Origin of the sequence: Robertmurraya sp. FSL R5-0851 (assembly GCF_038002965.1) — a bacterium.
Classification (GTDB): Bacteria; Bacillota; Bacilli; order Bacillales; family Cytobacillaceae; genus Robertmurraya_A; species Robertmurraya_A beringensis.
The window spans coordinates 185,515-243,185 of record NZ_JBBOOE010000001.1 but is presented as its reverse complement, the minus strand read 5'-3'; the positions used below and the strand labels follow the sequence as shown (position 1 = coordinate 243,185).

At 39.2% G+C, this 57,671-nt stretch carries 52 protein-coding genes, 1 riboswitch and 1 other annotated feature (2 of these 54 only partly in view); of the genes, 14 read left to right on the top strand and 38 right to left on the bottom strand.

Annotated features, from left to right (window positions below; all coding sequences use genetic code 11):
• Positions 1-665, bottom strand: partial view of a LolA family protein gene (locus tag MKX65_RS01305; protein ID WP_160549389.1) — the 5' portion only. Its footprint begins 352 nt before the window's first position; only the first 665 of its 1,017 coding nucleotides appear in the window; the start codon lies at positions 663-665; its stop codon lies off the left edge, out of view.
• Positions 666-835: 170 nt separating this feature from the next.
• A complete protein-coding gene (acpS, locus tag MKX65_RS01300; RefSeq protein WP_160549390.1) occupies positions 836-1,192 on the bottom strand; it encodes a holo-ACP synthase in 357 nt (118 codons plus the stop codon).
• 122 nt (positions 1,193-1,314) lie between these two features.
• Here acpS and MKX65_RS01295 point away from each other — a divergent pair, with 122 nt between their 5' ends.
• Entirely contained in the window at positions 1,315-2,037 is a 723-nt protein-coding gene (locus tag MKX65_RS01295) for a rhomboid family intramembrane serine protease (protein WP_160549391.1), read from the top strand.
• 8 nt (positions 2,038-2,045) lie between these two features.
• On the opposite strand, the gene MKX65_RS01290 is transcribed toward MKX65_RS01295, so the two are convergent.
• The 5 genes from MKX65_RS01290 to MKX65_RS01270 form a co-directional block, all read right to left on the bottom strand.
• Complete coding sequence (locus MKX65_RS01290) at positions 2,046-3,509, bottom strand: PH domain-containing protein (protein ID WP_160549392.1); 1,464 nt, start codon at positions 3,507-3,509, stop codon at positions 2,046-2,048.
• A complete protein-coding gene (locus tag MKX65_RS01285) occupies positions 3,502-3,978 on the bottom strand; it encodes a PH domain-containing protein (protein ID WP_160549393.1) in 477 nt (158 codons plus the stop codon). The genes MKX65_RS01290 and MKX65_RS01285 overlap by 8 nt, the downstream gene beginning before the upstream one ends.
• Positions 3,979-4,049: 71 nt before the next feature.
• Positions 4,050-5,012: a UV DNA damage repair endonuclease UvsE gene (gene uvsE, locus MKX65_RS01280; protein WP_160549394.1), complete on the bottom strand. Its 963-nt coding sequence runs from the start codon at positions 5,010-5,012 to the stop codon at positions 4,050-4,052.
• 236 nt (positions 5,013-5,248) lie between these two features.
• Positions 5,249-6,733 carry a DEAD/DEAH box helicase gene (locus MKX65_RS01275; RefSeq protein WP_340901857.1) on the bottom strand — a complete coding sequence of 495 codons (1,485 nt, stop codon included), beginning with the start codon at positions 6,731-6,733 and terminating at the stop codon, positions 5,249-5,251.
• Positions 6,734-7,073: 340 nt separating this feature from the next.
• Positions 7,074-7,766 carry an alpha/beta hydrolase gene (locus MKX65_RS01270; RefSeq protein ID WP_340901856.1) on the bottom strand — a complete coding sequence of 231 codons (693 nt, stop codon included), beginning with the start codon at positions 7,764-7,766 and terminating at the stop codon, positions 7,074-7,076.
• 210 nt (positions 7,767-7,976) lie between these two features.
• Here MKX65_RS01270 and MKX65_RS01265 point away from each other — a divergent pair, with 210 nt between their 5' ends.
• Positions 7,977-8,810 carry a Cof-type HAD-IIB family hydrolase gene (locus MKX65_RS01265; protein ID WP_340901854.1) on the top strand — a complete coding sequence of 278 codons (834 nt, stop codon included), beginning with the start codon at positions 7,977-7,979 and terminating at the stop codon, positions 8,808-8,810.
• A gap of 41 nt (positions 8,811-8,851) precedes the next feature.
• Here the strand turns inward: MKX65_RS01265 and MKX65_RS01260 are convergent, their stop codons facing one another.
• From MKX65_RS01260 to MKX65_RS01215, 10 genes are all read right to left on the bottom strand, one after another.
• Positions 8,852-10,228 carry a UDP-N-acetylmuramoyl-tripeptide--D-alanyl-D-alanine ligase gene (locus MKX65_RS01260; RefSeq protein ID WP_340901852.1) on the bottom strand — a complete coding sequence of 459 codons (1,377 nt, stop codon included), beginning with the start codon at positions 10,226-10,228 and terminating at the stop codon, positions 8,852-8,854.
• Between the two features lie 63 nt (positions 10,229-10,291).
• The gene (locus MKX65_RS01255; protein WP_340901850.1) at positions 10,292-11,365 is read right to left on the bottom strand and encodes a D-alanine--D-alanine ligase; all 1,074 of its coding nucleotides are present in this window, start codon (positions 11,363-11,365) and stop codon (positions 10,292-10,294) included.
• Between the two features lie 202 nt (positions 11,366-11,567).
• Positions 11,568-12,656, bottom strand: a complete 1,089-nt coding sequence (locus MKX65_RS01250) for a D-alanyl-D-alanine carboxypeptidase family protein (protein ID WP_340901848.1) — start codon at positions 12,654-12,656, stop codon at positions 11,568-11,570.
• 122 nt (positions 12,657-12,778) lie between these two features.
• Positions 12,779-13,162, bottom strand: coding sequence for a VOC family protein (locus MKX65_RS01245; protein WP_340901847.1), 384 nt, complete (start codon positions 13,160-13,162; stop codon positions 12,779-12,781).
• Positions 13,163-13,189: 27 nt separating this feature from the next.
• Complete coding sequence (locus MKX65_RS01240; RefSeq protein WP_340901846.1) at positions 13,190-13,753, bottom strand: cob(I)yrinic acid a,c-diamide adenosyltransferase; 564 nt, start codon at positions 13,751-13,753, stop codon at positions 13,190-13,192.
• 16 nt (positions 13,754-13,769) lie between these two features.
• Positions 13,770-14,366: a histidine phosphatase family protein gene (locus MKX65_RS01235; RefSeq protein WP_340901845.1), complete on the bottom strand. Its 597-nt coding sequence runs from the start codon at positions 14,364-14,366 to the stop codon at positions 13,770-13,772.
• On the bottom strand, positions 14,315-15,100 hold the full coding sequence (gene cobS / locus MKX65_RS01230) for an adenosylcobinamide-GDP ribazoletransferase (protein WP_340906128.1): 786 nt from the start codon (positions 15,098-15,100) through the stop codon (positions 14,315-14,317). The genes MKX65_RS01235 and cobS overlap by 52 nt, the downstream gene beginning before the upstream one ends.
• A gap of 38 nt (positions 15,101-15,138) precedes the next feature.
• Positions 15,139-16,617 (bottom strand): adenosylcobinamide amidohydrolase, encoded by a 1,479-nt coding sequence (locus MKX65_RS01225; protein WP_340901844.1) that lies wholly within the window; start codon positions 16,615-16,617, stop codon positions 15,139-15,141.
• A 1-nt stretch (position 16,618) separates the two neighbouring features.
• Positions 16,619-17,680 carry a FecCD family ABC transporter permease gene (locus MKX65_RS01220; RefSeq protein WP_340901842.1) on the bottom strand — a complete coding sequence of 354 codons (1,062 nt, stop codon included), beginning with the start codon at positions 17,678-17,680 and terminating at the stop codon, positions 16,619-16,621.
• Positions 17,643-18,614, bottom strand: coding sequence for a helical backbone metal receptor (locus MKX65_RS01215; protein ID WP_160549036.1), 972 nt, complete (start codon positions 18,612-18,614; stop codon positions 17,643-17,645). The genes MKX65_RS01220 and MKX65_RS01215 overlap by 38 nt, the downstream gene beginning before the upstream one ends.
• 143 nt (positions 18,615-18,757) lie before the next feature.
• A riboswitch (cobalamin riboswitch) is annotated at positions 18,758-18,944 on the bottom strand.
• Positions 18,945-19,152: 208 nt separating this feature from the next.
• Here MKX65_RS01215 and MKX65_RS01210 point away from each other — a divergent pair.
• Together MKX65_RS01210 and MKX65_RS01205 are read left to right on the top strand one after the other, a co-directional pair.
• A complete protein-coding gene (locus tag MKX65_RS01210; RefSeq protein ID WP_340901840.1) occupies positions 19,153-19,710 on the top strand; it encodes a glycerol-3-phosphate acyltransferase in 558 nt (185 codons plus the stop codon).
• Positions 19,711-19,920: 210 nt separating this feature from the next.
• Positions 19,921-21,495 (top strand): aminotransferase class V-fold PLP-dependent enzyme, encoded by a 1,575-nt coding sequence (locus tag MKX65_RS01205; protein ID WP_340901839.1) that lies wholly within the window; start codon positions 19,921-19,923, stop codon positions 21,493-21,495.
• Between the two features lie 72 nt (positions 21,496-21,567).
• On the opposite strand, the gene MKX65_RS01200 is transcribed toward MKX65_RS01205, so the two are convergent.
• Positions 21,568-22,332, bottom strand: a complete 765-nt coding sequence (locus tag MKX65_RS01200; RefSeq protein ID WP_340901838.1) for a hypothetical protein — start codon at positions 22,330-22,332, stop codon at positions 21,568-21,570.
• A gap of 248 nt (positions 22,333-22,580) precedes the next feature.
• Here MKX65_RS01200 and mgtE point away from each other — a divergent pair, with 248 nt between their 5' ends.
• On the top strand, positions 22,581-23,939 hold the full coding sequence (gene mgtE / locus MKX65_RS01195) for a magnesium transporter (RefSeq protein ID WP_340901837.1): 1,359 nt from the start codon (positions 22,581-22,583) through the stop codon (positions 23,937-23,939).
• Between the two features lie 33 nt (positions 23,940-23,972).
• Here mgtE and MKX65_RS01190 read toward each other — a convergent pair whose 3' ends face one another.
• Genes MKX65_RS01190 through MKX65_RS01180 form a run of 3 tightly spaced genes read right to left on the bottom strand, consistent with a single transcriptional unit; the run spans position 23,973 to position 27,933 of the window.
• Positions 23,973-25,088 carry a GerAB/ArcD/ProY family transporter gene (locus MKX65_RS01190; RefSeq protein WP_340901836.1) on the bottom strand — a complete coding sequence of 372 codons (1,116 nt, stop codon included), beginning with the start codon at positions 25,086-25,088 and terminating at the stop codon, positions 23,973-23,975.
• A complete protein-coding gene (locus tag MKX65_RS01185) occupies positions 25,088-26,302 on the bottom strand; it encodes a Ger(x)C family spore germination protein (RefSeq protein ID WP_340901835.1) in 1,215 nt (404 codons plus the stop codon). The genes MKX65_RS01190 and MKX65_RS01185 overlap by 1 nt, the downstream gene beginning before the upstream one ends.
• The gene (locus MKX65_RS01180) at positions 26,299-27,933 is read right to left on the bottom strand and encodes a spore germination protein (protein WP_340901834.1); all 1,635 of its coding nucleotides are present in this window, start codon (positions 27,931-27,933) and stop codon (positions 26,299-26,301) included. Before MKX65_RS01180 ends, MKX65_RS01185 begins: the two co-directional genes overlap by 4 nt.
• 151 nt (positions 27,934-28,084) lie before the next feature.
• On the opposite strand from MKX65_RS01180, the gene MKX65_RS01175 reads away from it, so the two are divergent.
• The 7 genes from MKX65_RS01175 (at position 28,085) to adhE (ending at position 36,319) form a co-directional block, all read left to right on the top strand.
• Positions 28,085-28,285, top strand: coding sequence for a hypothetical protein (locus tag MKX65_RS01175; protein WP_340901833.1), 201 nt, complete (start codon positions 28,085-28,087; stop codon positions 28,283-28,285).
• A gap of 155 nt (positions 28,286-28,440) precedes the next feature.
• Positions 28,441-29,619: a rod shape-determining protein RodA gene (gene rodA, locus MKX65_RS01170; protein ID WP_340901832.1), complete on the top strand. Its 1,179-nt coding sequence runs from the start codon at positions 28,441-28,443 to the stop codon at positions 29,617-29,619.
• A 211-nt stretch (positions 29,620-29,830) separates the two neighbouring features.
• On the top strand, positions 29,831-30,502 hold the full coding sequence (locus tag MKX65_RS01165) for a hypothetical protein (RefSeq protein WP_340901831.1): 672 nt from the start codon (positions 29,831-29,833) through the stop codon (positions 30,500-30,502).
• A 218-nt stretch (positions 30,503-30,720) separates the two neighbouring features.
• On the top strand, positions 30,721-32,505 hold the full coding sequence (locus tag MKX65_RS01160) for an ABC transporter ATP-binding protein (RefSeq protein ID WP_340901830.1): 1,785 nt from the start codon (positions 30,721-30,723) through the stop codon (positions 32,503-32,505).
• Positions 32,506-32,664: 159 nt separating this feature from the next.
• On the top strand, positions 32,665-33,099 hold the full coding sequence (locus MKX65_RS01155) for a Dps family protein (protein WP_160549026.1): 435 nt from the start codon (positions 32,665-32,667) through the stop codon (positions 33,097-33,099).
• A gap of 278 nt (positions 33,100-33,377) precedes the next feature.
• Complete coding sequence (locus tag MKX65_RS01150) at positions 33,378-33,605, top strand: hypothetical protein (RefSeq protein WP_160549025.1); 228 nt, start codon at positions 33,378-33,380, stop codon at positions 33,603-33,605.
• Positions 33,606-33,715: 110 nt separating this feature from the next.
• Positions 33,716-36,319, top strand: a complete 2,604-nt coding sequence (gene adhE / locus MKX65_RS01145) for a bifunctional acetaldehyde-CoA/alcohol dehydrogenase (RefSeq protein WP_160549024.1) — start codon at positions 33,716-33,718, stop codon at positions 36,317-36,319.
• Positions 36,320-36,509: 190 nt separating this feature from the next.
• Here the strand turns inward: adhE and MKX65_RS01140 are convergent, their stop codons facing one another.
• The 6 genes from MKX65_RS01140 to MKX65_RS01115 all read right to left on the bottom strand — a co-directional run bounded on the left by MKX65_RS01140 (position 36,510) and on the right by MKX65_RS01115 (position 43,203).
• Positions 36,510-36,665 carry a YpzG family protein gene (locus MKX65_RS01140; RefSeq protein ID WP_119706330.1) on the bottom strand — a complete coding sequence of 52 codons (156 nt, stop codon included), beginning with the start codon at positions 36,663-36,665 and terminating at the stop codon, positions 36,510-36,512.
• Between the two features lie 79 nt (positions 36,666-36,744).
• A complete protein-coding gene (locus MKX65_RS01135; RefSeq protein WP_160549023.1) occupies positions 36,745-37,905 on the bottom strand; it encodes a mannitol-1-phosphate 5-dehydrogenase in 1,161 nt (386 codons plus the stop codon).
• A gap of 1 nt (position 37,906) precedes the next feature.
• Positions 37,907-38,344, bottom strand: coding sequence for a PTS sugar transporter subunit IIA (locus MKX65_RS01130; RefSeq protein WP_160549022.1), 438 nt, complete (start codon positions 38,342-38,344; stop codon positions 37,907-37,909).
• A gap of 12 nt (positions 38,345-38,356) precedes the next feature.
• Positions 38,357-40,450 (bottom strand): PRD domain-containing protein, encoded by a 2,094-nt coding sequence (locus MKX65_RS01125; protein WP_160549021.1) that lies wholly within the window; start codon positions 40,448-40,450, stop codon positions 38,357-38,359.
• Between the two features lie 187 nt (positions 40,451-40,637).
• Positions 40,638-41,648, bottom strand: coding sequence for a DUF1646 family protein (locus MKX65_RS01120; RefSeq protein ID WP_160549020.1), 1,011 nt, complete (start codon positions 41,646-41,648; stop codon positions 40,638-40,640).
• A gap of 142 nt (positions 41,649-41,790) precedes the next feature.
• Positions 41,791-43,203, bottom strand: a complete 1,413-nt coding sequence (locus MKX65_RS01115; RefSeq protein WP_160549019.1) for a PTS mannitol transporter subunit IICBA — start codon at positions 43,201-43,203, stop codon at positions 41,791-41,793.
• A gap of 412 nt (positions 43,204-43,615) precedes the next feature.
• On the opposite strand from MKX65_RS01115, the gene MKX65_RS01110 reads away from it, so the two are divergent.
• Positions 43,616-44,749, top strand: a complete 1,134-nt coding sequence (locus MKX65_RS01110) for an IS110 family transposase (RefSeq protein ID WP_160549954.1) — start codon at positions 43,616-43,618, stop codon at positions 44,747-44,749.
• A gap of 184 nt (positions 44,750-44,933) precedes the next feature.
• Here MKX65_RS01110 and metG read toward each other — a convergent pair whose 3' ends face one another.
• From metG to MKX65_RS01090, 4 genes are all read right to left on the bottom strand, one after another.
• A complete protein-coding gene (gene metG, locus MKX65_RS01105) occupies positions 44,934-46,553 on the bottom strand; it encodes a methionine--tRNA ligase (RefSeq protein ID WP_340901829.1) in 1,620 nt (539 codons plus the stop codon).
• 53 nt (positions 46,554-46,606) lie between these two features.
• Positions 46,607-46,880 (bottom strand) — a binding site (T-box leader).
• A gap of 246 nt (positions 46,881-47,126) precedes the next feature.
• Positions 47,127-48,374, bottom strand: coding sequence for an IS4 family transposase (locus tag MKX65_RS01100; RefSeq protein ID WP_340901828.1), 1,248 nt, complete (start codon positions 48,372-48,374; stop codon positions 47,127-47,129).
• Between the two features lie 452 nt (positions 48,375-48,826).
• Positions 48,827-50,548 (bottom strand): assimilatory sulfite reductase (NADPH) hemoprotein subunit, encoded by a 1,722-nt coding sequence (gene cysI / locus MKX65_RS01095; RefSeq protein WP_160549515.1) that lies wholly within the window; start codon positions 50,546-50,548, stop codon positions 48,827-48,829.
• Between the two features lie 24 nt (positions 50,549-50,572).
• Positions 50,573-52,399, bottom strand: a complete 1,827-nt coding sequence (locus MKX65_RS01090; RefSeq protein ID WP_340901826.1) for an assimilatory sulfite reductase (NADPH) flavoprotein subunit — start codon at positions 52,397-52,399, stop codon at positions 50,573-50,575.
• 224 nt (positions 52,400-52,623) lie between these two features.
• On the opposite strand from MKX65_RS01090, the gene MKX65_RS01085 reads away from it, so the two are divergent.
• The gene (locus MKX65_RS01085) at positions 52,624-53,529 is read left to right on the top strand and encodes a LysR family transcriptional regulator (RefSeq protein ID WP_340901825.1); all 906 of its coding nucleotides are present in this window, start codon (positions 52,624-52,626) and stop codon (positions 53,527-53,529) included.
• A 99-nt stretch (positions 53,530-53,628) separates the two neighbouring features.
• Here the strand turns inward: MKX65_RS01085 and MKX65_RS01080 are convergent, their stop codons facing one another.
• From MKX65_RS01080 to MKX65_RS01050, 7 genes are all read right to left on the bottom strand, one after another.
• The gene (locus MKX65_RS01080) at positions 53,629-54,405 is read right to left on the bottom strand and encodes a sulfite exporter TauE/SafE family protein (protein WP_340901824.1); all 777 of its coding nucleotides are present in this window, start codon (positions 54,403-54,405) and stop codon (positions 53,629-53,631) included.
• 85 nt (positions 54,406-54,490) lie between these two features.
• Positions 54,491-54,718, bottom strand: a complete 228-nt coding sequence (locus MKX65_RS01075; RefSeq protein WP_160549519.1) for a sulfurtransferase TusA family protein — start codon at positions 54,716-54,718, stop codon at positions 54,491-54,493.
• 23 nt (positions 54,719-54,741) lie between these two features.
• The gene (locus MKX65_RS01070) at positions 54,742-55,869 is read right to left on the bottom strand and encodes an MBL fold metallo-hydrolase (protein ID WP_340901823.1); all 1,128 of its coding nucleotides are present in this window, start codon (positions 55,867-55,869) and stop codon (positions 54,742-54,744) included.
• Positions 55,870-55,913: 44 nt separating this feature from the next.
• Entirely contained in the window at positions 55,914-56,489 is a 576-nt protein-coding gene (locus MKX65_RS01065) for a sulfurtransferase TusA family protein (protein ID WP_160549521.1), read from the bottom strand.
• Between the two features lie 54 nt (positions 56,490-56,543).
• Positions 56,544-56,840 (bottom strand): rhodanese-like domain-containing protein, encoded by a 297-nt coding sequence (locus MKX65_RS01060; protein ID WP_340901822.1) that lies wholly within the window; start codon positions 56,838-56,840, stop codon positions 56,544-56,546.
• 66 nt (positions 56,841-56,906) lie between these two features.
• A complete protein-coding gene (locus MKX65_RS01055; protein WP_160549523.1) occupies positions 56,907-57,386 on the bottom strand; it encodes a DsrE/DsrF/DrsH-like family protein in 480 nt (159 codons plus the stop codon).
• Positions 57,387-57,537: 151 nt separating this feature from the next.
• Positions 57,538-57,671 carry the 3' portion of a metal-sensitive transcriptional regulator gene (locus tag MKX65_RS01050; protein ID WP_160549524.1) on the bottom strand. Its footprint extends 130 nt past the window's final position, so only the last 134 of its 264 coding nucleotides appear in the window; the start codon falls outside the window, past its right edge — the gene reads right to left on this strand; its stop codon occupies positions 57,538-57,540.

The following is a 57,671-nucleotide window of genomic DNA, read 5'->3' as shown; positions in this document are numbered from 1 at the left end:
TTTACATTTGACATAACAGGAACTTCAAGCTGGGCACCTGTCATATTTTTAGCCATATCAAAATCCTTCGCATCAAAGCTAGCATCAAATTTAACATTTGTAAATTCGACAGTTACTAATGCCTTTCGGTCAGGATCCATTACTTTTACGCTAACTGGTGTTAAATCCTTTTTAAACGTAATCTCTTGGTAAGGCAGCATCTTGTTGTTTTGATATCTAGTCTTTGTTTCAAATACATAATGCTCCTTAGTCGCACTAAACTTTGCTTCCTTATCAGCAATAATATCTTCAATCAGTGATTCATACAAATACGCCTGGCTGCTATTTTCCGGCCAATCGCTTTGGAAGCGGAAGCTCTTATTAAGGGCTGGTGTTAATACAAACACACCGTCATCATTACGTAAAATCATTTGACTTTGGTCTTTTTGAGCATTCTTTAAATTTACTCGATAGTAAGTAGGAGCTTTGTGCCAAATTTGCACATCATACGTCTGAGGCTCAGTTCCCATTTGCAAAGTCATGGTGGCATCCGCCTTATAACCTTTCAAACTTTCAACCTTCCCGGTTAAATCCTTCACCACATCTTCTTGTGATTTAGATCCACAGGCGGCTAACATAAGTACTGCCATTAGCCCGGCGAATAGCAATAATAATTTCTTCCTCATTCCTTCAACCCCTTTAGTTTCATTTCTTCGTAGTAAGAAGAGTGAGGGAAGGATATGAACTCTTACGGTTTTAGTAACCGCTAAAGAAACTCGCCGCCATCCCCCGCTCTTCTGTTGCACTATGAATATATGAGACAACCTTGGGGAATATGTCCAACGATTGGAACAAGCTATTTATTTTTTTCAATCACCACTTGCGCAACCGCATACTCTTTACTATGTGAAATGGATAGGTATACACCTTGACTAAAGGGTTTTATAATCATTGGCTGCCCTTTTTCATTCGACTGAATTTCGATATCCAAAAATGATAAACTTTCACCAATACCCGTTCCAACTGCTTTAGAAAAGGCTTCCTTTGCAGCGAAACGCCCTGCTAAGTATTCCGTTTTCCTTTTCCCATGATATGTATGATATTTATCTTTTTCTCTAGGTGTTAAAATTCGATCGACAAACTTACTTTGCCTTGCACTGAGCTCCTCAATTCGAGAAAGCTCAACGATATCAATACCTATTCCCGAAATCAAACGTAGCACCTCCTTCTAAAAAATGATTACGAAGCATATTGTGTACAAACTGTATTGTAATCACGTGTATTATAGATATGAAACAGTTATGATAGTAAAAATGAATACATTGGAGGGTTCTTATGTTTATCCGAACGGAGAGCTTCAAAGATTTTACCCGTTATTACCCCATTATAACCGGTATTGTCTTTATTCATATTGTTTTGTACTTGCTTATTGTTCTTCCCTTCTTTCCGGGTGGTCTGATTTTTGAAAGGTTAGCTGGTGTAAATCTTTATATTATGGAAGGGGAACTTTGGAGGTTGGTGACTCCTATCTTCCTTCATAGTGGGTTTCCACATCTTCTATTTAACAGCTTTTCCCTTGTGTTGTTTGGTCCAGGTCTCGAGCATATCCTTGGTAGAAAAAGCTTTATCACCCTTTATTTATCAACAGGAATTCTCGCAAATCTTGCTACCTTATTTTTAAAACCATTAACCTACACACATGTCGGGTCAAGTGGAGCCATTTTTGGATTGTTTGGCATTTACTTAGCGATGATCTTTTTTCGGAAGGAAATGCTTTCTCGTGAAAACACACAGGTGGTGTTAGCCATTGTCGTAATAGGTGTGATTATGACATTCGTTAACGCAAACGTAAATGTGACCGCTCATATTTTCGGTCTTCTTGCCGGTCTTATTCTTGGCTCCTTTGCCATTGAACGCGGAAGAGAGCTTACCTCCTCCTTTCAGAGAATCACCAAAAGAACACTCCATTCCTCGGGCGGTCCTAAAAAATGGAGCCCCACGTCCATTATGCTTGCCGTGCTCATTTTCTTAGCCCTAATTGGATTACTAAGTAGATAAAAAGCGCCTCAAAAAGGCGCTTTTTGGCTATGAGAATACCAGTGATAAATCTCCCTAGCTTCCTCTTTTTCAATATCAACAATCGTCCCTCCGATGGCTCCCATCCCCGATTTAATGAGACTTGTCATCGTAGCTAGATTCTTTCTTCTTTGAAAGAAACTTTCTTTATAAGAAACCGATTGAACATTATTCTTTTTCATAAATAGAGTATGCTTAATAAAGCCTCTATACTGGATATTTAGCTGCTGCCCCTCGATACTCCAGCCCGCATCTTTATAGATTACATATGACCAGGCACTAGAGAACAAGAAAAGCATGATTGACAGTAAGCCCCATAGCTTAAAAATGGCTATAGCAGTTATCACCAATGGAACCACCATCAAGGCTCCCCGGAACAAATACCTTGGAAGCGAACGTTTCGGCGGCTTATTAAATGGCTGCTTTGTAGCTAAAATCGGAAGATGCTCCTGAAGGATATGAGCAACCTGCGCTTTCTTCACAGCCGGTAATAATAGCACCTTCGATCCCTCTGTATTCCTTACAGACCCACCTGCACTTATAAGATAAACGGAACATAGTCCAAAGGGCTGTCTCAGAATGTTTTCAGAAATGCGAACGGCTTGAATTCGATTCAACGGAATGGTGATTTGTCTCTTTTCTAACAAGCCCCTAGATATGATGATCTCTCTCTCTGTTTTCTTCACCGTAAATTGAGCGAATTTCACCATCGTTCCAACTAATGCGACCACCCAAGCGAGTAAGAACCCTATAAAGACAAGCACAGATACGATGACGATACCATTTGAAACCACCCTCTCTACTTCTCGATAGGCACTTTCATACGGGATCAGATCATCCAGTTGAGACAAAAATGCGACCATGGCAGAAAGAACCACCCCCACCCCTCCAGAGGTAGTCGCTAACAACAGAAGTTCTTTAGAGGAAATTTGATAAATAACCTTTTCCTCCGCACGTTCTTCTATGCGCTCAACTTCGATATCCAAAGTATCTTCAACAAGCTTACTCTTCGCTTGAGCGATAATTTCTTGAATCCGATTCGCTTCTTCCTTTGTTATGGCGGTTAAAACCGCCTCCGCATCCGATGCACCACTTGGTCCAGCTGTTTCTACCTTCACCTTCACAAGACCAAATGGCCGGTGAAGGATTCCCTCAGAGAAATCCAGACTTTGAATGCGATCAAATGGAATATACCTTTTCTTCCTTACGAGCAGGCCATACTCCATTCGCAGCTCCCCTTCTTCCAATCGATAGGAAAAGCGCAGCCAATTTAATACGCCAATTCCGAGTACCAAAATGACGACGACAATTGAACCCATAAAAAACCAAAGATCACCTTCTGAAGCCTTTGTTCCAAACACAAAGAAAGCTACAAACGGAACGATTAGCTCTTTAAGTTGCTTGAAAAAATTCGTGACTGCCGCTATAGGATGAAGTCGCTTCGAATTAGACATCTTCATCCGCCACCCTTGCTAATCTTGAAATAAATTGACGCAGCTCCTCTGCCTCCTCCATCGGAAGCGCAGGAATTTCGTGTACGGTTGCCGCTGTAGATACATCCACAGTAGCAAGTCCGTATTTTTTCAAAAGCGGTCCTTGTCTTGTATCAACATGTTGCACCCTGATCATTGGGACAAGCGTTCTCTTTACCACAAACACACCTTGCTGAAGTTCAATTTCCTGCTCTCTCACCTCATAGCGCCACCTTTTCCAACGCAATAAAGGAAATAGGTACACATATAAATAAACATGAAGAATGATTGCTGCAACAGCAGCTATTACAACCCAAGCAGGCCATGAAAATACATTGGATAGCCAAATCACTCCCCCTGCCATCAACATTACGCTGACTGAGGTCATTGCTCCTGTTATTCGCCACACCGAAAGGGCCTTGTCTGAAATTCGTTTCTGCGGTTCATTCATATTTGCAAGCTCCCCCTACTCCATAGTAACTCTTCTTCTTGTCATACGGTTTGAGCAGGAAATAAGTTTCATTATTGTATTTCAAAACTCGATTGATCCAACCAAGTGATGTTTTTTTCTCCCTTTAAGTCTTCCACTAATTGAAATAGTGCAGCATCCTTCTTTTTCGCCTCAATCATACAATGAATTTCATGAACAGAACCTTTAATCGTATGTAAAAAATGCAAGAACATCTCTCGATCAATCGTATCCGCATGGGAACGGTATTCCTTCTCGGACTTCGGACTAGAAATATGCATCTTAATGGGTAACTTGGACAAATTCCACGTCGAGACAACCCGATCCCATTCCTTTTCCCATTCTGGTTTCTCATGATTCGCTAAGTGATGATGATAGTCAAACACTATAGGAATCCCTAACTTTTCACATAGGTACAACGTATGTTCGAGATGAAAGCTCGTGTCATCATTTTCAAGCATAATCATCCGCTGGATTGAGGCAGGCACATAAGCCCAGTTATGAATAAATTGCTCAAGTGCTTTTTCTTTATCCTCATATGCACCGCCTACATGCATAACACAACGATGCTCTGGGTCAATTCCCATCCCTTTGAGCAATGCTTCATGCATCGCAAGAGTCTTTATCGAATTGTTTAATATATCGGTACTCTTCGAATTCAACAGGACAAAATGATCCGGATGAAAATCAACACGGATCGGATGCTCTTGTAAATAGTGGCCGATTTCTTGCAATATTTCTTTTAACGGTCTCATATACTTCCAGTCAGACAACTGCTCATGATTAGCAAGCGGAATCAGTTTGGAACTAAAGCGAAAGAAATGGATCTCATTTGCTACATTATGCTTAAGAAGTCGTAAGCAGTTGGTTAAATTATTTTTTGCTATTCGCTCTAGCTTTTGAATAGCAGCTTCCCGGTCCGGAATTTGCGAAAATTGCTTAAAGGTCATTGTTTGTGATGGAGAAGCGTTTTGAAGCTCTACGCTCATTGCCACATACCCCAATCGAACAATCATTTTCAGTTCACACCTTCGTTTTCATATTTTGCATAGTTTGTGGCAATTCAGCTTTAGTATGTATGAGATAAAGCGGATGCGTACACGTCATAAGTAATCATTTTATGACGCGTACGCCGGATTTCGGTTGCGTTACACGTCATAAGAACACACTTATGACGCATAATCCCGCAAAACAGTTGCCTTAAACGTCATATAAAAAACCCCTAGCTTTCCGGCTAGGGGTTTGAACACACTTAACGATTATAGCTGTTTGATCTTGAATCAGTTCTGTTCGAGCTACTGTGGTTCGAACGGCGATTACCTTGACTTTGACCTTGTCTTGGCTTAAAAGAGCCTTTGCTTCTGTTTTTAGAGTCGTATTTCCCACGGCGATCATTGTTACGGAAGTCTTTTTTCATTGGTAATGGTTTCTCTTCCGTTAACGTTACCGGTGTTGAATCCGGCTCCTTCGTTAACATTTTGAGAACCGCTGCCACGATGGTGGATGCATCCTGTTGCTCTAGAAGCTCATCTGCCGCCTGCTTGTAATATTGTAAGTTTTCAGATTCGATCGATTGAAGAATTTTTTCGATGGCTGCTTTTTGCTGTCCTTCTAATGCCTCATCTAACGTTGGAGGCACCATTTTCTCCATCTTTCTCTTGATCGTTTTTTCTACCACTGATAGGTATGATTTTTCTCTTGGTGTAATTAACGTCATCGCCATACCTGTTTTACCCGCGCGGCCTGTACGACCAATACGGTGTACATAGCTTTCAGGATCTTGTGGAATATCGAAATTGTACACATGAGTAACACCAGAAATATCTAGTCCACGTGCAGCAACATCTGTTGCCACTAGCACATCAATGGACCCTTCTTTAAACTTTTTCAAAACAGACATACGTTTCGCTTGGCTTAAATCACCATGAATTCCTTCGGCCATATACCCACGTAAATTTAAGGCTTCTGAAAGCTCATCAACTCTACGCTTTGTACGACCGAATACAATTGCAAGCTCTGGCGCTTGAATATTCAATAGGCGCGTTAAGATATCAAACTTACTCTTTTCCTGAACCTCTACGTAAAATTGCTCAATGGAAGGAACAGTCATTTCCTTTGCTTTCACTTTAACAACTTCAGGGTTCTTCATAAACTTCTCAGCCATACGTTGAATAGGTGCTGGCATCGTCGCTGAGAATAACAGAGTTTGACGCTCCTCTGGAGTTTGGGCAAGAATAGACTCAATATCCTCAATAAAGCCCATGTTTAACATTTCGTCTGCCTCATCCAAAATCACTGTATGTACATTTTCAAGGCGAAGCGTTTTTCTGTTAATGTGATCCAGAACTCTTCCTGGAGTTCCAACAATAATTTGAGGGAATTTTTTCAGCGCGCGAATTTGTCTATTGATATCTTGCCCACCGTAAATGGAAAGAACTCTCGCTCGTTTTCCGTAGCCAATTTTGTATAGCTCTTCAGATACTTGGATCGCTAACTCTCTTGTTGGTGCAATAACGATTCCTTGAACCACATTCGAGTCAATATCAATCTTATCGATTAAAGGAATTCCAAAGGCAGCAGTTTTTCCTGTTCCAGTCTGCGCTTGCCCGATCAAGTCTTTGTTCTCCAAGCTAAGTGGAATGGTTTGTGCTTGTACCGGAGTCGCTTCCTCAAAGCCCATTCTCTTTAACGACTTCATCGTTGCTGGACTAATACCTAAATCTTGAAACTTTGTCATCAATGTTACCAATCTCCTTTTGTAACGAAAAATATTATCCCGTGTCCACTTTCCCCAAGGTAAGGGGGACGAAGTGAAACTTTCTCTGCATACGGCATCTTATGAAAAAGTACTCTTTATTTAAAAGAGCAATCAAAAGTTTCACTATGTATAAGGTAATTTAGCATCTATAAGTCGGGTAACACACCCAACCGTCTTAATCACTATAAAGTGAACAAGTATATAAAAGTGAAAAAAGACATTCCCCAAGTGGAGTATGTCCGAAAGTTGTCCTTCTCGTTGTCACTTTGAAGTTATCTTACCATCTTAAGGAACTGAATGCAATGAAATAGGTCTCTCCCTAATACTCCCCTTTAAGAAACGATAGCACTTCTTCAAAAAGCTGATTTCTTTCCTCGCAGTGGCAAATCAGGTGCTTCGCATTCTGATAAAAGACGATTTTCTTTTCCGTCGCGCTGATTCTTTCAAAAAGGAAACGGGCACTTTTGGGAGGAACAATTCCATCGACATTGCCTTGTGCAATAAAGGTTGGGATATGAATCTCAGGAAGCAACGGTCTAACATTAGATACTAATCGTCTAAATTGCATCGTCGCTGTTAGTGGTGTTTCCTTTATTTTTCGTTTGTAACGGAGGAACATTTCATTTTCCAACAAACCGCCTCTAAACGTATCTGTTACCATTTCTTTTATGTCTAATGCCAGCTGCTTTGGATTCATATAATAGGCAGCTGCACTCAATAAAACCAGCTTATCGACCGGATAATGAACCGCTAAATAGCTTGCAATCATTCCCCCCATTGAAAAACCAATCACATACACTTCTTCGCATGTTTCTAAAAGAGACTTTAATTCTCTTTCAGCGTGGTGAAGCCAATCATGATAGGCTACCCCCTTAAGATCTAGTGTTTCACCATGTCCAGGAAGAGTGGGTGTAACCAGTCGCCAGTCTGTATGTTTTTGTAAAAAGGAAACTAACGGCTCCACCTCAAAAGGTGCACCGGTAAAACCATGGATACATAGACAACCAATCACCTTTTCTCACCCTTTACCAATTTCTTTACAATTCTATTTTACACCCTATTTCTGTAAAAGAAAGGGTTATTTATTGTAATTTTACACTTTTAGGGTGGAATCAGGTTTTATTAGCCGTTGGTTTTACTTATTCTCCAATGATTTCTGCTATTCGTGAGAGTCATAATGTAGTAGGATGATAGAGTAACGCTTTAAAGAAAGGATGTTATTATGACTCTTCCATACAAAATGATTGTGTTAGATTTAGACGATACTTTGCTCAATGACGAACATACTCTTTCAAAAAGAAACAAAGAAGCTTTAATGGCCGCGCAAGAGCTTGGGGTAAAAGTGGTTCTGGCTTCTGGCCGACCAACATTCGGAATGGTTTCTATTGCGAAGGATTTACAACTAGATCAATACGGAAGCTATATACTTTCCTTTAACGGTTCAAAAATCATAAACGCAAAAACCAATGAAGAAATGTTTAATTCTTCGATTTCAAGCGAAATGGCTCATCGCTTATACGACTTGAGCAGACGCGAAGGTGTGGCTATTTTATCTTATAAAGATGAATCCATTGTCATCGAAGAGCCTAACGAGTATGCAGATATTGAATCAACGATTACAGGGCTTCCTATGCAGATCGTTGATCAATTTAAGGCAACCATCACAGAGCCTGTAGTAAAAGCCATGATGCTTGCACATCCAGATGTTCTTGTAGATGTTGAACAAACACTTGTTAAAGAAGTCGGAGAGGAAGTAAGTGTGTTCCGTTCAAAGCCTTTCTTCTTAGAATTTACCGCTCTGAACGTGACAAAAGGAACAAGCCTACACCAATTAACTCAAAAGCTTGGCATAAAGGCTGAAGAAGTGATTGCGATCGGTGATAGCTACAACGATATTACGATGATTGAATTTGCTGGTCTTGGCGTCGCGATGGGGAACGCACCAGATGCAATTAAAGAAATTGCTAATCACGTAACCGACACAAACAACAATGATGGGGTTGCTCAAGTGGTTGAGGATTTTATTCTTTCGAAGGTAAAGGTAGCTTCTAAATAAAAACAAACGTCCCGGAACTACTCCTGGGACGTTTGTTCTATTTATTTCTGCAACTCATGAACTACTTCTTCTAGACGCATTCCTCTCGATGCTTTCACAAGCAAAAGAGTCTTAGTGTCCGTGTATTTCTTTAATTCGGAAATCAAATCCGTTTTATTTTCATAAGCTTTTACTCGATCCTCTGGGAGTACAGACTTTGCTCCCTCCGCTATGAATTGACCGAGCTTTCCATATGTAAATACATAATCGATGGCTTCCTTATTCACACCTGACCCTATTTCATAATGGAAATTCTCCTCATTTGGGCCAAGCTCAAGCATATCACCGAGTACAAGAATCTTTTTTTCATATCCAGAAAGAGTAGTTACCAGATCAACGGCTGCCCTCATGGATGTTGGACTCGCATTATAAGCATCATTGATGATTTTCTCACCTTTTGCTCCAGAAACAAGCTCCATTCGCATGCTTGTCAGTTTCAATTGAGCAAAGCCCTCATTCATCTTTTCAAATGGAACATCAAAGTAGTTCGCAATGAGCATGGACCCTAAAGCATTTAAAATATTATGGGTACCAAGTACCGGTAAATGAAACTCTTCATTCCCCTTATTGATCGTAAACCTACTGCCGTCATCCTTTTGAACGATTGATACAGGGTATAAGGTGTTTTCACTAGAACGACCAAATGTTTGAAGCTCAGCACTCCCCACATAGTCTGATAGCCCTTTCCGTAGAAGTGGCTCGTCTCCATTATAAACAATCAAGCCATTTTCCTTGATTCCTGAGATGATCTCAAGCTTTGCTTTTGCAATATTTTCTCTGCTACCTAAATCCTGTAAATGCGATTCTCCGATATTGGTCACGATCACCACATCTGGTTTTGCTAGCTTTGATAAAAACTCAATTTCCCCTAGTGCACTCATTCCCATTTCAACAACCGCAATATCCGTATCCTCTTCTAATCTTAATAACGTTAAAGGCAGGCCAATATGATTATTAAAATTCCCTTCCGTCTTTTGTACTTTATACGAAAGAGAAAGGAGGTTCGCCGTCATATCCTTCGTTGTCGTTTTCCCGTTACTACCGGTTATTCCTACCACTTTAACGTTAAGCTCATTTCGATAACTACGTGAAAGCTGCTGTAAAGCCTCTAATGTATCTTCAACCATTAGAATCGGAAGTCCAACAGGCGGGTTAGGTACATCCTTTTGCCATAGTGCGGCTGCTGCACCATCTTGAATAGCTGCTTCTACAAATTGGTGCCCATCCATATTAGCTCCTTTAAACGGGACGAATAAATTCCCCTTATCAATTTTCCTTGAATCAATGGAAACTCCAGAAATCTCTACCTGTTCAAACGGACCCACTTCATTTATGACCGTCATCATTTTCGTTAGTTTTTTGATCGTTCGTTTTATCACTATGCTACCTCCTACTCATTCCGATGATGAAGGAAAACACGGCAATTACTTGCCGTGCCTCCATTAAAACGTATACTTAATTTTTTGCTTTTCCGCGTGGCGCTCTTTAGCAAGTTCCACTAGCTTTTCAATTAACTTGGGATATTCCAAGCCAGTATGCTTCCACAGAAGAGGGAACATGCTAAACGGTGTAAATCCTGGCATTGTATTCACTTCATTAATATATGCCTTCCCATCTTTTGTTAAAAAGAAATCGGCACGAACTAATCCTGAGCAATCCAGTGCTTTGAAAGCCTTTATCGCCAATTCCTTCAACTGACTGTACTCTTCCTCACTAATTTCAGCCGGAATGATTAAAGCTGTATTTCCATCTTCGTATTTTGCTTTATAATCGTAAAATTCAACCTTAGGGACAATTTCTCCAGCAACTGAGCATTCAGGATCATCATTTCCTAATACAGCAATTTCTACTTCTCTTGCTGTCACACCTTGTTCAATAATGATTTTACGATCAAATTGGAAGGCTTCTTTACATGCTAGCGCAAGTTCCTCACGGTTGGAACATTTGCTAATTCCAACGCTAGATCCAAGGTTTGCTGGTTTGACAAAGCAAGGATAGCCAAGCGCTGCTTCTACCTGATTATAAGCCTCTTCGGTGTTTTGTTCAAAACTGCTGCGGATAAAAGAGACATAATTCACCTGTGGCAAACCAGCTTGTGCAAACACATTTTTCATTAAAACTTTATCCATTCCTACAGAAGAAGAGAGTACACCATTTCCTACATACGGAAGGTTTAACAGTTCTAGTAATCCTTGTACGGTTCCATCTTCTCCGTTCGGACCATGAAGAAGTGGGAAAATAACATCATAGCCAGCTTCTTCCCCTTTGTTTGATAATGCAGGTGTTAAAGAAGTTGGTGGGAGTGCATCACCTTCTGTAAAAATTAATTCTTTTACCGTTTCAACCGGACCAGTTAATAGCCCCCCACTTACCCAGCTACCTTTTTCCGTTATATAAATAGGATGTATTTCAAACTTGCTATGATCAAGCGCATTAATGACTGCTAATGCTGTTTGTAACGACACTTTATGTTCAGCAGATTTTCCACCGTATAGTAACCCTAACTTCGTTTTCATAAACGTACCTCCATATAATCATTGCCTTTACTATTTTACCACTATCTATTTTAAGAAAGGAACCGTACTTCTGTGCATTTATGTAGTTTTTTTCCCTAAGCCCTTCGTTCTATAAGTATGTTATTAGTAGCTTGCTTCACAACCTTTTTCCTATTACCAAATGAAAAAGACGCATAAATTCATGCGTCTTCATCTATATCACTTAGCGAAAAAGTCTTTTCAACCAGGAGTCATTGTTTTCCTTCTCTGATCTCGGAAGATCTTCTCCTAGTAGATCCGTTTTTCCGATTTCTTTTCCTAAAACAAATACTTTAAGCTCGCCTACTTTTCCTTTACGTAATCCTCTTTGTTTAGATGGCTTGAATGTGACTTCAACACTTTCTTTTTCCTCTTTTGTCATTGGGTAGACGATTTCTTGTTCCGGTACCACCCCACCTAAGTAAGAGCCTTGGAAGGAGGCAAATTTCTCTTGGCTAACAACCTCTACTCTCTCATATTTTTGAAAAGCCATATTAAACAGGGACATATGGTCTTTCCAATCTTGTCGGTCATTGATGGTGACAACAATCAATTTCAAACCATCCTTTTCTGCCGTTGATACAAGAGTGCGTTTCGCTCGAATGGTGTAGCCTGTTTTTCCGCCTGTTGAATATGGGTACAAAATCGTAAGAAGCTTATTTTTATTAAACCAAGTTCCGATCGAACGATTTAAACTTTTGCAATGATATTCCTTTGTTCCTGAAATTTTACGGTACTGTTCATTTTGCATAGCATATTTTGTGAGCAAGGCCATGTCATAGGCGGTAGAATAATGATTTTCATGGTCATCTAAGCCATGCGGGTTTGCAAATACCGTTTTGGTCATGCCAATTTCTTTCGCCTTTTTATTCATCATTTTCACGAACTTGTCTAGGCTTCCCCCCACATGTTCTGCAATGGCCACAGCTGCGTCATTTCCAGAGCGGAGCATTAATCCATACACAAGGTCTTCTAGTTTTATTTTATCTCCAGGTTGTAGATAGAGAGAGGACCCTTCCGTGACAGATGCCTTTTTACTGATCGTCACCATCTCATTCATTTTCCCAGATTCAATCGCTAAAGTAGCCGTCATAATCTTAGTGATACTTGCAATACGCATTGGCGTATGAGCATCTCTTTCAAATAATACTCGTCCTGATTCTTGCTCCATTAATATAGCCCCCTTTGCAGCAATGGCATGGCTTTTTGTTGGAACAGTAGTCACCGTTGACAAAAGTAAAAGAAATACGAGTATCCATTTTAAGTGTCTCATTCTATCCCCTTTCTAACATCAGTAGCAAGGGTTATTTTTTGAGTTTGAAGGTGTTTATATTCTTAATCCATTAAAAAAACAAAAAAATCGACCCTTCGTAACAAAAAGGATCGATTTCTCTTTTAAGGAATAGGAGTGCATATTTCAATATAATGCCCGTCTGGATCTTCGACATAAGCAACCTTTTGGCCCCATGGTTTCTCTGTTGGTTCAAGTAATACCGGTACTCCTGCGTGACGAAGCCGGTCCACAAGCCTCTCAACATCCTCCGTCACAAAGCCTAATTCAAACGTATGACTTCTTTGAATACCATCTGGAATAGGCAATTCAGTCACTTCTCTTCCGCCTGCCCTTGTATTCATACTTAAGATCGTTGAGCCCGTTTCATATTCAATGTAGGAACCAAACTCATTACGTAGCTTTAACCCAAGTAGTTCTCCATAAAATTGCTTTGTTTTTTCTAAGCTGTCCACGTACAAAATGACATATCCAAGCTTAACTTCCATAGACTTTTCTCCTCTCCCCTACTTTAACTAATTTCGAAACACCTTCGCACTTCTTACATATTCCACATCTTTGACACCTAAACGAAAATTTATTACTCTCGCTAGAGCAAAAAAGTAATCTGAGAGACGGTTTACATACTGTAAGCAAACACTTGGGGTCGTTGAATCTGCCTTTGATAAACTGACAATTAGACGCTCAGCGCGACGAGCAACGGTACGAGCAATATGAATCGTAGCAGAAGCCTTTGTACCTCCAGGTAAAATAAATCGTTCAAGTGGTGGCGCTTCCTCGGTATACACATCGATTCTTTGCTCCAAGTACTGAACCGCTTCCTCAGTAAGTTTCGGAACACGCTTGGCCGTTACATTGGCTAAATCTCCTCCGCAGTCAAATAACTCATGCTGAATTTTCTCCAAGTCAGCAAGAACATCCGCAAAAACATCCGCATTTAGCTCAGCAGCTGCTTGTCCAACAAAGCAATTTACTTCATCAATCGTTCCATATGCCTCTACTCGGATATCATCCTTATCCACTCTACCACCGATGATACTCGTTTGCCCTTTGTCTCCCGTCTTGGTATAAATCTTCATTTGCTCATCATCCCCTTTAAATGGATACTTTCTCTAGTGAAAAGGCTCGTTCTCCCTTTTCAAAGGCTTTTTTCGAAAATAGTAATTCATAATAAAAATCATGGGACACATTCCAGTCCCAGTATGCTCGTTCGTCTGGTGCAAACCTAGCTAATAAATGCCTTATGACACCTGCATGCGTGACAACAAACGAACGTGTCCAATGATTATGTTTCACTTCCGAAATCATCTTGTCCCAACCACGATCAACTCTTTTTACAAACTGCTGAAAACTTTCGCCATTCGGTGTGGTCGCTTCTTTGTAATGATTGAGCCATTGATTATACTCTTCAAGATCCTTTAAGTCCTCATAGGTGCAACCCTCAAAATCACCAAAATGCATCTCTCTTAGCTCGCTCAATTGAATGGGTTTTACCTCAGGAAAGAATGCTTGTAAGGTGGTAATACAACGGCCTAAATCGCTCGTAAAAAACCCTTCATACGTCGTTACTAGCGGGGAGGGTTGATGGCATAAAGGAGAATCCGTCCACCCTAAATAGGCTTGTTTTTTATTTGCCTCTGTTAAGCCATGCCTGCATAATGCCAGAGCCACACAATCATCCATAGCAGCCATTCCGTCCCTTCTGCAGATGCTCCCAATACATCTCCGGTTATTCCCCCAAACCAGTGAACTGATTTTTTTTGAATAAATAAAAAACATAAAAAAGCACTTGCTAATAACAAGAGGAACGAGGGAGTAAGCGCTGGCATGAAAAGGCTTAATCCTATTAACACGACCATACAATAGAAAGGATAACTGAGTAAAGAAATCTTACTCAATCTTTCTCTAAAAAATGCGGCCAGTCCCTCATTCTTTGCAAGTGGAGCAAGGACTAATAACGCACCCATCACTCCCCTACTGAAAAAAGGAATGAACAGGATGACGATATACGTGTAAGAATGGGCAAAACTCGTGATTTCATATAAAAACAAATAGCGACCACTTAACAGCACAATAGCAGATAACACACCAAATGCTCCTGTTCGAGGATCGCTCATAATTTCTAATCGTTTTTCCTTGTCGCGATAGGAAAAGAATGCATCGCTTGCATCCATCCAACCGTCTAGATGAAGACCTCCTGTAAAGAAGATCCATGCCAACCATAAGATAAAAGCAATGGCGACTGTCGATAACGGGGTCCACTCTATTAAGATGAAAAGAAGGACTGAATACATGCCTCCTTGTAAAATTCCTAATAACGGGAACATGCCAACCGCACGCTTCATATGCGTGGCATCCATTGGCAAGTTCATGTTAACAGGAATGGAGGTAAAAAATTGCAAGTTCAATAGAAATGCACGGACCATTTTCACAGCTCTTCCTCCAGGACCAATTTTTAATGAGATTAACTCATGCCTTCTTTTCTCAATCTAGATTTCCGAATGGCTTCCGTTGTACATTCGAAGACTCCTCGGCTAATTAATCTACCTAGCTGAGTAAAGGAGCCTGCATATTCAATGGATGTCCCTTTTTGGGTAGCTGCAATTAAGATGCTATCCGTTGAGGTACCTGTGGCAAGTGTCCCAGTGTTTAAGTCAAGCACCTCTTCATTTTGCAACACCTTCACTTTTACTTCCGTTGCGGTCATGATGGATTGAATAAATGCTTCCTCCGATAATTCTCCATTCACGAAGATCCAAGTGTTGATTGTACCAGGCTTATAATCAAACACTTCTCGATCCATAACAGATGCGTCTATGGCATTTCCAACACCTGCCGTCACGACTACAAAAATGGAAACATTGCCATCTATATAAAGCTTATAAGAGACATCTTCAAGCTTAACAGCAGTCATCATTCCAACCGTTTCCCCTGGAAGGAAGCCATTTCTTTCTAAATAGTGGGCCATTTCTTGTTTATGGTCACTACAATTATAGGTTTTGTCTACATGGCGATTAACAAAGTTCTGATACCAGCCCGTTCCCGAACCAATCACACCAGAGCTCATTGTTTTTAATGGTTGCTCCGTTTTTACTACAATTCTTTCTGATGAAGCCTGAATCACTGATGGGTCAACTTGATAGATCTCTTCAATCTGTTCATTTTCCCACTCAGGCAATAACACCATTTGTGGAACGGGAACCTTTGGATGAGGCTGTTTGGCAATTTTCGTATGGTAAACGGTTTGAATTCGTTCTTGTTTTAACACTTCATTTGGAGTATCTTCTATCACAATCTTCCCCTCATGAAGGAGCAGAAGTCTGTCACAGTATAATCCCGCTAAATTGAGATCATGGAAAATGGAAACGACCATTAGTTCACATTCCTTTGACCACTTTTTCAACAGATCAAACAACTCTTTTTGATAGCTTAAATCTAAGTGGTTGGTCGGCTCATCAAGTAGAAGGATACGTGGTTCCTGGGCGAGTGCCTGAGCTAAGTAAACCCTTTGTCTCTCTCCACCAGAGAGATCTTGAATATTTCGGTCTTGAAGGCTCAAAGTTCCCGTTTGCTCCATAACTCGCAGGACCGTTTCCTCATCTTCTATGCTCCAGCTATGAAACCAGCCTCTTTGATGGGCATAACGTCCAAGCGATATCGTTTCTTTTACCGTGTAGGAAAAAGGATCTGCCGCATGCTGAGGCAGCACCGCAATCAACTTAGCAAGTTCCTTGGGAGAATAATCTGAAAGCTTATTTCCATCAAATGAAATGGTTCCTTCAGAAGCGGGCAAAATTCCACTAATTATTTTTAGAAGCGTGGTTTTTCCGCTTCCATTCGGTCCTAGAATACCAAGCATCTCGCCTTTATTCACTTCAAAGGAAATATCTTTTACGATTGAATGTCCTGCGTAACCACCACTGACATGCTGAATGTGAAGCATGTTAACCACTTCTTTCTGCTCTTGTTTTAAGTAGGATGACCGCAAAGACAGGTGCTCCGACCAGAGCGGTGATCACCCCAATTGGAAGCTCAATAGGAGCAATGATCGTCCTTGATACTAAGTCCGCTAATATTAAAAAGGCACTGCCTGTAAGAATCGATAACGGGAGGAGATGTTTATGATCTGGTCCCCAAAGCATTCTTGCTAAATGTGGAATCACCAATCCAACAAAACCAATCGTACCTGAAACCGCTACTGCACTTCCTGTTAACATGGACCCCGCCATCAAGATGATATGCTTTCTTCGTTGGACATTTACTCCCAGATGATGGGCTCTTTCCTCTCCAAACGACATCGCATTTAATTCTTTACCGTTGAAAATTAAGATGGCTGAACCTATTAGGAAGAATGGGAGAATAATTTTTATGTATACCCAGCCTCTCATAGAAACGCTACCTAGTAACCATCCAATAATTTGACGTAACTCCTCACCTGTTAAGGCAATCATTAATGAGATAAGGGCTCCAAGAAAGGAGCTAAAAATGATTCCTGTTAAGATAATCGTCTCCACTCGCATCGATCGCTCTATTTTTTGTGCAAAACCTAATACGAGGAAAATAGTGATAAAAGAGAACAAAATACTGAGAACAGGAAGGGTGAATGCCCCAATGACTGGAAGTGACAGTTGAAAAAACAAGGTAACAACTGCTCCAACCGAAGCACCTGAGGATACGCCTAATGTATAGGGGTCTGCCAGTGGATTTCTGAGTAAACCTTGAAAGGCAGCTCCAGCAATCGCTAGAGCTGCTCCAACAAGTCCTGCTAAGATGACTCTTGGCAGACGGATATTCGATACAATGTTTACATACATTTGGTCAACTCCATCTAGTGATATAAATGGAAAGATTTGTGCAAGTAAGATTTGAATCGTACTTAAGATCGGAACTTTCACGGTTCCTAGTGAGATACCTAGTACAATAGCCAATAGGAGAAACGAGGCTCCCATGGTGTAGGCTACTATTCGATTAGTTATTAAATACTTCCGGATATACGGCTTTTGCAAGTTCCTCTACCCCTTCAACGACCCTTGGACCTGGTCTGTTAACAAGATCTGGATTAACATCAACCACCTGCTTATTTTTGATCGCACTTACATCCGCCCAACCTTCTCTTGCCATTAGCTGACCTACAGGGTCTTCAATGTAATTATAAGTAGCAATAATGACATCGGGATTACGTTCAAGGATAGATTCTTGGTCAATGCTTGGCCAGCCCTCAAGATCTCCCGTTGCATTTTCTGCATTTATGGTTTGTAGCATGACATCCATGAATGTGTTTTTACCAACTGAATAGATATCTGGAGCTGGAGATATTTCAATATATACCTTTTTCTTTTCTGTCACTGTAGCTGCTTTTTCTTTAATTTCTTCAATTTTAGCTTTCATGTCAGCAGTTAACGCTTCTGCTTCTTCTGTTGTTCCTGTCAGTTGACCGATTATACCAATTGTATCGTAGACATCTTCAAAATTAACGGCATCATTTACGATGAACACCTTGATACCTGCATCCCTCATTTGCTGAAAACCAGCTTCAGAAGAGGCTGCTGAAGATTCGTGTGCTAACACTAAATCTGGATTAAGTGCAATAACTTTTTCAATATCTACATTGAAATCTCCTACTTTTTCAACCTCTGCTGTTTCTTCTGGGTACGTATCATTTGTTGTTAACCCCACAACTTTATCTCCTAGTCCCAATTCGTAAATAATTTCCGTGTTACTAGGAATTAGAGAAATGATTGATGCTGGTTCTTCCTCTATTACTACTTCATTATCTAATGCATCTTTGATCGTAACTGGAAAGGCCGCTTTTTCCGCTTTTTCCGTTTGACCTTCTGTGTTTTGGTTTTCTTCTGTGTTTTCCGTTGTGCTCCCACAACCAGCAAGAATCCCTAGTGATAGTACGAGTAATGCAAATAGTGCGTAAAACTTTTGGCGCATGTTCTTTCCCCCTGTATAATGTAAAAAATAAAAAACATCTTCCTACAAAGGCAGGAAGATGTTGGTATGATAGACGTTTTACACTGATTAGAAATAAAATAATAGGTAAGGGTCTGCCACACCACTCCTATCCTCGTAGGAAATTCGGTGTATAGCAATAGGCGAGTTTCCTGGCTTATGGTCATTGCTTGCTACACCTTCCCATACATATAATGTACAGTGGTATACTTGCAGCTTGCTCCCATTTACAGTGGCGGGACCGCGTTGGAATTTCACCAACTTCCTTTTTAAGTCTTCAATCATGAAAACACCTACTACTAGTCGAATTATGAAATTTTCTGCTACGTCTGATTATACACCAACCAAGCCCAAAAAACGCAACCCTTTTTAACAAAAAGGTGTCAAAAAGGTGTCAGACACCGTCCGTGGACACTTCACCCTGTTTTGTCCACCTGGGGCGGACAGTAACTTCTTATTGTGAAGAGGTTTTGCTTAGCATAATATGGAATATATACAACATAGCGCGGAGGTCATGTCTATGGTAGTAGTGGTCTATTTCTTCTTATCCTACTTCATTGGATGCATCATGTTTGGATACATTATTGGAAGACTGTTTGGAAGGATGGATATTCGGAAGGTCGGCAGTGGAAACGTGGGTGCTCGTAATATCGGGCGAAGTTTAAATAAGACGGCCTTTGTCGCTACCTTTTTAGGAGATGCGTCTAAAGGAGCGGCAGCTATCCTTCTTGGCAGAATGCTAGGCTTTTCAGAGGAAATTCAATTAGCAGGATTTCTACTAGTCCTTGTAGGACATATTTGGCCCATCACCCTTTCCTTTAAGGGCGGAAAAGGAATCTCTAGCTTTCTCGGAGGAATCATTACTTTTGAACCGACCGTAATCGTGGTCATACTCGTTAGCTTCGCCATCACATATCCTTTTTCCCGAAGTTTTACAATGTCTGGTCTGCTAAGCCTATGCATTCTTCCAATCTATTTCTTTATTGAGTCTTATACATACACCGGCGTCGGCATAATTGCACTCACCATAATCACGATTCTTTTTGCTCATCGAACAAATATAAAGGCTCTTTTCTAAAACATTGTTGCTATATAAACACTTTTTCAGAATTAAACTATATGTTTCAGCAGCCAATCAGGATTTTATCCTCCTTAGAAAAGAGCTACTCTCCAAATAGACCAATAAACTCAGCGTTATGCGGGGAAAAATCCGGCTTCTGGATTTTTCCAAAACAACAAACTTTACGAAAACAGCCAATATAAAAGAAAGAATATAGGGGGAAACCAAATGGGCTTGCTTTTTAAAATTGCAAGAAGCGAAGAAGAAATGGAGCAAATTCATAAGCTAAATTATCGTACCTTTGTCGAAGAGATCCCACAGCATCCAAAGTCTGATACAGAAAGAAGAGTTGACCCTTTTCATGCAGAAAATACGTACCTCATTTGCTTAAAAAACAAACAGCTCATTGGAATGATTGCGGTTCGAGACAAGCGACCTTTTTCCATTGATAAAAAAATTGGTCCAGTAGAAGATCATCTTCCCTTTCAAGCTCATCTTTTATGCGAAATCCGCCTCCTCGCAGTTGATGCAAAAAATCGGAACGGAAGAGTGTTTCTAGGCCTTTCCCAATTATTAGCCAACTACTGTATCAAGCAAGGGTACGACGCAGCCGTTATCTCAGGAACGACCAGACAAACAAAGCTGTACACACAACTCGGCTTCACCGTGTTTCATGATCCAGTTGGAACAGAAGAGGCACAATTTCATCCGATGTATATCACTAGAGACACCTTTGAAAAACAAGTCTCTTCACGCATAGGGATTTCTTCTAGACGGTTTATACCCGGACCCATTATGGTAGCAGATGATGTGACCAAAGCGCTTATGAGTCCACCCATCTCTCATCGCTCTAAAGCCTTTCTAACATTATTTAATTCTGTAAAGGAAAAGCTTTTGAGGTTAACCAAAGCTGCCAATTGCCAGCTTCTTCTTGGATCTGGAACGCTTGCGAATGAAGTCATCGCCATGCAGTTGAAAAAACTTTCGAATGGAGTCATTTTTATTAACGGGGAGTTTGGAAAGCGACTGCAAGGTCACGCCATCCGTGCTGGCTTATCTTTTGAAAGTTATGAAATACCGTGGGGAACATCATTTACTTTGAAAGAAATAAAGGAGGTTATCCAAAAGCATAACCCTGAGTGGATCTGGTTTACCCATTGCGAAACATCGACTGGTGTTCTCAACTCTTTAGCTGATATGAGGGAGGCTTGCGCAGAAAAAGATATAAAGATCTGCCTTGATGCTATTAGTTCCATAGGAGCTAGCCCTGTGAATCTCTCAAATATCTATCTTGCCTCAGGAGTTAGCGGGAAAGCACTGGGCTCGTATTCAGGTCTTTCCATTGTGTTTCACCAGCATTACATAAAAAAGGATGAATCGATTCCAAGCTATCTGGATCTCGGATGGTATATTGAGAACGACGGAGTCCCCTTTACCCATTCATCTAATCTTATTTCCGCTCTTCACCAAGCACTTGAAATCTATGAAGAGGACCAACCTTTCGAAAGAATTGTTCGTCAATATTTATACATTCGCGAGTTTCTCGAATCTCATGGCATTCCTGTTCTATCTAAGTTAGAGCATTCCTGTCCGGCCATTATGACGATTCCATTTCCATCAAAAATACCCTCAACCTTTATCGGAGAGGATATGGAGATGAATGGCTATTTACTACACTACGAAAGTGCGTATCTGAAAAATAATAACTGGGTTCAAATCTCTCCTATTAGCAATATTGAGGAGAAAGAGACACAGCGCATGCTATCCCAGTTTAAAGAACTAGTTACATACTATCAATCATAATAAAACCACGAGTGTCCACCCCACGCGGACAAATCAACCCAATTTGTCCACGAAGGGTGTCTGACACCGTTTTTACTGCCATTGCTTTGTTTTCTTGTCGAAGGTAAGGGTGGCGTCGAATTTGGTTTTTGACAGTTTTTCGTACTCCTCGAACATATCATCCATATTCATGTAGTCGCCGATCACCCAAATAGGTACTTCGATCTTCGTTCTGCTTTGAACCGCATCTTTAAAAGATAATAAGATTCCCTCTTTCATCAATGGTTTCAACGAAAGAGAAAGTTCAATATCCATCGGAGGGTAATCCCTCTTTTTTTTCAGCCCTAAAATACCCTTTTCTGGTTTGAACTCATTTAACTTCTCAGGAACTAAATCGGATAGTAGCCGATAAAAATCGGTTAACGTCCGGTAATAGACCTTATTCCACCATCCATCATCATGAGCAAAATAACCATATCTATTTCTCAGATGACGATTAAATGGCTGCTTGAGTTGCTCCTTCATATGCCCCATATAAAGCAGCTCGGCAATTTCCTCGCCAGATAAGGCATTTACTCCTTCAAGCTCCTCGAAATCCACCCAGCAAAAATCTCCATACCCATGTACATCGTCACCCATAAGCCGATGCAATTTCTCTTTAGGGACGTATTCTAGTAAAGTGTGACGATTAAACTCCCCCGATTCGTAGGCATGCTTAATCAACAAAAGATGATTCAAAGAATCGGAAAGAGACCGAGCAAACTCTTTAAATTCAATCCCGTGTGTAAGAACATATTGTTCACTTTCATTAAGGAATATGTAGAGAAGATCGCGTTTCTCCTGATTGCTTTTTTTCACCTAGTAAACCTCCACAATAATAGTAATATCTCCCTTAGTTATGACGAATGAACGTATAAAAAAGTTTCGATGAATTTCCCGCACTGTTCTTCTAAATAAAACTATACTATTGTATAAGCACTATATAATTCAAGCACAATCTTAACAATTCACAAACTTTTATGAAACTTCCATTTTAAAATAACTTGTTTTTCTCTATAATTAGCATGTTGCTAAAATGAACTTCTCCCACCAAAGAGGTGATACGTATGATTACAAATATGCCAGACAATCAAATTACTTTATACATTATTAAAGCGTTAAAAGAATCCAAACGAAAAGAATTTGACGCGATATTGGATGAGCTTCAGCCTTATGATGTCGCAAGAATATATGGGGAGTTGCCCGAAAAACACAAAAAGAGATTTTTATTGTACCTAAATATAGACATGCTTGCAGACCTCATCGAGGAATTAAGCAAAACCGAACAGCTCGATGTTCTAAATCGACTAGGTATTGAACGTTCAGGGGAAGTCCTCGATGAAATGGATAACGATGACCTCGCCTCATTGCTTGATGACCTGTCACCTGAAAAAATAACCCAACTCTTATCTGGAATGAAAAAAGAAGAATCCAAGGCCGTTCAAGATATCATGAATTATCCTCCTGAAACTGCTGGGCGATTGATGACGAACCGTTTTGTATGGATAAGAGATTACTATACCGTCAAGGAAGCGGTAACCAAGCTCAAATCATTTACCGACTACGCGGAAACCATTAATTATCTGTACGTAATCGACCAATACCGTAAATTAGTTGGCGTTGTTTCCTACCGTGATATTTTAATGGCAGAAGCTGATGCAGTTGTTCGCAATATTATGTACGAACGGGTCATCTCTGTTTCCGTCGATACAGACCAAGAAGAAGTGGCCATGCTTATTCAACGTTATGACTTTATGGCCATCCCTGCTGTAAACGAAGAAAATGTACTTATGGGTATTATTACCGTAGATGATATTATTGATGTTGTCATTCAAGAAGCGAACGAAGATATCGAAAAACTTTCCGCTTCAGGTAAATCCATTGATTTTGAAACTAGGGCCTATGTGGCTGCGTATAGAAGACTCCCATGGCTCATCCTTCTATTACTAATCGGCATTTTATCTGGAAGCATCATAAGTACGTATCAAGAAACACTTAAAGAAATTGTCGCACTCGCCTTCTTCATTCCTATGATATCCGGAATGACTGGAAATACCGGTACACAATCTTTAGCTGTGGTCGTTCGTGGACTTGTCTCTAACGACATTAATAAACGCGTCATCACGAAACTCGTCCTGAGGGAACTTGGCGTTGGTGTCATTATTGGAATTACCTGTGGCATCCTTATTTCGCTTATCGCCTTTATATGGCAGGGCAATTTAATGATTGGCCTTGTTGTTGGTATGTCCTTGCTTCTTACCCTTATTATCGGTACCTTAGCAGGAACAGTGATTCCATTGATCCTTTATCGACTACAAATTGATCCAGCCATTGCTTCTGGACCACTTATTACAACACTAAATGATATTTTTTCACTCTTAACCTATTTTGGGATTGCTACACTTTTCTTACACCATATACAGTAAAGAGGCACGAAGTCATAGAGCGCTTCGTGCTTTTTATTTTACCTCTTCCGCTACGATTTCCTTTTTCAGCTTCTTTTTAAAAAGAAAGCCCATTACAAGAATTAAGAAAGGTAAGCCTACAGCAACCCCTATGCTAATATACACCCACCAGCCCTCTAAAAAATCAACCGCACGATTTTTATCAAAGTTAATCCAATAACCAAATGAGCTGAGAATGATAGCAGTAGGAATAATGACTTTCCGATAATCCTTTAGACCAAGCATCTTTTGCATAGCAACCGAAGCACATAACAAGCTCATCATAATCTGAGTAAGGATGGATAACGCAAAGAAAGCAATCATAATCATTTCATAGCGATGAACAAAATAACCAATTTGTGCACTTCTAGCCATCTGCATACAAGAAACAATATACTGCGCAGCTGTCTCAGGAGAAAGAACGCCTGCCTCTAGAATCGGCCACATGATAATGAATACCATTCCGTACCCAATTCCAGCAAACCCCATTTTCCCCCAAGTTTTCTTATCGGCAACCATTGGTAAAATAATTCCCGCCATAATTGTAGCCATAGCCCAGTCCGTATTATGATGTCTACTTGCCCAAACGGTCCTCAAAAAGCCCATTTGAAAAGTGGGACGTAATTCCCTAATATCGAATTCTGATAGTGAGCCAAACATGAGCAAAATATTTAAAGCAATAATCGAAAACACACCAATTAAAGCCATCCTAGCTATAACCTCTACTCCAAAGTAAATAGCATATGTACCTAATAAAAAAGCTGCAATGATAAACAATAGGATTGGTGCCTCTGGCAGGAAATAATCCTTTAAGTGAAAAACAAAGGTTGACATAACTGGCCCGTAAGCAGCTAGGAAAAATAAAAAGGTGATCAGCGCAACAAATTTCCCAAACCATTTGCCAAGTAACCTTGCCGCTTGGTCAATTAAGTCACCCTCTGGCATTCGACGGATGACTAAGATAACCAAGAACATAATCACTCCACCTTGGATGGTCGCAATCAGGGTTGAAATCCATATATCCCCCCCTACTTCTCTAGCCATCGATCCTTGCGTCACACCAATTGCCTTTGCATAGATCATATTGATAATTAATGCCATAAACATACCATTTGAGATTTGTACCTTCATTAGTTTGCACTATTCTCCTTTTTACCGGAGTTCGTTTCCTCCCATAATAAGACGGAATCCTTTACCTCCACATTTACAGAGACTTTGATATCTACCGTTGGGAATACTTCCTCCCAATCATCCGCAATTTGCTTCCAGTACCCAGGATACTCATTGTGAAACACTTTCCCGAGCTCGAAGACATCTGTTTTATACTCCTTTTGCACTTTATTGATAGTCGTATCAATTTCCTTTTTCAGTTTTTTCTCAACCGCTTGTTCTAATTTTGATACTTGCTCTTGATCATCGATAGAAAATGGACAACCCGCTTCAACCACCATAGCAAAAGCATCATACTCAGCATTAAAACTTATTTGGCTACCTTTAAAATGAGGAGTCACCTGAAACATCTGATCCCTAAGCTCTACACTTACGGTTCGTTCAGGTTTACTTTTACATGGGGTGGTAACAACACCAGACTTTAATCTTTCTGTAAAAAGCATTAATGCCCTTGTTTCTTCTGGTTTTAACACTCCAACCAAACGATCTTCCTGAAAGACTCCGGCACCGGCCAAATCCACTTGTTTGATCGTAGGTCCCTTTTCTGGTTTTTTGTTAGAGACCATCACTTCCTTTAAGGAAACTCTAGCGATGATCGGTTGTGAGCTTTGACTTAAGTAGGCCGCCTGAACATCCATGATTTGTGAATTTGGAGCGACATTAGAAATTTCCCCATATCGAAAAAGTTTATTTAATGCCTCCCCCGGTATGAGCTCCAACCCCGTAACGGTTGATACTAAGGTGCTAGCCTTTTCTGGTGTGATAACAACCCAAGTTCTCATCCGAAGCTCTGGGTTTCTAGTAAAAAAATCAATCACCTGTGCAATTCCTTCCTTGGCCAAATCCTCATTGATAACAATGACTTGATTGTGGGCCCAAAAAACATTTCTTGTGGTAAAGGAAGACAAATCACGAATCGCATCAAACAGAGACTCACCTTGTCCCACAATGGTGAGAATAGGCTCTCCTGTCTGCCCAGAAGGAGCACCCGTCTGTCCCCTAGCATCTGCTGGTCTGGCTATCTGTGCCGTCACTTTAAAGGCGTTCTCTCCCTCGCCTTTATCGATGCCTACAGCCATCACCAAGGCTAGATCATTTAGCTCTCTCTTCCCTGCACAGCCCGATAATAGGAGAATTAGTATTAATAAAAGAGACCACTTTAAGTGTCTTTTCATTCTTCATCCTCCCCCTTAAGCTTGATGATTCGACGGGTTTTCTTCTTGCGTGATCCATCTTTTTGATCTTCTTCTTTACCCTTACCTCCTTCTTTAGAATATGGATCTGTATTAGGAGGCTCTGGAAATTGATGATCTCCTACACGCTTCTCATCCCCAGTAACTCCTTCCGGTCTCATCTGCATTTTCCACCAAGGAAAGCGAATAATTGAATCCTTCTGATCATTCGGTTGGAAAGGCGTGGCTGGTGCTAAGTAGGACTCCCCAAAGGAGCGAAGAGTAAGAGCATGAATCGCTAATAAGGTAAACATCGCAGAAAAACCAAGCAATCCAAGTGTCCCAGCTGCTATTAGCAAAGGAAAACGAATGAGACGAATCGAGAATGATGCCGCATAATTAGGAATGGCAAACGACGCAATACCCGTTAAGGCAACGATAATCACCATAAACGGAGACACGATCCCAGCTTGAACAGCGGCTTGACCAATGACAAGTGATCCAACAATACTAACAGCCGCCTGACCAACAGGCTTAGGCATCCGAAGCCCTGCTTCCCTCATCAATTCAAAGGAGATTTCCATCAATAACGCTTCTAGTAAAACCGGAAAAGGAACAACCTCGCGTCCCGAGGCAATCGTTAGGATCAATTGGGTAGGAATCATCTCTTGATGAAAGCTTACGAGCATCACATAAATGGAGGTAAGAGTTAAGCTCAGTACAAAGGCCAAATATCGTATCGCACGGAAAAAACTACCCGTCATAAATCTTGAATAATAGTCATCACTTGCCTGTAAAAACTGCCAAAAGAAACTGGGGACTACCAATACAAAAGGGGTATTGTCAACAAAAATAGCCACTCTTCCTTCAAGTATCGACGATGCTACTTTATCCGGTCTTTCTGTACTTTGTACGGTAGTAAAAGGAGATCGAGGGGCATCTTCAATTAATTCTTCGATATATCCGCTTTCTAAAATGGCATCGATTTTTATATCCCGTAACCTTTTCTTTACCTCCTCAACCAAACCTTCCTTGACGATATCTTCTATATAGGCAATATTGACATCTGTCTTTGAGCGCTTTCCGATATTCATTTGCTCAATTCGAAGCTTGGGATCTCTAATTCTACGTCGTACAAGTGCTGTATTGGTTCGAATACTTTCTGTAAAACCATCTCTTGGCCCACGAACCACCTGCTCAGTCTGCGGTTCATCTACACCTCTTTTTTCCCAGCCTTTTGTTTGTATTACGAACACTTCATCGCTTCCATCAAGAATGAGGACTGCGACTCCGGATAAAATTCCATCCACCGCTTGACTAACCTCTTTGACGACCTGAAAAGAGGCATTTGTAAGCATATGTTCCTTCAGCAAGGTTAATGGAGGACCCGTTGGTAATGTTGTATGTTGCAGTAACCAATTTCCTTTATAAAGTAGGTCACTAATAAACAGTTCTATTTGTATGACATCAACCAATCCATCCGTGTAATAACAAATCGCTTGAACATTTTTATGCTCATGAAAGGTAATCCGTCGTTTGACTAGATCCACACTGCTTCCCAAGATCTCAGTCATCAAATTCTCATTATCTTGCAAATCTCTAAAAAAATGATCCTTCTCTTCCACTGCAGTCATAAATTGAAAACTCCTAAAATAATTATTTCCACGTTCATAACCCTTTCTTTATTTTTCCAACAAAAACAGATTCTAGTCAGAATTTAGTTTATTTCCTAAAGGGTTTGGTAAACATGTAGCCAACTAGGAAATGAGAAAGGCGGATTTTTTTATGGAGTTTTATAGCACTTGGGTCTATCGTTATATCTTTAATGCTGAATGGGCGATTTGGACATTCGTTGTCATCATTATGATATTAAATCTTCTTGCCCCCATCTTTATCTGGATGATCATGAACGGAACTCCGATAACCAAATTAATAAAGAAAAGAATGAAGAATAAGGAAAAAGGAACCAGTTCAAAGAGCACTTAATTTCTCCCAAACTGAAACTAAACCCTAGTCTTGTTCGTCTTTTTATATGACAACGACGCTATGAATGATTAATATATTTTCTACATATATTGAATGAGGAATTTTTGTTTGATAGGATAAAATTGTAAATAGAACAGGGAATTAGGTGCAGAAGAATGGAAGTTGTTAAAAAACCATCAGAAAAGTTTGATTGGACCTTAAGTCTTATTTTGTTTTTATTGTTTCTAGTAAGCTGCTTATCTATCTATAGTGCTCAAACAACAGGACAGTACAATGAGAACTATTTTATAAGGCAAATCTTTTGGTATGTGGTAGGAATTATCATTGTTGCAGTCGTTATGTTTTTTGATAGCGATCAATATAAAAAGCTTTCCTGGTATCTATACGGGTTCGGCATATTCCTGCTTTTTGCTCTTATTATCGCACCTGAAAGCATTGCACCCGAAAGAAATGGAGCACATAGCTGGTTTCAAATTCCGGGTTTTGGTACGATACAGCCTTCGGAATTTATGAAAGCCTTTCTCATACTTTCCCTTAGTAAGGTCATAACCTCTCATCATGAAAAATACATAAAGAAAACCTTTAAAACGGACGTTTGGCTTTTCACTAAAATGAGCTTATCTACAGCTCTTCCATTAGCATTAATCATGAAGCAACCTGATTTAGGAACAAGCCTTGTTATTGTAGCAATCTTTACAGGCCTTATTTTCGTATCAGGAATTACATGGAAGATTATTCTGGCCATTTATGGACTTGGCTCACTACTTGGAGCAACCATTATATACTACGTTGTTTGGGCTCCAGAAGTACTAGTAAAATACCTAAACGTTCAAACATACCAGTTTAATAGAATCTACTCCTGGATTGACCCCGACAACCACCAAGCAGGAGCAGGATATCATCTTTATAATTCCTTAAGGGCTATCGGTTCCGGGCTATTAACTGGTAAGGGTTTTGGGGAAAGACAGGTTTACATACCCGAAAGTCATACCGATTTTATTTTTAGTGTAATTGGTGAAGAATATGGATTTGTAGGAGCAAGCATCGTTATTGGTCTTTTCTTTATACTAATCTACCATTTAACAAAAACTGCCTTAGATGCAAATGATCCCTTTAACACCTATATTTGTGCAGGAGTCATTTCAATGATTACCTTCCACGTGTTTCAAAATGTTGGAATGACCATTCAAGTTCTCCCCATTACGGGAATCCCCCTCCCTTTCGTCAGTTATGGAGGAAGCTCTCTCATGGGGAATATGTTTGCGATGGGGTTAATTTTCAGTATTCATTACCATAAAAAAACCTATATGTTTGGGTCGGAAGGAAAGCAATGATCATAAATCCTGACACTAAAACCCGTTCTTTTAATGGAACGGGTTTTCGGGCAATTTTCTATTATTTTGTCGAAAACATTTTCTTTAAAACGAACGTTTCTGGTAGTATAATAGGATGGATAGCAATTACAACTGAAGAATAGTATCAATCGATGTCTTTTTGTTCTTTTTTAAGAACTAATTATTACATAAATGAAAAGGAGTATATAATATGACTAAAAAAATGTATACGAGTCCGAAGGTAATTAGTCATCAAGCGATTAAATTTGAGACTTTAATAAGCGGCCCCACCGATGAACCAGAACCAACAGATCCAGGTGAATCTAACTATCCAATAATTGATATTAAACCTGGTAGTGATCCAAGCAGCTATGGGGCAAATTCAAACGGAAAAATTCCAGTAGCAGTATTTGGTTCAGCAAACTTTGATGTCTCAAAAATTGATAATAGTACTGTTCGGTTTGGAGATACATCAACCGATGGAGCAGCACCTTCTCATTTTGGTGAATTAAAGGATATTAATGGGGACGGATATGCTGATAGAGTCTATCACTTTCCATTCCAACAAACTAACTTAGATCCTGAAGATAAAATTGGTTATCTCAGTGGAAAAATTAGTGGAGAGAATTTTGTAAGTTCAAGTGACGTTAATATTGTTGGTGGCAGTGATACAAATGGTAATGGCAATGAAAATGACAACAATGATAATAGCGATCGAAACGGCGATGTTGATGACAACGGCAATGGCAATGGCAATGACAATGGCAACGGCAATGGCAACGGCAATGGCAACGGCAATGGCAACGGCAATGGCAAAGGCAACGGCAATGGCAACGGCAACGGCAATGGCAACGGCAACGGCAACGGTAGAAACGGAAATTAAAAAACTATGTTATTTGGGATTATAAGGGCTAATAAAGTCCCTTATAATCCAACTACATGGTGAAGATCAAACACTCTTAATAAAAATTGAAAGACTCTGTATAACCTTCTTTTTATTACCTTCAGAAAATTCCCCTCAATAGCCCCTCTCCATTTAACCATTAAAACTTTTCCTACCTTACTGGTATTTATTAAAGGAAAACTAACGGAGGATCTTAAGTGAAAGAATTCATGTATTATTTTAAACAATTGTATCAATACACCGGAAACATTATGTATATCAATTTCCTTGGAATGGTAGTAGTGAGTTTTCTTGATGGAGTAGCTATTCTATTATTGATTCCGATCCTAAGCATAAGTGGAATTATTAACTCAGCTAATGAGGCTTCTTGGATGTGGATGTTTTCAGATTTGTTGAAGGATCTTCCTACTGGGATTGGTTTACCTTTTATACTAGGATTTTACGTTATATTGGTATTTGGACAAAACCTCATACAGAGAAACCTATCCATTCGTGACATTAAGATTCATCAGGGCTTTATCAATCACCTGAAAGAAGAAATCTATCAGAGTTTATTACATGTTAAGTGGGAATTTATTATAAGGACGAGAAAATCCAATTTAATAAATTCTTTAACAAAAGATATCAATCGAGTTAGTACTGGAATTAAAATGTTTATGCAGTTTATTACAAACTTTATATTTACATTGATTCAAATTGGAATTGCTTTTTGGCTCTCTCCTCAAATAGCGAGCCTTGTTCTAGTTTGTGGGTTAGGTCTTGCATTTTTTTCATGGAAATTTGTCCGTCAAGCAAAAAATCTCGGGAAAGAATCAACTGATATTTCAAGAGCCTATCTAGCAGGTATAACTGATCATCTAAATGGTTTAAAAGACATTAAAACGAACCGACTTGAAAAATCGCGGATGACGTGGTTACAATCGCTAAATATAAAAATGCTTGATGAACAAGTGAGATTTGTTGAGTTACAGACTAGCTCTCAGTTGTCTTACAAAACCGCTTTCGCATTAATTCTTTCTTGTTTTATCTTTTTTTCTGCTAATTTGTTCTATACTCAACCAGAGAAATTATTAATTGTCATTATTATCTTTTCTAGATTATGGCCCCGTTTTGTTACCATACAGTCAAATTTACAGCAATTAGCATTAACAATTCCAGCATTTAAAGTGTTATTATCTTTACAAAATGAAACAAAACAATTGATTGAAGTATCAGATGATAATGAAGAGATCCTGTATATGAATAGAATGATTGAATGTAAAAACGTATGCTTTAAATACAATGGAGACAATACGTCCTATGCACTTCAAAATATCAATCTACAAATTCCAGCAAATCATATGACCGCCATTGTCGGACAATCAGGGGCTGGTAAAAGCACTTTAGTTGATATATTAATGGGATTACAGCGTCCGGAAACTGGTGAATTATTAATAGACGGGGTTTCTTTAACAGATGATACAGTGCTCGCTTTAAGAAAAACCATTAGCTTTGTTCCACAGGACCCCTTCCTTTTTAACGCAAGTATTAGACAAAACCTTCTATTAATGAATCCAACGGCACCTGAGGAACATTTGTGGGCAGCACTAGAATTTGCCGCTGCAGCAGATTTTGTAAAAGAACTTCCAAATGGCTTAGATACCCCCCTCGGTGATAGAGGAATAAGATTGTCGGGTGGAGAAAGACAACGTATTGTATTAGCCAGAGCTATATTACGAAATCCTTCTATACTAATTCTTGATGAAGCAACTAGCTCCTTGGATACTGAAAATGAATCAAAAATACAAATGGCATTGGAACGACTGAAAGGAAAAATGACCATCATTGTCATTGCCCATCGCCTGTCTACTATCCACAATGCTGATCAAGTAATCGTATTAGATAAAGGGAGAATTGTACAAAAAGGAGAATATATACAGTTAGCAAACGATAAGAAAGGGATGTTTCGTAGTTTCTTAAATAAACAGTTAGAGGCTAATTAACTATTAAATGAAGGTATAGAAAGGTCGATTGATCTCTCTATACTTTTTTTATTTTAGATGATTATTTAACCTTTATTTAAAATTATTATAATTTAATATTGATTATAATATTATATATGTTATAATTTATTTATAAGATAACTGAGGAGGAATTTTATTATGGAATTACAAGCTCAATTAAATCAACAAATCGCAAACTGGAATGTTTTATACACGAAGCTTCACCGTTTCCATTGGTACGTAAAAGGTCCTTTATTCTTTACCCTACATGCCAAGTTTGAGGAATTATATAATGAATCAGGTTTAGTAGTTGATCAATTGGCAGAACGATTATTAGCCATCGGTGGACAACCAGTAGCTACTATGAAGGAATATTTAGAAACAGCTACTCTAATTGAAACGAATAATGAAACAAAAGCTAGTGAAATGGTTTCTGCTCTTGTTGCAGACTACAAACAAATTAAGGATGAACTCTCTTCATTAGCTAATCTAGCTGAAGAAAACCATGACATCATTACTAACGATATGGCAACAGGACTTATTGAGTCACTTGATACACATATTTGGATGTTGACTGCTTACTTAGGAGAATAATATTAATAGAAGAGAAAGTCAGTGACAAATGTCGCTGACTTTCTTTTTTAACAAAAACCTCATTCGAATAAAGTTATATTAATATATCATTTATATTGTAAGCGTTTCCAAAATAATAATTGTGTTTTTTTCATTCTCACTAATAATCCTTGTAATTACGGTCATTTTTTATCGTTTTAAAGATAAAATCATTGTTCATACTTTGTTCAATATTTCACAAACTATTATTGTTTTTGTATGTTATATTTAATTCAAGAAAAACATTAGGGGTGATAAACATGATGGTATGCGAATGGAAGAACTTTTCTACAGACACTGAGACTTACACACTAGAAGTTTTTGAGGAAGTTATCGGAGATGAATTCGAGTCAATGATGTTTAATGAAAATGAAAGCCTTCCTGCATTCATTTGGACAGTTAACTACGTCGTCATCGTAAAGAGCTGTTCTAAATATATTTCAGATATATCTTTCGAGAAGATCCCTAGAAATCCAGTTTGCGCGTAACGTCCATTTAGGCGTTTACCTATACATCTTGCCCTACATCAAGTTAAATTTTTTTACTACCAAATGTGAAATGTTTCACAAACTAAATTGTTTAAACGGAGGTCTTTAACATGGCAGTTGAAGAAAAAGTGCTAACTGAAAATCAAGAAGTAGCAAAAATGATTGATGAGTTAGTTGCAAAAGGTCAAAAAGCGTTGAAGGAATTCCAAGGTTTCACACAAGAAATGATTGATAGCATTGTAAAGGAAATGGCTCTTGCTGGACTTGACCAACATATGCCTTTAGCAAAACTAGCGGTAGAAGAAACAGGCCGCGGAGTTTTTGAAGATAAAATGATTAAAAATATTTTTGCAACTGAATATGTTTACAACAATATTAAAAATAACAAAACAGTTGGAATTATCGATGACAACCAATATGAAGGTGTTTATACAATCGCTGATCCAGTTGGCGTGGTTGCTGGGGTAACACCTGTAACAAATCCAACATCAACTACAATGTTCAAATCATTAATTGCTATCAAAACAAGAAACCCAATCATCTTTGCTTTCCATCCATCTGCACAAAAATGTAGCAGTGAAGCCGCACGTGTCGTACGCGATGCAGCGATTAAAGCTGGTGCTCCTGAAAACTGTATTCAGTGGGTTGAAAAGCCATCTGTAGCAGCTACTCAAGCATTGATGAAGCACCCTGGAATTTCACTTATTTTAGCAACGGGTGGACCTGGAATGGTTAAATCAGCTTATAGCTCTGGTAAGCCTGCTCTAGGTGTTGGTGCCGGTAACGTTCCTTGCTATATTGAAAAATCTGCAAAGATCAAGCGTGCTGTAAATGACTTAATCCTATCTAAGACTTTTGACAACGGTATGATATGCGCTTCTGAACAAGCGGTTATTATTGATAAAGAAATCTACAATGAAGTGAAGAAAGAACTAATTTCTAATAAGTGCTACTTCCTAAACGATGCAGAAAAGAAAAAGGTTGAGGCATTGGTTATTAATGAAAATACATGTGCAGTTAACCCAACGATCGTAGGGATGCCTGCTGCTAAAATTGCACAGCTTGCTGGAGTAGAAGTGCCTGAAGATACAAAGATTCTTATTGCTGAACTTAAGACAGTTGGACCTGAATCTCCACTTTCTCGTGAAAAACTAAGCCCAGTTCTTGCTTGCTTCAAGGTGAACAGCTTGGAAGAAGGTTTAACACGCGCTGAAGAAATGCTTGAATTCGGTGGACTTGGTCACTCAGCTGTTCTTCACTCAACAAATGAAGAAGTAATGAAGGAATTTGGACTTCGTATGAAGGCTGGTCGTATCATCGTTAATGCTCCTTCTTCACAAGGCGCAATTGGCGACATCTATAACGCATTTATGCCATCATTAACACTTGGTTGCGGTACATTCGGTGGAAACTCTGTATCTCAAAACGTAGGAGCGATCCATCTTGTAAATATTAAAAAGTTAGCGAAGAGGAATAATAATATGCAATGGTTTAAGGTTCCACCTAAAATCTATTTCGAGAAAAATTCTACTCAGTACCTAGCTAAAATGCCAAATGTTTCAAGAGCATTTATCGTTACTGACCCTGGAATGGTAAAACTAGGATATGTTGACATCGTGACTCGTTACCTTCGTCAACGTCCAAATCTAGTTCATGTTGAAGTATTTTCAGCCGTTGAGCCAGATCCATCTATCGACACAGTTATGGCTGGTGCAGAAGCTATGGCAGCATTCCAACCAGATGTAATTATTGCACTTGGTGGTGGTTCTGCAATGGATGCTGCAAAAGGTATGTGGTTATTCTACGAACACCCAGATGCAGACTTCTTTGGATTAAAACAAAAATTCTTAGATATTCGTAAGCGTGTTGTTAAGTATCCTAAGTTAGGTGAAAAAACTCAGTTTGTTGCGATTCCAACAACTTCTGGAACTGGTTCTGAGGTAACATCTTTCTCTGTTATCACAGACAAGGTAAACAACATTAAGTATCCATTAGCAGATTATGAGTTAACTCCAGATGTAGCGATCATCGATCCACAATTTGTTATGACGGTTCCTAAGGTCATTACCGCTGATACTGGTATGGACGTATTAACTCACGCGTTCGAAGCTTATGTATCTATTATGGCTAACGACTATACAGATGGATTAGCAATGAAAGCTATTCAACTGGTATTCGAATACCTGCCAAGAGCTTTCCGCGATGGCAGTGACGCAGTAGCACGTGAAAAAATGCATAATGCATCAACGATTGCGGGTATGGCATTTGCTAACGCATTCCTTGGAATCAACCACAGCTTGGCACATAAACTTGGTGCAGAATTCCACATTGCTCACGGACGTTCTAACACCATCTTAATGCCACATGTTATTCGTTATAATGCAACCAAACCAACAAAGTTTGCTGCATTCCCTAAATACGAGAACTTTATTGCAGACCAGCGTTATGCTGAAATTGCAAGAACATTAGGTCTCCCTGCTCGTACAACGGAAGAAGGTGTTGAAAGCTTAATCCAAGCCGTTATCAAGCTGGCTAAAGAGCTAGAAATTCCTATGAGTATTGAAGCTAACGGAGTAACAAAAGAAGCATTTGAAGCAAAAGTTGATTACCTTGCTGAGCGTGCCTTTGAAGATCAGTGTACAACGGCTAACCCTAAATTACCGCTAGTAACTGAATTAGCAGACATTTATCGCGAAGCATTCAAAGGAGTATAACGGTTACACACAAAAGTGTTTTCCATTAGAGACTCCCCCATCTCCCATTATCAATAGCGACCCATCCCTTGCCCCGGGGATGGGTTATTTTTCTTTTTATATAGAAAAAGAGAGAACCTAATCGGTCCCCTCTTTTTTGGCTAGCAACGCTAACCACTATTCCTTTTTCCTCATATCATCAAACAATTCCTTACCAGCGATGAGCCTTTGCATTCTTAGCCAGAATAATTTCTGCCTGCGACTTTCTAGTCTCTCCATTTACTTGAGAACTACTAGCATGCTTTCGTCTCGTCCACGTGTGACAAAAAAGTTGAGAATGTTGATCCAAATGATCTCTAAAACTCATCTCTAATCACCTCATTGGTCAGGATACGTGCTGATATTCGGAGGAATATCTTTAATAGCTTGTCACTTTTATCTAATAATTATGATAGCTGATTTTGGAATTGCTTATATTCCTCCACAACCGTCTGGATAATGGAATGATTTGGGTCTAAATTTGTTAACCTCGTTAATACTGCAACAACTCCATCGTTCTTCAAACTCTTTTGAAGCTCAAGTGCTTCTTGATCATCATTTGATGTAAATAATAACGCAGCAGCAATGACTTTACATAGATTAACTGGTGCTTCCTGAAACTCGTTGAAATATTCTATTGCTGGAGCAAATAATCGGTCGTGAATGCCTAGCTTTCGGAGAGGAGATCTTCCCACTCTTTTTACATCATCAATAATATATTCATTTTTGAAACGGCCAATAATTTTCTGAATATATGCTTGATGCTGTTCATTGGAAAATCCATACTTTTTAACAAGTACTCTTCCTGACTCTTGCAATGCTCCTGAAACAATCTGATTAACTTGTTCATTTTGTATCGCTTCTGCTATCGGATGAAACCCGTATACGGAACCCACATAAGCAATGGCTGCGTGTCCTGTATTAACTGTAAACAACTTTCTCTCGATAAATGGGGCCAAATCATCCACCAGTGTTGCTCCCTTAATAGATGGCTTCTCTCCTACCCAAGCCGTTTGCTCAATGACCCATTCGAAGAACGGCTCAACTTTCACCAAGAGCTTGTCGTCATTTGATTGGTTCGGAACAATTCGGTCCACCGCAGAGTTGGGAAACCCGTATAGGGAATCAAAGCTATTTCTTTCTTCCTCCGTCAAATGTTCGTATACCTTCTCTTTGAGAAATGCACTCCCTCCAATCATATTTTCACACGCGATAATATTTAACGGTTTAGTTGAAATAGCAGCTCTTTTTTTCAATCCTTTAGCAATCATCGGTGCAATAATAGCTAAAATATTCGGACCCACTGCAGTGGTAATAAGATCTGCCTGAACAATTGCCTCTTCAACTAACTCACCATTTATGACACTGTTAATCGCAGATATGTTTGTCACCGTTGTCTCTGTTTGTTCCTTATTTGCTAATTCCACTTTGTACTCTTTACGCTCATTAAGTAAGTCAACGATTTCTGCATTCACATCGGCAAAGCACACCTCATAGCCTGACTGTTGTAACAACAAACCTATAAAACCACGACCAATATTCCCCGCACCAAAATGTAGAGCAAACATATTAGTTCACCTCAGCAAATAAACTTAAAATTTCTTCTTCTGTTTTAGCCTGAACGAGTTTTTCGATATTTTCTTCCTCCGAACAAACGATGGCGATGTTTGATAAAATATCTAGGTGTTCGTTATTCTTCCCAGCAATACCAATGAGAACCTTTACTATATTCCCTCCTCCAAAATCAACTCCCTCCGGAGCTTGAATGATGGAGATACCTGAATGCTTAACTAAATCCTTTGCGTCTTCTGTACCGTGAGGGATGGCAACAAAATTCCCCATATAGGTGGAAGTTAACTCTTCTCTAGCTAGCATTTTCTCGATATATGACGCTGTAACATACCCTTTATCAACAAGAATTTGTCCCGTCTTTCTTATCGCTTCCTCCTTTGTTGATAATGCTACATTTAATTGGATATTTTCAGCTGTTAAAATTTGTACTGTCATATTGTCCACTCCTTAATGAATATTTTTCGCTTCAAAAATGTCTCTTATCTCGTTACATAGAAAATCAAAAAGGGCATCCTTTTCTCCATTCTCATACAAATGTATCGATTCATCATTTCGAATAATCGAAGCACTGATTTGACTTAATATCTCAAGTGCCTCTTCGGTTGATTCTTGTGGTGAAAGCATCAGGAGAATTCGTTTATTTGAGATCTCTGATCCATCCATTGCACTCACATTTACGGGTTTTTCTAGTTCATACATAGTGAAAGAGGGTTTCGTCACCTCAGTGCTTCTCGTATGGTAAAGCGACAGAGTGGTTTCAGGTATTCCAAGCCCGCCTAATGCTTCTCTTTCGACTATGTGTTTAACTACTTTTACAGCATCGTTAATGATCCCTTGCTCTTGTAGTGTTTCACATGCGGCCAATAAGGCTGATTCAATCGAACAATCTCCTCCCAGTTTTTGAATAAAATAACCAGAGAGAATGTCAATGGCTGCTGATGTAAAACGATGGTTCCGTTGAATTCTGCTAAAAAAATCTTTTTCCGCTTCATTTTTTATGCTTAAGTTTATATCCTTTTTCGGCTGATCAGGCTGGTCGACTCGAACCGACTGTTTTATTCTTTCAATCTCAGCCTGAGAAAGGATAGGGCTTACAAGAACATACGGCCCTTGATCATCCTTTAAAGGGACGGTCGAAATAATGATCGAATATTCCTCAGGATTGATCTGTTCAAAATCAAATAGAGAAACATTTTTTGTTTTTAACCATGGCAGTTCTTTTTGAATTTTTGTTGCAAGAATCTTTGATGTTCCTATTCCACTCGAACATACGACTAGACCCTTCACTTCCTTATTTTCTTCTCCCTTTAGCATGGCAGAAGCAAAATGCATAACAAGAAAGCCAATCTCCTCTTTCGGAACAAAGAAGTCTGGAAAAACAATTTCAACGCCATCTTGAATAATGCCAAATAATTCTTGATAATCCTCCATAATCCGCTTAAGCAAAGGATTACTAATCTTCATATGTTGCTTCATTCGATAGATGGCAGGACGCAAATGAGCTATTAAACCTTGATAAAGATCAATATTATTTTCAAAATGATACCCCATCCTCTTCCCTACATACTGGATGAGTTTTTGTGCGGTATATCCGACTTGAACAGCCGTTTCTTCAAAAATATCTCCATGTTCATTCCTCAGCTTTGCTCCTAAAAGATGCATCGTAATATAACTTGCTTCGCCTTGAGAAACAGAAATCTGAAAGGCCGTTTCTAATCCTGATACAATTTTCTCCGCAATCTTATACTCTTTTGTTGTCAAAAGCTGATCAGGGAATCTATCATCTAACACGATCTCCACACCTTGTTGGATCCTTTCCGTAGCTAGAGCTAGATGGACAACCAAACCGATATAAGCACTATCAGCAATTGGGTAAGGCAGTTCCTTTTTTACATCATCAATGATACTTTCAATGATAATAAGCTTCTTTTTATCAACCAAACCAAGTAAACGATCGGTTGCTGTGTCCATATCCATAGCCGATCTTTTTTGAATATTCTCCCGGATAAAAGAAATAAATTCAAACTCATCCAGGTGGTCTAAAATCAGACTGCTCATGACTTTTCTCTTAGCTGTTTCCAATCCAAATAACTCTACTCCATATCCTCTTTTGCGGATAAGAGATAAACCGAATGGTTCAATTTTTTCTTCAATTTTGTTTAGATCATTGCTTACTGTTGCAATCGTGACATTTAGGTCATTTGCTAAAACAACCAATTTGACCGGTTCTAAGCTCTCCAGTAGGCTTGAGAGAATAATCGTTTGTCGTTCATCAGGGGTGTACTCCGTATGAGAAGCACTAAAGAGAAATAATTTGAGCTTCTCTTTGTTTTCACTACTTCCTTTGACGAGAATCCCTACCCCAGATTGCTTTGAAAGGGACAAATCGTAGGACTTTAGTATTTCCTCTACCCCTTTTAAGTCACGGTGTACCGTCCTAGAACTCACATTAAGTATTTTGGCAATACTACTCACGGTCGTTTCCTCTTCACTAAGAAGTATCACCTCGAGAATTTTCCTTTCCCTCGCTGTAATATACAAGACCATCAACTCCTAAAGAGTCCAACTTACTGACAAGATTAAAATAAAAATATTTACATATTTAATGATACTCCTGCAAATAACGGTAAACAACCGATTATAAATACACATTCGTCATAGTATTTGTTGACAAAATTAAATAAATGCACAAAAAAAGGGCTAGAATTACTCTAGACCCCGCTTCATTTTAGAATAAAAAAGCAAAAATAATAACCAGTATAACTAATCCAATGGGCACTCCCACATTAGCCCATTCCTTACTTGTGATCCCCAGTTTATTGGCAGCTATGATATTAGGAATATTCCCTGGAATTAACATCCCTCCACTAATCAGTAAACCTAATAGAACCGCTATTACCTTTTGATCTCCCATCTGAGGACTCATTTCAGCCGCTGCGAGGGTAGCATTGTCTAAAACAGCAGAAACCGTATTAATCCAGTACAGCAATGGTGTGTTTAGGTGAATGATATAGAGATCAATTACGGGTTTAAACCCAGATCCTAGTAAGGTTAAGCCCATCACAAACAAGTAAATTTTAATTCCTCTATACAAAATCTCTTCATACGTTTCATTGCTAATATGTGCCTCTCTAAATTGGTGTTCATGCTTTGGCTTTTTGACTAGTATCGCCGCCACTATACCCAATAAAGTAATTAAAGGAATAATGATGGGTCCTAATAAATTGATCAGATAGAAGAAATCCTCCCCTAATTTGTTGATGGCTATAGTAGCAACAGGTTCGCCTACAGGGGTTAAACTTGCACCTAACCCAATACTAAAACAGGAAAGGACTACATAACGGACGGTTGATTTTGTATCTAACCTCATAGACGTAACGATCGCTACTAAGAGAAGAGAAGCGATAATTGCTGTTATTATACTTGATACTAAGCCTAAGGTTATTACTGTTAAAGCTACACACCATTTAAAGGATAATGCACGTAACAACCGATTGATACATCTGTCTATACCGCGGTGAAACCACTTTAAAAGCAAGGATGCAAGGATTACAGCAATGGTAATTCCAATCGGATCACTCGCAGCTTTTAAGAATAACTCTCTGCTCCAACTTCCACTAGAGATCGCCGTAATCATACCCATGATAAAAATAAATAATTCAATATTGTTCTCTACAATCTTTACTTTTAAGGGTAGAAGTAATACGAACAAAAAGACAATTAGTAACCAAAAAACCATTGTTCCACTTCATCTCCAATAGCATATTTCCTTTTATCAGGAGTTATATATATATGCTCTATCTGGGACAAACTTGCCATTTCGTTCAAACTAATAACACCCCTAAATCGTAGACTGATTTAGGGGTGTTCATTTTCGTTCATTATTTTAAGTTATTTACAATTTCATCATATTTAGGGCTATTTAAGAAGTTTTCTACAGACACATGATGGGCATTTGGAAGCTTAGCTTTCGCACGGTCCGTTAAATCTTTATGGGTTACAACGATGTCAGCATCTGCCGGAAGATTATTGATAGATGTATTTGCTACCTCTACCCCTTCTACTTCTGCCTTTTTTACTTTGTTTCGTAAAATCGAAGCTCCCATTGCACTAGAACCCATTCCAGCATCACAAGCAAAGATAATTTTATTTACCTTTTTATAGTCCACTTTGCTTTCTAATGCTTCTGCCACTGAACTCTTCTTGCCTTTCATTTCTTGCATTTTTTCTGTAGCTGCTTCTAAATCTTCTTCTTCATTGTTTTTGCTAACTTTAAGAATAAATGATGCTACTGCGAATGATACAGCTGCTGCAACAAGTACTCCTAACAGTACTCCTAAGTGACCACCTTTTGGTGTCATTGCCATTAAAGCAAAGATACTTCCTGGTGATGGAGGGGCTACAAGACCTGCGTTAAAAATGGATAATGTGAAAACTCCACTCACGCCCCCTGCTATTGCAGCAAGAATTAACATAGGCTTCATTAAAATGTATGGGAAGTAAATCTCATGAATTCCCCCTAGGAAGTGTATAATCACTGCACCTGGAGCTGTTCTTTTGGCTGAACCTTTCCCGAATAACATAATGGCTAAAAGAATACCCAGTCCAGGTCCAGGGTTTGATTCTAACAGGAACATAATCGATTTTCCAGCGTCTGCTGCTTGCTCTACACCAAGTGGGCTTAAAATCCCGTGATTGATTGCATTGTTTAAGAATAATATTTTAGCAGGTTCAATTAGAATATTTGCTAATGGAAGAAGCCCTGCATCAACGATAGCCTCTACTCCTGACGCTAACACTTTGTTTAAACCTTCTACCACTGGTCCGATTACTTTAAATGCGATTAAAGTTAACGCTCCACCTAAAATACCCGCTGTAAAGTTGTTTACCAACATTTCAAAACCTTGTCTGATCTTTGGAACAATCACGTCATCCAGCTTTTTGATTAGATAACCTCCAAGTGGCCCCATAATCATGGCACCTAGGAACATCGGAATCTCTGCTCCAACGATCACACCCATTGTTGCTGTGGCACCCACTACTCCTCCACGAGTATCATAGACGATCTTACCGCCCGTGTAACCGATTAATAATGGAAGAAGATACGTAATCATCGGTCCAACTAACTTGGCAAAATCCTCATTTGGGTACCAACCTGTTGGAATAAATAAAGCTGTAATAATCCCCCATGCGATAAATGCACCAATATTCGGCATAATCATGCCACTTAAATGACTACCAAAGCGTTGGATTTTTACACGCACATCCGACTTTTGCGCTACTTGATTAGACATATAGTATAATTCCCCTTTCAGAAATATCGTTCTTTTGTCCTTGTTTCTAATTTTATGATAAAGCGTTTTCAATACCTATTCAATTCAAACTAAAATGCATTTTGTCATGAATCATGTTGTCATAATTGAATTGTCAATATTGCTTGTTTTTCTATAAAAAACAATCATGATCTTTCGCTCTTAACCCAGGAATGAAAATTGGTTCCCCACTCCATAATGTAGATACCACAAACAGTGAGTATATGACGTGGCTCTTATTGGTGGTCTTACCCTGTACAAAAAACTGTTGGAATGAATTTGGTGCACAACCCATTGTTAGCTCTCTCCTATGAGAGATGACTACGAACAGAAAAATGCTTAATTTCAAATTCATTCCACTGTTTGTGGAATATAATTCTGGAAGGTTGAACAAATGGAAACATTGTACAAACGGTGTGCTGGCTTGGATGTTCACTCAGAGACTATTGTAGCCTGTGTCCTAATGGGTGAATCAGAGGCAGACCTGGTAAAAGAAACTGAAACATTTCCTACTATGACTAAAGACTTGTTTCGGCTTCTAAAGTGGTTAGAAGAAAAACAGGTAACTCATATTGCGATGGAAAGCACTGGCGTTTACTGGAAACCTGTTTATAACATCTTAGAAGATTTTTTTGATATTACCTTGGCAAACGCACAAAGAATCAAAAACGTTCCCGGTAGAAAGACAGATGTGTCAGATGCAGAATGGATTGCCAAATTATTAAGACATGGATTAATAGAGAAGAGCTTTGTTCCTCCAGAGGACATAAGAAATCTAAGGGATCTAACTCGTCTCCGCAAGAAATGGATTGGTCATATGACATCTGAAAAGAATCGAATCCAAAAGGTACTTGAGACTTCAAATATCAAATTAAGTACAGTAATTTCAGATGTATTTGGAGTTTCCGGCAGGAAACTTTTAGAACAACTAATGTCTAATGGTTACTTAGATCAAAAAGACGTTGAACAAAGAATTCATGGTCGAATGGCTCATAAAAAACAGTCAATTACGGACTCCTTGTTTGGTACGATAAATGACCACCAATTATTTCTTATCAAACAATCTTGGATGCACATTGTCTATCTAGAAGAGTTAATATCAGATATTGAAAAAAGGATAGATGAAATCTTAAAAGACTACAAAGAAGAAGTGGATATCATTGTCACGATGACAGGTATTAAAAAAGATACAGCAGCTACAATAATTGCAGAAATCGGAGTAAATATGGAACAATTTCCTACTTCCAAACATATTGCTTCCTGGGCAGGACTATCACCAGGAAATCATGAAAGTGCAGGGAAAAGAAAAAGCACACGGACGGTGAAAGGAAACCCTCATATTAAGTCAGCACTTTGCGAAGCTGCGTGGGCAGCATCACGAAGTAAAAACACCAGGTTATCCGCTAAATATTGGTCACTAGCTGCAAGAAGAGGAAAGAAAAAAGCACTCGTTGCCATTGGACATCGAATGCTTACAATCATCTATCACATGCTAAAGAACAAAGAACCCTACCATGAGTCAACATAAATTAGCAGTATAGACAAAAGTTAAAAAAGATATTCGAGATACCATAAATTTAGGTACCTCTGCTTTCCTATTGCAAAAATTGCATTAATAATATCATTAACACAACTGATCTTGTTTAAACCCATATTTATTTTCACAGAAAAGAGACACCTTTATAGGTGCCACTTTTAAGATACTATTTCTTTCATTTAATCTGTGAGCGAAGTCTCTCTCCTTCTTCTGCAATCGCCCTTATGTCAATTCGCTCAAACAGTGGGTGAACATTTTCAATAATCAACGGCAAGTTAGTAATCACTTTCCAGGAGAATTGGGAATGATGGAGCATTTTTCTAACTTCCTCACTAGAATTCGGAAGAAAGGGATGAAGTAATTGGGCGAAATTTAGGATAAGAAACACACATGTGGCGATGGTTGCATCCCGCTGTTCTTCTTCCGCTCTCCATGGTTGCTGTTCATCAAAATACTTGTTTGCGTATCTTATGCACTCAAAAGTCTCTTCTAACGCTTGCTTTACTCTTGCTGCTTCAATGGCTTCCCCTACTTGCTGATAAAGTACTTCGACACGCTTTTGAATACTTGTATCAATTGCTGATTGAGGGACCTCTCCTGATAATTGATTTTGGATGAACTTTAAAGTGCGGTTTACAAAATTCCCATACGCCCCTAACAGTTCGCTGTTATGACTGTAAATAAACTCTCGCCAAGAGAAATCTGTATCACGGTTTTCTGGTGCATTGATGGTTAGAAAGTAGCGTATGGAGTCAGGATGATACCTTTCCAATAGATCCGGGATCCAAATAGCCCAGTTTTTGCTTGTTGAGATCTTCTTTTTTTCTAATGTGACGTACTCATTTGAGACGATATACTTCGGATAGGCCTCCAAGCCTGCCCCCATTTGGATTGCGGGCCAAATGATAGAATGGAAAGGGATATTGTCTTTTCCGTGCACATAGTAGCTACGGGCAGATTCCTTCCAGAAACCTTCTACCTCTCTTCCCTTCTCAATTGCCCACTGCTGACTTGCTGAGTAATATCCTGATACCGCTTCAATCCACACATAAATTTTCTTCTGTTCAAATCCTTTTATTGGAACCGACACACCAATGGGCAGGTCCCGAGTCGCCGGACGATCTTTCAGTCCTTCCTTTAAGTACCTCTCGGTTAATTGCAATGCATTTTCACGCCATACCCCTTCTCTATCCTTTTTGAGTTCTTCTATTCGGTGTTGAAGTTTACTTAATGCTAAGTAATAATGCTCCGTTTTCTTAATGACAGGTGATGAACCACATATTTTACAAGTCTTATGATAAAGCTCAACTGGATCTAGTATCGTAGAACAATAATCACATTGATCACCACGGGCATGTTCTCCACAGGTCGGGCAATTTCCTTCTACATAACGGTCAGGAAGAAACTGATCACAAGAATTACAATACACTTGATCGTTTTCTTTGGTATAAAGGAGACCATTATGATTAAGCTTTAAAAATAAGTCTTGGACCACACTAGCGTGGTGAGCAGTATCTGTACGTGTATAACAATCATAAGAGAATCCTAGTTTTGTAAAGCATTCAGTAAACTCTTGGTGATAACGGTTAGCTATCTCACTTACATCCACCCCATCTTGCATGGCACGAATCGCGATAGGTGTCCCGTTACAGTCACTTCCAGACACATATAAAACCTCTTCCCCTTTTAAACGGTAATATCTGGCCAGAACATCACCTGGCAGTAAGCTTGCTATATGACCAATATGCAGGGAACCATTTGCATAGGGCCAAGCACCCCCAATAAATACATTCATTCATGATTCCTCCTTTAAAAAAATAAAAAAAGCCCTGTCCGTATCTTAATAAAGATAAGGACAGGGCTTTACTCCCGTGGTACCACCTTAATTCACCAACAGCTTACACTGCTAGCCTCAGCAAGTACTAAAGTAGCTAAAACTCTACTCATATACCGTGACGTTGATAACGGGCGTCAACTCCCGACAACTCCTACTTCTGTACATGACAGGTTCAGTTCGCAGCTCCGAGGCCATTGTTCAAATGCGTATCCTTACTCCTTTTCAGCAACCGGAGCTCTCTGCAAAGAATCCCTACATTTTACTTTTCCTCTTCCACGCCTTTAATGATATTATAAACAAAATACATAAATGTAACAATATACCAATTTTTATTTATAAAACTAAAAAAGCAGGTTCAATCAGGCAAAAAATAAGGGGAGATTTTCCACTAGCATTGCAAAATTATCCACAAGAGTATGCCAGGGTTACTTTATATGTAATTTGAGTATAATTTTACCAGTTGGATTTCTTGTCCCAGAGCTAAAAAGTCAATGGGGTTGTAATTGAACCCAGTTATCCAAAAATTGGATATTATTTTCTTGGTGTCTTATATTTTGCCATCGAGCTAGTACTTACCCCCACTTGTTTTACAATGGCCACACCTGCATCATAAAGTTCTATTTCATTTGGCGGGTGCTGGCTCTTTTGTCTTCCTTTCGATGTTCTTTCAGGTAAACGGTGTAACTCATCAAGAAAACTTTTCCACGTCCTTTCGGCATGGATGCGGATAAGGGTGAGTACTTTCCAGGTGGTCTTCTTAGTTTTCTCAACTAACCTCACATATAAAGTGAGACAGTACGCCGTCATTGCAAAGAAAATCTGATTCCAAATTCCTTGGGGTTGGGTACTTTGTAGTTTAACTAGACGTAGATGTTGTTTCATCCACTTGAAAAACAGTTCAATGATCCAACGGTGCCGGTACAATTCGGTTACTTCTTCGGCTTTTAAATCCCAACGATTGGTTACGACACGGTACTCTTTCCCCTCTTCATCTGTGAATTCAACAAGACGAAGGGGCTGTTCCATGGATCTGAAGCTACTCCCCATGACGACTAAGGCATCTAGCTTAACCCTACTGTCATCAGGAACTTCATAGGATTTTATCATGTTCGCCTTATGCCCAGCTTGGATACGCATGGCGAATGGAATCCGGTTTTCCACCCAATGGTCCATTTTTTTGTAATCCACATAGCCACGGTCCATCACATGGGTCGCATGAGGATCTATCACGAGCTCAAGCATGACTTCACGATCATCCACATTACCTGTAGAAGGAATGACCATGTCTGGATAAGCTGTGCCGGGGTCCGTTACGACAATCCGAGTATGTAGCTTCACGCAATTACTATGTTTTGTAAAATACGTCCAGTTTCCTAGTGTGGGCCCAAGAAGCAGGGAAGAAGAATCTACGAGATGAAGACGACCCAAAGAAGGGATCCCTTTTCCTTTACTTGTTAGCTTATTCAATTGGGTAACAGCGGCAAGAAATAACTGCCGTGGTAGGATTGAAGGTAAAGCATTGACTCGACGACATAGTTGAGAAGCACTAATACTGGTAAGGCCAAACAGTTCCTCTGTACCTTCCATGGCACGAATACGCTCTTCTGTTTCCTCGTAGGATTTCCAATTTCCCAGTTGCATGGTGACACAAATCCTCATTAAATTAGCGGTGGTCAGTTTTTTTACGCCGTTGTCTAAGAACGAACCCTTAAATGTTTCAAAAGGCAAGAATGATAGGCATTTACTAAATACGGTCTGATTTGATATAATGTTATCCATGAAAGTCTCCTTTAGTAGCAGTCACGGATAACGTGGGTTCAACTTCTAGTTTAGGAGACTTTTTTGCTTTCGTCCATAAAAATAGCCCCCTATTAATCAATTAATAGGGGGTAATTTTTTGCCTGTGGATACATATGCAATGCTAGTGGAGATTTTCCGGGTATGCCATGAAAAATCCCCCTATTTTCACGTTTTCGAGTTTATAGGTGGAATTTCTCCGTTTATTTAAGCTACTTTTTATCGTATTTACTAATTAAGCGGAATTTCTCCGTTTATTTAAGCTACTTTTTATCTTATTTACTAATTAAGCGGAAATTCTCCGCCTATTTCTCAACTCGGGTCCTTAGCCCGATACCCCAACAGATAAGTGCTGACCCTCTTGTTCCTAGATATATATAAAACAAAAAAGACCCTTACTCTATCTCTCGATAGAATAAAGGTCTTTTTAAAAATTAAGCGTGAAAATTCGTTCCATCCGTTGTTGCTTCAATAATGCCGGCACGAATCACAAAGTCTCCAAAATGTTCCCCTTCGTTACGTTCCTTTGCATATCGAGGAAGAATGGAACCAAGCTCTCGAAGGATTTCTTCTTCTCCGATATTTTCACGGTACATCTTGCTTAAGCGGCTTCCATCAAAGGCAGCACCTAAATACATATTGTATTTTCCAGGGGCTTTACCGATAAACCCAATTTCACCTAAGGCATGCCTTGCACATCCGTTTGGACATCCAGTCATACGAATCGTAATTTCTTTATCTCTTAGCCCATTCTCTTCAACGATTTCTTCAATCTTATCGATAAGAGTTGGCAGATATCTCTCCGCTTCCGCCATGGCAAGTCCACAGGTTGGTAATGCTACACATGCGATTGAACTACGACGAATCGCTGAGTGATGTTTTCCATCTGTTAAATTGTATTTTTCAAGTAACTCAGTAATTTTTTTCTTTTTCTGAGCTGACACACTACCAATGATTAGGTTTTGATTGGCAGTCAAACGGAAATCTCCTGTATGAACCTTTGCGATTTCACGTAAGCCTGTTTTTAATGGATACCCGTCAAAGTCTGCAATACGTCCACCTTGAACAAATAATGTAAAGTGCCACTGCCCCTTTAAGCCTTTAACCCAGCCATAACGATCTCCATTATGATCAAATGAGTAAGGCTTTGCTTCTTCTAGCTTCCAACCCAGTCGGTTTTCTAGCTCATGCTTCACATTTTCTAATCCTAAACGATCCACTGTGTACTTAAATCGCGCATTCTTACGTACGGAACGGTTTCCATAGTCACGTTGGATGGTAATAACCTTTTCAGCCACATCGTATACTTGCTCAGGCTTACAGAAGCCGATCACTTTTGCAAGCTGTGGGTAAGTCGTCTTATCACCGTGAGACATACCCATTCCGCCACCAATTGCCACGTTAAATCCAACAAGCTTTCCATCTTCTACAATGGCAATATACCCTAGATCTTGTGAAAATACATCCACATCGTTCTCAGGCGGAATAGCCATACCGATTTTGAATTTACGAGGCAAGTAGAGTGGGCCATACATAGGCTCAACTTCTACATCAGGTGTTCCTGCCACTCTTTCTTCATCCAGCCAAATTTCATGATAGGCTCTTGTGCGAGGAAGTAAATCATCACTTAATTTCTTGCCCCACTCATACACCTCTGCATGTATTTCTGACTGATGTGGATTAGAAGTACTCATCACATTTCTATTTACATCTCCACATGCGGCAATTGTATCCATTAGAGCTTGATTAATACCTTGGATGGTACTTTTCATATTCCACTTTAAGATTCCATGGATTTGGAATGTTTGGCGAGTCGTTAATTTCAATGTACCATTTCCGTATTTTTCAGAAAGATCATCCATCACCAACCACTGTTCAGGTGTTGCTACACCGCCTGGTAGTCGAACACGAAGCATGAACTGATAAGCTGGTTCAAGCTTTTGCTTTTGTCGTTCTGCACGCACATCACGGTCATCCTGTAAATAGCTTCCATGATGCTTCATTAATCGGTTGTCATCCTCTGGAATACCTGCACTCATTCGATCAAGCATTACTTCTTTTAACGTTCCACGTAAGTAATCGCTTCTGTCTTTTATTCCCTCTACATCACTAGGAGGGCCTTCAGGCGCTTTTAAAATATCTTTCACTTCCACCATGCTAAAAACTCCTTTCACTCAAACTCAATATACGTCACGCTGGTATCGCTTTTCTTTTTGCATGGAAGCTAAATAGCTTTCTGCTTCTTCACGACCCATGCTGCCTTCTTTTTCGATAATAGTAATTAATGTTTGATGTACGTCATGTGCCATATGTTTCTCATCACCACAAATATATACGGCTGCTCCCTCTTGAAGCCAAGCAAATAATTCCTTGCTTTGTTCAAGCATACGGTGCTGAACATATACCTTTTCATTCGTATCTCTTGAAAAAGCTACATCCATCTTTGTTAGGACGCCATCCTTCAACCACTTTTGCCATTCGGTTTGATATAAGAAATCCGTTACAAAGTGCTGATCACCGAAGAACATCCATGACTTGCCCTCAGCACCCGCTTCTTCGCGCTCTTGCATAAATGAGCGGAATGGTGCAACACCTGTTCCTGGTCCTACCATAATAATTGGAGTTTCAGGGTTTTCAGGTAACTTAAAGTTTGGATTATGTTGGATAAAGATTGGTAGCGTATCTCCTGCTTGCAGGCGCTCTGCTGTTAGAATCGAGCATACACCTTTTCTTTCACGTCCGTGCGAATCATATCTGACTGCACCAATCGTCAAATGAACTTCATCTGGGTTTGCCGAAACACTACTTGCAATCGAGTATAAACGTGCAGGAAGCTTTCTTAAGATAGAAACAATTTCCTGCGCAGTAGCTGTCCAAGGGGCAAAGTCTCGAAGCAAGTCAAGCAAATCGCGTCCTTGAATATACTCTCTTACTTTATCTGCATTTTCCGATTTCACTAGCTCCTGTAATTCCTGATTGACAGAAAGCTTGGCTGCCTGTTCCATTAACGGCTTCGTTAATACCGTAATTTCAAAGTTGGTAAGTAACGCGTCTTTTAGCGTTTTTACTTCCCCTTGTTTATTAACTGTCACTTTTTCATCTGCATTCCAGTTCATTTCAGCAAGGATCTGCTCCACAAGCTCCGGATCGTTTTCTGGATATATTCCTAGACTGTCACCTGGCTCATATGTTAATCCTGAACCTTCAAGCGATAACTCAAGATGACGTGTTTCTTTATTGGATCCACGACCATTTAAATTTAAGTTTTCTAGGACTTCAGCACGAAAAGGATTGGTTCTAGAATAAATAGATTCTTCTGAAGCAACTTGTACCGCTGCACCTGCCGCCTGTGCTTGGCTTGCCGTAGTTCCAGCCTGACCTAGAGCCGATAGTACATTCTCAATCCATTCAGAAGCGGGTTCATCAAAATCTAAATCACAGTCTACTCTTTCAGTTAATGGCTTTCCACCTAACTCCTTAAGGCGCTCATCAAATTCTTTTCCTGTTTGACAGAAGAATTCGTACGAGCTATCCCCTAACGATAGAACCGCATAATTGAGCTCCTCAAGCTTTGGAGCACGCTTTGAGTGTAAGTACTCATGGAAAGATAAGGCATTATCTGGTGGTTCACCCTCACCATGTGTACTTGCTACTATTAATAGGTTTTGTAATTTCTTTAAATTATTTGGCTTAAAATCACTCATGGATGAAACTGTTACTTGAAAACCATTGCTTTCAAGTGTTTTACCTGCTTTTGTAGCAAGTCGTTGTGCATTTCCTGTTTGTGAACCAAAAAGGATAGTTACTTCTTTCGACACCGGCTTAGAAGCCTCAACTAATGGAGCTACAGAAACCGATTCTGAAATCGTAGTTGCTGGTGCTGATTGAATAGCTGCTAAATATCCACTAAGCCAAACCTTCTGTGATTCAGTTAATGATGGCAGTATTTTGTTAAGAAGCTCTGCCTGCTCCTGACTAAACGGGCTGTTCATAACCTGAAGTTGCAACGAAATCCACCTCACAAAAAATAAATAGACTAAATTCCCCAAATTTCGCAAAATTATTATACGTGTTATTATATCTTAATTATTCCAATAAGTTAAGTCGGTTTTATTAATTATAACCGATAATTCTCTTCTATGATAACTACTTTACCTTATGTTTGGCTATTGGTAAAATACATATAACTGATGATAATTATTAATATTTCTAATAACAAGGAGGGGAATGTATGTATTTTGATGAGTTAAAAACCTTTGTTACTCTAGTGGAAGTAAAAAACTTCACCAAAACAGCCGAACTCCTTCTCATGTCACAACCTAGTGTTAGTTTACATATTAAAAATTTAGAAAACGAGTTTCAAACGAAACTATTCATACGTTCTCCAAAACAACTAAAAATCACTCCTTCTGGAGAGATTTTGTATGATCGATCCAAACAGTTAATAAGCATGTACGAGCAGACCAAACAAGATATCCTCGACTTGCATTCATCTGTTAGAGGATCCTTGAAAATCGGGGCAAGCTTTACCATCGGGGAATATATTTTACCTTCTCTTCTCTTTGACATCCAAAAAGAACATCAGGCACTTGAACTTGAAGTGGTGATTGGGAATACGAAGGAAATTGTTCTATCCGTTAAAAGGCATGAAGTGGATATTGGTCTAATTGAAGGACAAACCAACGAAAAAGAACTATCTGTCCACCCATTCTTAAAGGACGAGCTTTTTGTTGTATCTTCCGCTACACATCCTCTTGCCATAATGAATAGAGACATATTCATCTCCGATCTTCAAAACCAATTATGGGTGACGAGAGAGGTGGGGTCAGGTACTCGGGAATACTTAAACCACGTGATCCGTTCGAATGGGTTAAAGGTAAAATCCCTACTATCTATCAGCAGCAATCAAGGAATTAAAGAAACTATAAGTAAGGGCATGGGTCTTTCACTTTTATCAAACAGCGTTATCCATAAAGAGGTTAAAAATGGAGAATTAGCCATCATTCGCATTAAAGATTTTCAATTCCCTAGAACGCTGTCGTATGTCTACTCTCCTACTATGAAAACGAAAAAGAACGTGGAGCTATTTATTACGAGCCTTCAAGAAATGTGGCCATACCGTTCTGAATCGATTTAAGTATAGCTCGCTCCTTTATCCTTTCTTTTCTTGTTAAAATTCAAGAAGGTCATCACTGATGGCCTTCTCATATTAAAGTTCTTCTATATGTTATCAAACTTACAATATATCCATCCAAATCTTTATCGCAGTTGCTAAAATCAAAAGTGCTAGGACTACTTGGAGAATCTTTGTGTTAACCTTTTTCCCTGCCATCGCCCCTAGTGGCGAGGCAATTAAACTAGCTATGACCATGATTAAAGATGGCCATAATTCTACTTGTCCCGTTGTTATTTTTCCAACAGTCGCACCGATAGAGGAGATAAATGTGATAGCAAGTGAGGAGGCAATGGTCATACGAGTTGGAATTTTTAATACAACAAGCATGATTGGTACTAAAAGAAAAGCACCAGCAGCTCCGACAATTCCAGAACCTATCCCAACGATAAATGCAAGGACTGCTGCGAGCCATTTATTGAATGTCACTTGATCTAATGGAAGATCATCTAAACCTTTTTTAGGAATGAACATCATCACAGCTGCAATCAATGCTAAAATACCGTATATGAGATTAATTCCACCTTCACTCATGAGCTTTGAACCAAAGCCCCCAATAAAGCTACCAACTAAAATACTTGCTCCCATATAAATGATGAGCTTTTTATTTAAAAAGCCACCCTTTCGGTAAGCCCAAACCCCACCGATCGTAGCAAAAAACACCTGAACAGCACTTATTCCTGATACTTCGTGAGCACTAAAAGCCGCTAAACCGAATAAAGGTGGAATGTATAATAGCATCGGATACTTAATGATTGAACCGCCAATTCCAAGCATTCCGGAAATATATGAACCAATAAAACCAATTAAAAAGATGGTGATTATAAATCCTACATCCATCGTTTTTTCCCCCTTTGAAAAAGCAAAAGCGCCTATTATGACGCTATTTTTAGAAAAAGGGAACCCTATCTGGTCCCCTTATAAATCAGCCTTTTTTAATCCAAAATTTTAATACCGCATTATCTTCTTCGTGTTTAATTAATTCATGACCACCTGATTTTGCCCATGCAGCTAGGTCACTTTTTGCCCCTTTATCGGTTGCATGAATTTCTAACACTTGCCCACTTTCTAACTCATTCATTGCTTTCTTTGTTTTTACGATCGGCATTGGACAAGCCAGCCCTTTTGCATCTAATACTTTATTTGATTCCATTTTATTTCCTCCTAGTATTGTTTTTATCGAACCGCACATCGGTTTGGTCCGATTTCCATTTCACGTTGTTGCTCTTCGTCTGGAGTGATTTTCCCCATATTTGTTTCACGAATTTGTTGGTATGCATTCGGTTGTGGTGGAAGGTTTTCCGTTACCACTCTTCTAAATTCATCTTCGTCTGCAATATTTAAACCGTGGTTTTTCTTAAAAAGTGTACCTAGCTTTTCTGACACACTTCCATCTTCATTTAACTCATCAATGATCATAAAGTGAGCTGGAAGTACGATTAACTTCTCAGATAGCTCTCTGTAACGCTTGTATAGACTTTCACGTAAGTCTCCCACCCAATCCTGTGCTAGTCCAGCTAAATCTGGTCTTCCAATCGAATCGATGAACAAGATATCTCCTGAAAGTAAGAACTTTTCATCCACAATAAAGGAAGTAGATCCGATTGTGTGTCCTGGTGAATACAATGCATGAATATTGATTTTCACATTTCCAATTTCTACATCTTTGCCGTCTTCTAATGGTTGGTACGTAAATGTCACTTCTGTTGCATCCTTTGGTGGTAACCAGTATGTTGCATTTGTTTTTTCAGCGATCACTCTTCCACCAGAAATATGGTCGGCATGAAGGTGAGTATCAAATACATGAGTGATCTTTGCTCCGATCGAGTTGGCAAAATCAAGGTACGTATCCGTCATACGAGTAGAGTCGATGATAGCTGCTTCGCCATTTGAAACAACCATGTATGATAAACAGCCTTTTCCAATACGAACGAACTGATAAATTTCACCACCGTCTTTTAAATCCCCCACCTTAACGGGTTCTAGGTGTTCACTCCATGCTTTCATCCCACCAGCTAGATAAGACACCGTACGTCCTGCTTCAGAAAGCATGTCAGCTACCATGATAGATGATCCTTCCTTGGCACAAACGACTAATACCTCTTTATCCGTTGGTACTTGATCAAGGATTTCCTCTATCCCATCTAATAGATCGAAGTACGGTACATTTAGATATTCAAAATTTTCGCCATCAATTTTCCAATCTTGAAATGCCTCTTCATTACGTACATCTAAAATGAAGAATGCTTCTTTATTAAATACTTTCTTCGTCACTTCTTTTGCCGTCATTGCTTGAACAGTCATTACTTTTACCCCCTAGAGTATAATTAATTCTAAAATTTTTTTCCTTAATGGTTGATACGATCCGTTGTTCCAGTCCATTGACTCATACCTGGAATAACATTCCATACGTTAGAAAATCCGTTCTCAGCTAGTTTCTGAGCAGCAAGATCACTACGGCTACCTGTACGGCATACAATATAGATGGCTTGATCTTGGTTTAATTCATTCATACGAGCTTCTAACTCACCAAGTGGAATAGAGATCGCATTCGGAATATGGTTAAATGCATATTCTGCCGTTTCTCTTACATCTAAAACCATCATGTTTTCATTTGCTTCAAGCTTCGACTGTAATTCTTCGTTTGTCACTACGTTTGGATGTTTTCTTTCGATCGTTTCATCGCTTGATGACTTTCTTAGATAGTGCTTTAAGACATTTCCTTCTTCCAAAGTACCTAGATATTGATGTCCTGTACTTTCAGCCCATGCTTTAATATCTGCTTTTGATCCCTTATCTGTTGCTTGGACTTCCAATACTTGCCCTGCTTCTAATCCAGTCATTGCTTTTTTCGTTTTAACAATCGGCATTGGACATGCTAGTCCCTTTGCATCAAGAGTAACGTTTGCTTTTAAGTTATCCATAAGTTACCTCCATTACTTTTATACCATACAGGGTATATTTTATTTTAAAATTTTTTATTCTGTTTTACCTTCCCAAGAAAGCATACCACCAGTCATATTAATGACGTTGTATCCATAGCTTTCAAGAAATTGTGAAGCACTACCACTTCTACCACCAGAACGACAAACCATGATATATTCCTTTGATTTATCTAACTCATGCATGCGGAACTCAATAAGTCCTAATGGAATATTTACTGCCCCAGGAATTTTCCCAGCGGCTACCTCATCTCCTTCACGCACATCGATAATGTCTATTGCTGTTCCTTCGTTTAATAGTGTTTCTACTTCTTTTGCGGTCATTGCTTTCATTGTTGATTCCTCCTATATCTTATGACCAGACGCTCATGCCGCCTTGGCAAAATCCCTTATCTTTTATTAAATAAATAGATTCACATTCCCATCTTCTGCATCCGCCAAATAAGCAGCTACACCCGCATATTCTACATTTTCAAGAAGCTCTTCTTCTTTAAGACCTAACAGATCCATTGTCATCGTACATGCCACTAATTTTACGTCTTGTTCTTGTGCCATTTCGATTAACTGAGGTAGGGACATCGCGTTGTGTTTTTTCATAACACCTTTAATCATTTTTGGTCCCATTCCTGCAAAGTGCATTTTAGATAATCCCATCTTATCTGCGCCTCTTGGCATCATTTTTTCAAACATCTTTTCCATAAATCCTTTTTTCACCATCATGTTTTCCTCTTTACGTAAAGCATTTAAGCCCCAAAACGTATGAAAAATGGTTACTTCATGATCATAAGCTGCTGCACCATTTGCGATAATATAAGCAGCCATCGCTTTATCGTAATCTCCACTAAATAACACAATTGTAGTTTTTTTCTTTTCTGACATTATCCTGTTACCTCCTAGATTTTCTATATAATTTATTTACATATACCTATATAGGTATATTATAATTTAAAAAAATATAAGTTGTTTTAAATCTCCAACTTACCCCTATGGGTATAATATAAATGAATGTCTCCATGGTGTCAATCCTTTTTTATCTACTTTTTACAAGCAAATTAACCGCTTCTTTAATCAGATCTTCTGCATTTGATTCTTCATTTTCATTAGCTTTTTGTACACAGTCAACTAAATTTGAACCTACAATTACACCTATTGTACGATCAACAG

Bases quoted from the DNA above. Each gene is read 5' to 3' on its own strand.
- MKX65_RS01295 (WP_160549391.1), top strand. From the start codon at position 1,315: ATGTTTATCCGAACGGAGAGCTTCAAAGATTTTACCCGTTATTACCCC.
- MKX65_RS01290 (WP_160549392.1), bottom strand. From the start codon at position 3,509: ATGTCTAATTCGAAGCGACTTCATCCTATAGCGGCAGTCACGAATTTT.
- MKX65_RS01285 (WP_160549393.1), bottom strand. From the start codon at position 3,978: ATGAATGAACCGCAGAAACGAATTTCAGACAAGGCCCTTTCGGTGTGG.
- uvsE (WP_160549394.1), bottom strand. From the start codon at position 5,012: ATGATTGTTCGATTGGGGTATGTGGCAATGAGCGTAGAGCTTCAAAAC.
- MKX65_RS01275 (WP_340901857.1), bottom strand. From the start codon at position 6,733: ATGACAAAGTTTCAAGATTTAGGTATTAGTCCAGCAACGATGAAGTCG.
- MKX65_RS01265 (WP_340901854.1), top strand. From the start codon at position 7,977: ATGACTCTTCCATACAAAATGATTGTGTTAGATTTAGACGATACTTTG.
- MKX65_RS01255 (WP_340901850.1), bottom strand. From the start codon at position 11,365: ATGAAAACGAAGTTAGGGTTACTATACGGTGGAAAATCTGCTGAACAT.
- MKX65_RS01250 (WP_340901848.1), bottom strand. From the start codon at position 12,656: ATGAGACACTTAAAATGGATACTCGTATTTCTTTTACTTTTGTCAACG.
- MKX65_RS01245 (WP_340901847.1), bottom strand. From the start codon at position 13,162: ATGGAAGTTAAGCTTGGATATGTCATTTTGTACGTGGACAGCTTAGAA.
- MKX65_RS01240 (WP_340901846.1), bottom strand. From the start codon at position 13,753: ATGAAGATTTATACCAAGACGGGAGACAAAGGGCAAACGAGTATCATC.
- MKX65_RS01235 (WP_340901845.1), bottom strand. From the start codon at position 14,366: ATGGCTGCTATGGATGATTGTGTGGCTCTGGCATTATGCAGGCATGGC.
- cobS (WP_340906128.1), bottom strand. From the start codon at position 15,100: ATGGTCCGTGCATTTCTATTGAACTTGCAATTTTTTACCTCCATTCCT.
- MKX65_RS01225 (WP_340901844.1), bottom strand. From the start codon at position 16,617: ATGCTTCACATTCAGCATGTCAGTGGTGGTTACGCAGGACATTCAATC.
- MKX65_RS01215 (WP_160549036.1), bottom strand. From the start codon at position 18,614: ATGCGCCAAAAGTTTTACGCACTATTTGCATTACTCGTACTATCACTA.
- MKX65_RS01210 (WP_340901840.1), top strand. From the start codon at position 19,153: ATGGTAGTAGTGGTCTATTTCTTCTTATCCTACTTCATTGGATGCATC.
- MKX65_RS01205 (WP_340901839.1), top strand. From the start codon at position 19,921: ATGGGCTTGCTTTTTAAAATTGCAAGAAGCGAAGAAGAAATGGAGCAA.
- mgtE (WP_340901837.1), top strand. From the start codon at position 22,581: ATGATTACAAATATGCCAGACAATCAAATTACTTTATACATTATTAAA.
- MKX65_RS01190 (WP_340901836.1), bottom strand. From the start codon at position 25,088: ATGAAGGTACAAATCTCAAATGGTATGTTTATGGCATTAATTATCAAT.
- MKX65_RS01185 (WP_340901835.1), bottom strand. From the start codon at position 26,302: ATGAAAAGACACTTAAAGTGGTCTCTTTTATTAATACTAATTCTCCTA.
- MKX65_RS01180 (WP_340901834.1), bottom strand. From the start codon at position 27,933: ATGACTGCAGTGGAAGAGAAGGATCATTTTTTTAGAGATTTGCAAGAT.
- MKX65_RS01175 (WP_340901833.1), top strand. From the start codon at position 28,085: ATGGAGTTTTATAGCACTTGGGTCTATCGTTATATCTTTAATGCTGAA.
- rodA (WP_340901832.1), top strand. From the start codon at position 28,441: ATGGAAGTTGTTAAAAAACCATCAGAAAAGTTTGATTGGACCTTAAGT.
- MKX65_RS01165 (WP_340901831.1), top strand. From the start codon at position 29,831: ATGACTAAAAAAATGTATACGAGTCCGAAGGTAATTAGTCATCAAGCG.
- MKX65_RS01155 (WP_160549026.1), top strand. From the start codon at position 32,665: ATGGAATTACAAGCTCAATTAAATCAACAAATCGCAAACTGGAATGTT.
- MKX65_RS01150 (WP_160549025.1), top strand. From the start codon at position 33,378: ATGATGGTATGCGAATGGAAGAACTTTTCTACAGACACTGAGACTTAC.
- adhE (WP_160549024.1), top strand. From the start codon at position 33,716: ATGGCAGTTGAAGAAAAAGTGCTAACTGAAAATCAAGAAGTAGCAAAA.
- MKX65_RS01140 (WP_119706330.1), bottom strand. From the start codon at position 36,665: ATGAGTTTTAGAGATCATTTGGATCAACATTCTCAACTTTTTTGTCAC.
- MKX65_RS01135 (WP_160549023.1), bottom strand. From the start codon at position 37,905: ATGTTTGCTCTACATTTTGGTGCGGGGAATATTGGTCGTGGTTTTATA.
- MKX65_RS01130 (WP_160549022.1), bottom strand. From the start codon at position 38,344: ATGACAGTACAAATTTTAACAGCTGAAAATATCCAATTAAATGTAGCA.
- MKX65_RS01120 (WP_160549020.1), bottom strand. From the start codon at position 41,648: ATGGTTTTTTGGTTACTAATTGTCTTTTTGTTCGTATTACTTCTACCC.
- MKX65_RS01115 (WP_160549019.1), bottom strand. From the start codon at position 43,203: ATGTCTAATCAAGTAGCGCAAAAGTCGGATGTGCGTGTAAAAATCCAA.
- MKX65_RS01110 (WP_160549954.1), top strand. From the start codon at position 43,616: ATGGAAACATTGTACAAACGGTGTGCTGGCTTGGATGTTCACTCAGAG.
- metG (WP_340901829.1), bottom strand. From the start codon at position 46,553: ATGAATGTATTTATTGGGGGTGCTTGGCCCTATGCAAATGGTTCCCTG.
- MKX65_RS01100 (WP_340901828.1), bottom strand. From the start codon at position 48,374: ATGGATAACATTATATCAAATCAGACCGTATTTAGTAAATGCCTATCA.
- cysI (WP_160549515.1), bottom strand. From the start codon at position 50,548: ATGGTGGAAGTGAAAGATATTTTAAAAGCGCCTGAAGGCCCTCCTAGT.
- MKX65_RS01085 (WP_340901825.1), top strand. From the start codon at position 52,624: ATGTATTTTGATGAGTTAAAAACCTTTGTTACTCTAGTGGAAGTAAAA.
- MKX65_RS01080 (WP_340901824.1), bottom strand. From the start codon at position 54,405: ATGGATGTAGGATTTATAATCACCATCTTTTTAATTGGTTTTATTGGT.
- MKX65_RS01075 (WP_160549519.1), bottom strand. From the start codon at position 54,718: ATGGAATCAAATAAAGTATTAGATGCAAAAGGGCTGGCTTGTCCAATG.
- MKX65_RS01070 (WP_340901823.1), bottom strand. From the start codon at position 55,869: ATGACTGTTCAAGCAATGACGGCAAAAGAAGTGACGAAGAAAGTATTT.
- MKX65_RS01065 (WP_160549521.1), bottom strand. From the start codon at position 56,489: ATGGATAACTTAAAAGCAAACGTTACTCTTGATGCAAAGGGACTAGCA.
- MKX65_RS01060 (WP_340901822.1), bottom strand. From the start codon at position 56,840: ATGAAAGCAATGACCGCAAAAGAAGTAGAAACACTATTAAACGAAGGA.
- MKX65_RS01055 (WP_160549523.1), bottom strand. From the start codon at position 57,386: ATGTCAGAAAAGAAAAAAACTACAATTGTGTTATTTAGTGGAGATTAC.